Annotated in this window: 57 protein-coding genes and 8 pseudogenes (2 of these 65 running past the window's edge); 31 read left to right on the top strand and 34 right to left on the bottom strand. The window is 57.2% G+C overall.

Annotated features, from left to right (window positions below):
• Window positions 1-119 carry the 5' portion of an AraC family transcriptional regulator gene (locus tag HGP12_RS26885; RefSeq protein ID WP_168879735.1) on the bottom strand. The gene continues 775 nt to the left of window position 1, outside the view, so the window shows 119 of its 894 coding nt (coding positions 1-119); its start codon is at window positions 117-119; its stop codon lies off the left edge, out of view.
• A 174-nt stretch (window positions 120-293) separates the two neighbouring features.
• On the opposite strand from HGP12_RS26885, the pseudogene HGP12_RS26880 reads away from it, so the two are divergent.
• A pseudogene (locus tag HGP12_RS26880) lies at window positions 294-1009 on the top strand (SDR family NAD(P)-dependent oxidoreductase).
• Between the two features lie 141 nt (window positions 1010-1150).
• Here the strand turns inward: HGP12_RS26880 and HGP12_RS26875 are convergent.
• Window positions 1151-1477, bottom strand: a pseudogene (locus tag HGP12_RS26875) (transposase); the annotation flags it as partial.
• Between the two features lie 397 nt (window positions 1478-1874).
• Between HGP12_RS26875 and HGP12_RS34225 the strand changes: the two are divergent.
• A pseudogene (locus tag HGP12_RS34225) lies at window positions 1875-2035 on the top strand (SOS response-associated peptidase); the annotation flags it as partial.
• Here HGP12_RS34225 and HGP12_RS26865 read toward each other — a convergent pair.
• The 5 genes and pseudogenes from HGP12_RS26865 to HGP12_RS26845 form a co-directional block, all read right to left on the bottom strand.
• A complete protein-coding gene (locus HGP12_RS26865; RefSeq protein WP_168879734.1) occupies window positions 2035-2769 on the bottom strand; it encodes an autoinducer binding domain-containing protein in 735 nt (244 codons plus the stop codon). The pseudogene HGP12_RS34225 and the gene HGP12_RS26865 overlap by 1 nt on opposite strands.
• A gap of 89 nt (window positions 2770-2858) precedes the next feature.
• Entirely contained in the window at window positions 2859-4070 is a 1212-nt protein-coding gene (gene hemA / locus HGP12_RS26860) for a 5-aminolevulinate synthase (protein ID WP_168879733.1), read from the bottom strand.
• Between the two features lie 50 nt (window positions 4071-4120).
• A complete protein-coding gene (locus tag HGP12_RS26855) occupies window positions 4121-4354 on the bottom strand; it encodes a hypothetical protein (RefSeq protein WP_168879732.1) in 234 nt (77 codons plus the stop codon).
• Window positions 4355-4413: 59 nt separating this feature from the next.
• On the bottom strand, window positions 4414-6201 hold the full coding sequence (locus HGP12_RS26850; RefSeq protein WP_168879731.1) for a methyl-accepting chemotaxis protein: 1788 nt from the start codon (window positions 6199-6201) through the stop codon (window positions 4414-4416).
• Between the two features lie 572 nt (window positions 6202-6773).
• Window positions 6774-7747 (bottom strand): annotated as a pseudogene (locus HGP12_RS26845) (RNA repair transcriptional activator RtcR family protein); the annotation flags it as partial.
• Between HGP12_RS26845 and HGP12_RS34220 the strand changes: the two are divergent.
• Together HGP12_RS34220 and HGP12_RS26835 are read left to right on the top strand one after the other, a co-directional pair.
• On the top strand, window positions 7674-8090 hold the full coding sequence (locus HGP12_RS34220; RefSeq protein WP_246703555.1) for a hypothetical protein: 417 nt from the start codon (window positions 7674-7676) through the stop codon (window positions 8088-8090). The pseudogene HGP12_RS26845 and the gene HGP12_RS34220 sit on opposite strands and share 74 nt — an antisense overlap.
• A gap of 315 nt (window positions 8091-8405) precedes the next feature.
• A pseudogene (locus HGP12_RS26835) lies at window positions 8406-8666 on the top strand (helix-turn-helix domain-containing protein); the annotation flags it as partial.
• A 377-nt stretch (window positions 8667-9043) separates the two neighbouring features.
• On the opposite strand, the gene HGP12_RS26830 reads toward HGP12_RS26835, so the two are convergent.
• Entirely contained in the window at window positions 9044-9712 is a 669-nt protein-coding gene (locus HGP12_RS26830) for a hypothetical protein (protein WP_168879730.1), read from the bottom strand.
• 376 nt (window positions 9713-10088) lie between these two features.
• On the opposite strand from HGP12_RS26830, the gene HGP12_RS26825 reads away from it, so the two are divergent.
• Both HGP12_RS26825 and HGP12_RS26820 read left to right on the top strand, forming a co-directional pair.
• A complete protein-coding gene (locus HGP12_RS26825) occupies window positions 10089-10442 on the top strand; it encodes an ATP-binding domain-containing protein (RefSeq protein WP_246703542.1) in 354 nt (117 codons plus the stop codon).
• Window positions 10443-10707: 265 nt separating this feature from the next.
• Window positions 10708-12042 carry a hypothetical protein gene (locus HGP12_RS26820; RefSeq protein ID WP_168879729.1) on the top strand — a complete coding sequence of 445 codons (1335 nt, stop codon included), beginning with the start codon at window positions 10708-10710 and terminating at the stop codon, window positions 12040-12042.
• A gap of 49 nt (window positions 12043-12091) precedes the next feature.
• Here the strand turns inward: HGP12_RS26820 and HGP12_RS26815 are convergent, their stop codons facing one another.
• From HGP12_RS26815 to HGP12_RS26775, 9 genes and pseudogenes are all read right to left on the bottom strand, one after another.
• Complete coding sequence (locus HGP12_RS26815; protein WP_168879728.1) at window positions 12092-13183, bottom strand: hypothetical protein; 1092 nt, start codon at window positions 13181-13183, stop codon at window positions 12092-12094.
• Window positions 13176-13829 carry a hypothetical protein gene (locus HGP12_RS26810; protein ID WP_168879727.1) on the bottom strand — a complete coding sequence of 218 codons (654 nt, stop codon included), beginning with the start codon at window positions 13827-13829 and terminating at the stop codon, window positions 13176-13178. The genes HGP12_RS26815 and HGP12_RS26810 overlap by 8 nt, the downstream gene beginning before the upstream one ends.
• The gene (locus HGP12_RS26805; RefSeq protein ID WP_168879726.1) at window positions 13826-15856 is read right to left on the bottom strand and encodes a hypothetical protein; all 2031 of its coding nucleotides are present in this window, start codon (window positions 15854-15856) and stop codon (window positions 13826-13828) included. Before HGP12_RS26805 ends, HGP12_RS26810 begins: the two co-directional genes overlap by 4 nt.
• A gap of 911 nt (window positions 15857-16767) precedes the next feature.
• On the bottom strand, window positions 16768-17391 hold the full coding sequence (locus HGP12_RS26800) for a retron system putative HNH endonuclease (RefSeq protein WP_168879725.1): 624 nt from the start codon (window positions 17389-17391) through the stop codon (window positions 16768-16770).
• Entirely contained in the window at window positions 17388-18653 is a 1266-nt protein-coding gene (locus tag HGP12_RS26795; protein ID WP_168879724.1) for an AAA family ATPase, read from the bottom strand. The genes HGP12_RS26800 and HGP12_RS26795 overlap by 4 nt, the downstream gene beginning before the upstream one ends.
• A gap of 102 nt (window positions 18654-18755) precedes the next feature.
• Window positions 18756-18905 (bottom strand): annotated as a pseudogene (locus HGP12_RS34875) (ISKra4 family transposase); the annotation flags it as partial.
• A complete protein-coding gene (locus tag HGP12_RS26785) occupies window positions 18869-19246 on the bottom strand; it encodes a hypothetical protein (RefSeq protein ID WP_168879723.1) in 378 nt (125 codons plus the stop codon). The gene HGP12_RS26785 and the pseudogene HGP12_RS34875, both read right to left, overlap by 37 nt.
• A complete protein-coding gene (locus tag HGP12_RS26780; RefSeq protein ID WP_168879722.1) occupies window positions 19224-20609 on the bottom strand; it encodes an McrC family protein in 1386 nt (461 codons plus the stop codon). The genes HGP12_RS26785 and HGP12_RS26780 overlap by 23 nt, the downstream gene beginning before the upstream one ends.
• Window positions 20609-22669: an AAA family ATPase gene (locus HGP12_RS26775; RefSeq protein ID WP_205926661.1), complete on the bottom strand. Its 2061-nt coding sequence runs from the start codon at window positions 22667-22669 to the stop codon at window positions 20609-20611. Before HGP12_RS26775 ends, HGP12_RS26780 begins: the two co-directional genes overlap by 1 nt.
• Between HGP12_RS26775 and HGP12_RS33840 the strand changes: the two genes are divergently transcribed.
• Window positions 22646-22957 (top strand): hypothetical protein, encoded by a 312-nt coding sequence (locus HGP12_RS33840; protein WP_205926660.1) that lies wholly within the window; start codon window positions 22646-22648, stop codon window positions 22955-22957. The genes HGP12_RS26775 and HGP12_RS33840 overlap by 24 nt on opposite strands.
• A gap of 230 nt (window positions 22958-23187) precedes the next feature.
• Here HGP12_RS33840 and HGP12_RS26770 read toward each other — a convergent pair whose 3' ends face one another.
• Entirely contained in the window at window positions 23188-23607 is a 420-nt protein-coding gene (locus HGP12_RS26770) for a DUF4946 domain-containing protein (RefSeq protein WP_312862947.1), read from the bottom strand.
• On the opposite strand from HGP12_RS26770, the gene HGP12_RS34215 reads away from it, so the two are divergent.
• Together HGP12_RS34215 and HGP12_RS34210 are read left to right on the top strand one after the other, a co-directional pair.
• Window positions 23543-24298 (top strand): hypothetical protein, encoded by a 756-nt coding sequence (locus HGP12_RS34215; protein WP_246703554.1) that lies wholly within the window; start codon window positions 23543-23545, stop codon window positions 24296-24298. The two genes, HGP12_RS26770 and HGP12_RS34215, sit on opposite strands and share 65 nt — an antisense overlap.
• 264 nt (window positions 24299-24562) lie before the next feature.
• Window positions 24563-25144 carry a transposase gene (locus HGP12_RS34210; RefSeq protein ID WP_312862945.1) on the top strand — a complete coding sequence of 194 codons (582 nt, stop codon included), beginning with the start codon at window positions 24563-24565 and terminating at the stop codon, window positions 25142-25144.
• A gap of 23 nt (window positions 25145-25167) precedes the next feature.
• On the opposite strand, the gene HGP12_RS26760 is transcribed toward HGP12_RS34210, so the two are convergent.
• A complete protein-coding gene (locus tag HGP12_RS26760; RefSeq protein ID WP_168879719.1) occupies window positions 25168-25614 on the bottom strand; it encodes a hypothetical protein in 447 nt (148 codons plus the stop codon).
• A gap of 427 nt (window positions 25615-26041) precedes the next feature.
• Between HGP12_RS26760 and HGP12_RS26755 the strand changes: the two are divergent.
• Window positions 26042-26509: pseudogene (locus HGP12_RS26755) on the top strand (integrase); the annotation flags it as partial.
• A gap of 143 nt (window positions 26510-26652) precedes the next feature.
• Here HGP12_RS26755 and HGP12_RS26750 read toward each other — a convergent pair.
• The 8 genes from HGP12_RS26750 to groES all read right to left on the bottom strand — a co-directional run bounded on the left by HGP12_RS26750 (window position 26653) and on the right by groES (window position 31405).
• Window positions 26653-27222 (bottom strand): hypothetical protein, encoded by a 570-nt coding sequence (locus HGP12_RS26750; RefSeq protein ID WP_168879718.1) that lies wholly within the window; start codon window positions 27220-27222, stop codon window positions 26653-26655.
• The gene (locus HGP12_RS26745) at window positions 27219-27428 is read right to left on the bottom strand and encodes a hypothetical protein (protein ID WP_168879717.1); all 210 of its coding nucleotides are present in this window, start codon (window positions 27426-27428) and stop codon (window positions 27219-27221) included. The genes HGP12_RS26750 and HGP12_RS26745 overlap by 4 nt, the downstream gene beginning before the upstream one ends.
• 70 nt (window positions 27429-27498) lie before the next feature.
• Entirely contained in the window at window positions 27499-27762 is a 264-nt protein-coding gene (locus tag HGP12_RS26740; protein WP_168879716.1) for a DUF1488 domain-containing protein, read from the bottom strand.
• Between the two features lie 205 nt (window positions 27763-27967).
• Entirely contained in the window at window positions 27968-28231 is a 264-nt protein-coding gene (locus HGP12_RS26735) for a hypothetical protein (protein ID WP_168879715.1), read from the bottom strand.
• 12 nt (window positions 28232-28243) lie between these two features.
• On the bottom strand, window positions 28244-28540 hold the full coding sequence (locus tag HGP12_RS33835; protein WP_205926659.1) for a hypothetical protein: 297 nt from the start codon (window positions 28538-28540) through the stop codon (window positions 28244-28246).
• Between the two features lie 25 nt (window positions 28541-28565).
• A complete protein-coding gene (locus HGP12_RS33830) occupies window positions 28566-29150 on the bottom strand; it encodes a beta-1,6-N-acetylglucosaminyltransferase (protein ID WP_205926658.1) in 585 nt (194 codons plus the stop codon).
• Between the two features lie 271 nt (window positions 29151-29421).
• Window positions 29422-31044: a chaperonin GroEL gene (gene groL, locus HGP12_RS26725; RefSeq protein WP_168879714.1), complete on the bottom strand. Its 1623-nt coding sequence runs from the start codon at window positions 31042-31044 to the stop codon at window positions 29422-29424.
• A gap of 64 nt (window positions 31045-31108) precedes the next feature.
• Complete coding sequence (gene groES / locus HGP12_RS26720; protein ID WP_168879713.1) at window positions 31109-31405, bottom strand: co-chaperone GroES; 297 nt, start codon at window positions 31403-31405, stop codon at window positions 31109-31111.
• Window positions 31406-31698: 293 nt separating this feature from the next.
• On the opposite strand from groES, the pseudogene HGP12_RS26715 reads away from it, so the two are divergent.
• Window positions 31699-32054: pseudogene (locus HGP12_RS26715) on the top strand (recombinase family protein); the annotation flags it as partial.
• Here HGP12_RS26715 and HGP12_RS26710 read toward each other — a convergent pair.
• Window positions 32004-32453: an AAA family ATPase gene (locus tag HGP12_RS26710; RefSeq protein ID WP_168879712.1), complete on the bottom strand. Its 450-nt coding sequence runs from the start codon at window positions 32451-32453 to the stop codon at window positions 32004-32006. The pseudogene HGP12_RS26715 and the gene HGP12_RS26710 overlap by 51 nt on opposite strands.
• Window positions 32454-33366: 913 nt before the next feature.
• Between HGP12_RS26710 and HGP12_RS26705 the strand changes: the two genes are divergently transcribed.
• From HGP12_RS26705 to HGP12_RS26680, 6 genes are all read left to right on the top strand, one after another.
• The gene (locus HGP12_RS26705; protein ID WP_168843166.1) at window positions 33367-33651 is read left to right on the top strand and encodes a type II toxin-antitoxin system Phd/YefM family antitoxin; all 285 of its coding nucleotides are present in this window, start codon (window positions 33367-33369) and stop codon (window positions 33649-33651) included.
• The gene (locus tag HGP12_RS26700; RefSeq protein WP_168879711.1) at window positions 33648-34025 is read left to right on the top strand and encodes a type II toxin-antitoxin system VapC family toxin; all 378 of its coding nucleotides are present in this window, start codon (window positions 33648-33650) and stop codon (window positions 34023-34025) included. The genes HGP12_RS26705 and HGP12_RS26700 overlap by 4 nt, the downstream gene beginning before the upstream one ends.
• 5 nt (window positions 34026-34030) lie before the next feature.
• Entirely contained in the window at window positions 34031-34285 is a 255-nt protein-coding gene (locus tag HGP12_RS26695) for a type II toxin-antitoxin system Phd/YefM family antitoxin (protein WP_409527230.1), read from the top strand.
• A complete protein-coding gene (locus HGP12_RS26690) occupies window positions 34282-35436 on the top strand; it encodes a site-specific integrase (RefSeq protein ID WP_168879709.1) in 1155 nt (384 codons plus the stop codon). The genes HGP12_RS26695 and HGP12_RS26690 overlap by 4 nt, the downstream gene beginning before the upstream one ends.
• Before the next feature lie 165 nt (window positions 35437-35601).
• Window positions 35602-35916, top strand: coding sequence for a FitA-like ribbon-helix-helix domain-containing protein (locus tag HGP12_RS26685; protein WP_168879708.1), 315 nt, complete (start codon window positions 35602-35604; stop codon window positions 35914-35916).
• Window positions 35917-36127: 211 nt separating this feature from the next.
• On the top strand, window positions 36128-36382 hold the full coding sequence (locus tag HGP12_RS26680; protein WP_168843159.1) for a hypothetical protein: 255 nt from the start codon (window positions 36128-36130) through the stop codon (window positions 36380-36382).
• A gap of 185 nt (window positions 36383-36567) precedes the next feature.
• Here HGP12_RS26680 and HGP12_RS26675 read toward each other — a convergent pair whose 3' ends face one another.
• Together HGP12_RS26675 and HGP12_RS26670 are read right to left on the bottom strand one after the other, a co-directional pair.
• Window positions 36568-38490: a S9 family peptidase gene (locus HGP12_RS26675; protein WP_168879707.1), complete on the bottom strand. Its 1923-nt coding sequence runs from the start codon at window positions 38488-38490 to the stop codon at window positions 36568-36570.
• A gap of 652 nt (window positions 38491-39142) precedes the next feature.
• Window positions 39143-39385 carry a hypothetical protein gene (locus tag HGP12_RS26670; protein WP_246703541.1) on the bottom strand — a complete coding sequence of 81 codons (243 nt, stop codon included), beginning with the start codon at window positions 39383-39385 and terminating at the stop codon, window positions 39143-39145.
• 191 nt (window positions 39386-39576) lie between these two features.
• Between HGP12_RS26670 and HGP12_RS26665 the strand changes: the two genes are divergently transcribed.
• The 3 genes from HGP12_RS26665 to HGP12_RS26655 all read left to right on the top strand — a co-directional run bounded on the left by HGP12_RS26665 (window position 39577) and on the right by HGP12_RS26655 (window position 41645).
• Entirely contained in the window at window positions 39577-40677 is a 1101-nt protein-coding gene (locus tag HGP12_RS26665; protein ID WP_246703540.1) for a hypothetical protein, read from the top strand.
• Window positions 40678-40972: 295 nt separating this feature from the next.
• Entirely contained in the window at window positions 40973-41332 is a 360-nt protein-coding gene (locus HGP12_RS26660; protein ID WP_168843157.1) for a type II toxin-antitoxin system RelE/ParE family toxin, read from the top strand.
• The gene (locus HGP12_RS26655; RefSeq protein ID WP_168879706.1) at window positions 41322-41645 is read left to right on the top strand and encodes a helix-turn-helix domain-containing protein; all 324 of its coding nucleotides are present in this window, start codon (window positions 41322-41324) and stop codon (window positions 41643-41645) included. Before HGP12_RS26660 ends, HGP12_RS26655 begins: the two co-directional genes overlap by 11 nt.
• A 212-nt stretch (window positions 41646-41857) precedes the next feature.
• Here HGP12_RS26655 and HGP12_RS26650 read toward each other — a convergent pair whose 3' ends face one another.
• Window positions 41858-42094, bottom strand: a complete 237-nt coding sequence (locus tag HGP12_RS26650; RefSeq protein WP_168879705.1) for a hypothetical protein — start codon at window positions 42092-42094, stop codon at window positions 41858-41860.
• 497 nt (window positions 42095-42591) lie between these two features.
• On the opposite strand from HGP12_RS26650, the gene HGP12_RS26645 reads away from it, so the two are divergent.
• Window positions 42592-43662 (top strand): GSU2403 family nucleotidyltransferase fold protein, encoded by a 1071-nt coding sequence (locus HGP12_RS26645; protein WP_168879761.1) that lies wholly within the window; start codon window positions 42592-42594, stop codon window positions 43660-43662.
• A gap of 317 nt (window positions 43663-43979) precedes the next feature.
• Here HGP12_RS26645 and HGP12_RS26640 read toward each other — a convergent pair whose 3' ends face one another.
• The 3 genes from HGP12_RS26640 to repA form a co-directional block, all read right to left on the bottom strand.
• The gene (locus HGP12_RS26640; RefSeq protein ID WP_168879704.1) at window positions 43980-44477 is read right to left on the bottom strand and encodes a DinB family protein; all 498 of its coding nucleotides are present in this window, start codon (window positions 44475-44477) and stop codon (window positions 43980-43982) included.
• Window positions 44478-45595: 1118 nt separating this feature from the next.
• Window positions 45596-46591 carry a plasmid partitioning protein RepB gene (gene repB / locus HGP12_RS26635; RefSeq protein ID WP_168879703.1) on the bottom strand — a complete coding sequence of 332 codons (996 nt, stop codon included), beginning with the start codon at window positions 46589-46591 and terminating at the stop codon, window positions 45596-45598.
• Window positions 46592-46666: 75 nt separating this feature from the next.
• On the bottom strand, window positions 46667-47857 hold the full coding sequence (gene repA, locus HGP12_RS26630; protein WP_168879702.1) for a plasmid partitioning protein RepA: 1191 nt from the start codon (window positions 47855-47857) through the stop codon (window positions 46667-46669).
• Window positions 47858-48230: 373 nt separating this feature from the next.
• Between repA and traI the strand changes: the two genes are divergently transcribed.
• The 10 genes in view from traI to trbH are tightly spaced (at most 17 nt apart) and all read left to right on the top strand, a layout consistent with a single transcriptional unit that may run on beyond the window.
• Window positions 48231-48869 (top strand): acyl-homoserine-lactone synthase TraI, encoded by a 639-nt coding sequence (gene traI, locus HGP12_RS26625; protein ID WP_168879701.1) that lies wholly within the window; start codon window positions 48231-48233, stop codon window positions 48867-48869.
• Entirely contained in the window at window positions 48866-49837 is a 972-nt protein-coding gene (gene trbB / locus HGP12_RS26620) for a P-type conjugative transfer ATPase TrbB (protein WP_168879700.1), read from the top strand. The genes traI and trbB overlap by 4 nt, the downstream gene beginning before the upstream one ends.
• The gene (locus HGP12_RS26615) at window positions 49827-50207 is read left to right on the top strand and encodes a TrbC/VirB2 family protein (RefSeq protein WP_168843148.1); all 381 of its coding nucleotides are present in this window, start codon (window positions 49827-49829) and stop codon (window positions 50205-50207) included. The genes trbB and HGP12_RS26615 overlap by 11 nt, the downstream gene beginning before the upstream one ends.
• Window positions 50200-50499: a conjugal transfer protein TrbD gene (locus HGP12_RS26610; RefSeq protein ID WP_168843147.1), complete on the top strand. Its 300-nt coding sequence runs from the start codon at window positions 50200-50202 to the stop codon at window positions 50497-50499. Before HGP12_RS26615 ends, HGP12_RS26610 begins: the two co-directional genes overlap by 8 nt.
• Window positions 50500-50509: 10 nt before the next feature.
• Window positions 50510-52984 carry a conjugal transfer protein TrbE gene (locus tag HGP12_RS26605; protein ID WP_168879699.1) on the top strand — a complete coding sequence of 825 codons (2475 nt, stop codon included), beginning with the start codon at window positions 50510-50512 and terminating at the stop codon, window positions 52982-52984.
• A complete protein-coding gene (trbJ, locus tag HGP12_RS26600; RefSeq protein ID WP_168879698.1) occupies window positions 52956-53765 on the top strand; it encodes a P-type conjugative transfer protein TrbJ in 810 nt (269 codons plus the stop codon). The genes HGP12_RS26605 and trbJ overlap by 29 nt, the downstream gene beginning before the upstream one ends.
• A complete protein-coding gene (gene trbL, locus HGP12_RS26595) occupies window positions 53759-54958 on the top strand; it encodes a P-type conjugative transfer protein TrbL (protein ID WP_168843144.1) in 1200 nt (399 codons plus the stop codon). Before trbJ ends, trbL begins: the two co-directional genes overlap by 7 nt.
• 15 nt (window positions 54959-54973) lie before the next feature.
• Window positions 54974-55636, top strand: a complete 663-nt coding sequence (locus HGP12_RS26590; protein WP_168879697.1) for a conjugal transfer protein TrbF — start codon at window positions 54974-54976, stop codon at window positions 55634-55636.
• A gap of 17 nt (window positions 55637-55653) precedes the next feature.
• Window positions 55654-56502, top strand: coding sequence for a P-type conjugative transfer protein TrbG (gene trbG, locus HGP12_RS26585; RefSeq protein WP_168879696.1), 849 nt, complete (start codon window positions 55654-55656; stop codon window positions 56500-56502).
• Window positions 56502-56779, top strand: partial view of a conjugal transfer protein TrbH gene (gene trbH / locus HGP12_RS26580; RefSeq protein WP_168879760.1) — the 5' portion only. The gene runs 184 nt beyond the window's last position; only the first 278 of its 462 coding nucleotides appear in the window; its start codon is at window positions 56502-56504; its stop codon lies off the right edge, out of view. The genes trbG and trbH overlap by 1 nt, the downstream gene beginning before the upstream one ends.

Below are 56779 nucleotides of genomic sequence, written 5' to 3'. Positions count from 1 at the left end.
GACGTGCCGGACGTTGCTTGTCCCACGCCAATTTCCAACCGTGGTATCGGCGTCACGGTTACCCCAGAACGGGCGTGACGCAGGGCGAGATTGAGATGGGGCTGGAGATGATCGGTCATGACAGGTTTATGGCATCGTTTTGCGAGGAAGAAAAGAGCTTGAGATAATCAGGCAAGATATTGAGAGCATTGGGCGAGCGGACAATGCCTAAATGGCCTATCTCCCTGCTGTCGGAGCGAAGTCGCGACAACGCACCCAGTTCCCAGCCGGACCAGCCAGTGAAAGGGCATCCTATGACCAACCAAGTCGCACTCATCACCGGTGCCAGCCGGGGCCTCGGGCGTAGCATTGCAGTGCATCTCGCCAAGCATGGCGTTGGCATCATCGGCACCTATCTCAGTGCCTCGAAGGAGGCGGATGCACTGACCCGGGAGATAGAGGCGCTCGGCGGAAAGGTGGAGATGATCGCGCTCGACGTCCGCGACACGGCGACTTTCCCAACGTTTGCCGCGACAGTCGCCGAGAAACTGAAGACCAAGTTCGACGCCGAACGCCTCGACTTCCTGGTCAACAATGCCGGCCACGGCACCCATGCACCCCTGACTGATGTGACAGAGGAGCAGTTCGATTCGTTAATCGACGCACATCTTCGTGGCCCGGTCTTCCTGACACAGAAGTTGCTGCCACTGATAGCGGACGGCGGTCGCATTCTTAACGTCTCCTCGGCCTTGGTGCGAGTTACGATAGCGGGCTACGGAATATACGCGGCTACAAAGGCGGCGATCCAGACGATTACTAAATTCATGGCGGTCGAGTTGGGTGCGCGCGTCAGATGAGGGTCAACGCGATTGCGCCAGGCGCTATCGCGACAGACTTCGGCGGCGGCGTAGTTCGCGACGACGAGAACGTGAACGCTTATGTTGCGGGCACCATAGCGCTCGGTCGCGTCGGTCAACCCGACGACATCGGCGGCGCGGTCGCGGCGATCCTGTCCGACGGCATGGGCTGAGCAAACGGCGCTACGTTCGACATCTCGGGCGGCCAGGCGATCTGACCCCCTTCCCTCTGCTTATCTATGAGAGCTGTTATGCCTGACCTTTCTCTGACACTTATCAGCCACCCGCTTTGCCCCTTTGTCCAACGCGCGGCTATCCGACTGCAGCAACAGCCACATCGCCTTGAGCCAGATGCGCAACGGAAGCTTCGTGGCGTGCAGGGGCGTATGTGTTGTCACGGTGAACTGGAAGCGGCAATCACCGCTGGAGCATTGGTAAAGACCCGGTCGCGCGCGGCGCTTGCCCATGTCGCGGCCAGCTATCGCGGTCGAGCGCTTGTAACCACAGGCAGGGCAAATTCTGCCATTCGGCCATACCATGCTTTCCAGCAAGCGACGGCAACGCTCCTCGTCCCGGAACGCGGCGACCATGTCTTCAACCGTCCGAATATTGGAAAGCATCGCCAGCATCAATTCAGACATAATTATCTCCTTCGGGACTGACCGAAGAATCGCATGAAAGATACTGTTTCACATGGAATTTGCTGTCTTTGGTTGATAAAAGCCGCGTACGATTTCGCACTGCTCATGCTCCCCAGAGAAGCATCTCGGACACGCTACCACCCGCGCTACAATTCGACCGTCAAAGTCGGGTCGAACCCTGAACGCTCTCCCGGGTAACCTCGTGGGTTCGCCACAAGCCGCGTGCGTCCGAGAGTATACGCCACATGTTAATGTACGTGACCATGTACCCTGGACGGCTGGGTTTCCATGATCAACCATTCCAAGTCGGACGCGTAGCAGGCGGAAAGCGAATCCTTTCGAGCTTGCACGGCGATCGAACGGGTTAACGGCGCGTGATACGTCACGACGGTCTTGCGGCACGATCAATGTACGCAAACTCAAATTGCGGCACTGGAGACGATGGATTGGCGTGTCGAAACATGCCTCGTCCCGGTCACCCGATTCTTCGCTGAGCCCGTGCCCGATCCGGCCAGCCAGGAAGGCGGCAAGCTGCCCAATGCGTGGTTTGCGCACGACTACGCAATTAGCCTGCGGCGGATTGCGTCTGCGATCGCCTGCGTCCTGTTGGACGCTCCAAGCTTCTTTGTCGCTGATTTGATATAGCTGTTGACTGTATCAAGCTGGTAGCCGGTCGCCTTTGCAATTCCCTCGCTGGTTAGACCAAAACTCGCTTGGGCGAGGCAGGCAATCTCGCCTTTCGAGAGCCTCATCTGGTCAGCAGCGTATCTATCGAGCAATGGCTTTGTGAACGCGGTATGGATTGATTCGGCCACAAGAGACAAAAACGAGATTTCGTCCACGTTGAACGGGGTTGTCCGGGTAACACCGACCGCACCGTAGACTGTGCTGTCACGCATAACTGTGATAAGTGTTCGGTTATGTACGCCGAAGGTCCGTTGGAGGTAGAGTAGTCGCTGCGACACTTCGTTCTCGCGATAAACATCACTTTCCACGACGACACTGTTGGAAGCCTTCGCGGCCCGAATGAAGGGGTCCTCCTTTAGGACCTGCTCATCCATATATGCCTCGACAAAGGCGGGTGGAAGATCGGTGTCGATTGAGAAGCCCTGACCGAACCTGTAGTGGTCGACATCAAGGCCCGTGATGAAAATGTAATCGAACGGGACTGCGAGCCGCAGACGGTCGATCATGTCGATGCGCCCGAAATAGCGGTGCTTCGGAACCGATCTCAGGTCGATGTAATCGTCTAGCGCGTCGGGATCAAGGACTGAAAGGGCGCTAACGGGCATGGCAGCTCGCTCCGGTTGCTTCCACCCAAATTATGGAGGCTATAGGTTAATCGAAACTTAACGATCAACATGGCTCTCGGTACACCTGATCAGGCGACGTGCCTGGCCAGCGCACAGCGCGACCACAGCGCATGCAGCGCACCGACCAGCTGCTCGATATCGCCATCCGAATGCAGCGGCGTCGGCGTGATGCGCAGGCGCTCGGTCTTCTTCGGCACGGTGGGATAGTTGATCGGCTGGACATAGACGCCGGCGTCGAGCAGCAGATCCGAAATCCACTTGCACTTGGCAGCATCGCCGACCATGACCGGCACGACATGGCTCGGGTTCGGCATATGCGGAATACCGGCCGCATCGAGCTGGGCACGCAGCTTACGTACGCGATCCTGATGGCGCATGCGTTCGAACTGGCTGACCTTCAGATGCTGGATAGAAGCGACAGCGCCCGCGGCCAGAGCCGGGGGCAGCGAGGTGGTGAAGATGAAGCCGGAGGCAAACGACCGGATGAAATCACAGAGCGCGGTCGAAGCGGCGATATAGCCGCCCATGACGCCGAAGGCCTTGCCGAGCGTGCCTTCGATGACGGTCAGACGATCCATCAGTCCCTCGCGCTCGGCAATGCCGCCACCGCGCGGGCCGTACATGCCGACGGCATGCACTTCGTCGAGATAGGTCATCGCGCCATACTTGTCCGCGAGATCACAGATCTCCTTGATGGGGGCGATGTCACCATCCATGGAATAGACGGATTCAAACGCGATCAGCTTCGGCGCCTTGGGATCGGCCGCCTTCAGCTTGGCTTCGAGATCGTGCAGATCATTATGCTTCCAGATGACCTTGTCGCACTTCGCATAGCGGATGCCTTCGATCATCGATGCATGGTTGAGCGCATCCGAGAAGATGATGAGGCCGGGGATGCGCGCGCCGAGCGTGCCGAGCGTCGCCCAGTTGGAGATATAGCCCGACGTGAAGATCAGCGCCGATTCCTTGCCGTGCAGATCGGCGAGTTCCTGTTCGAGCAGGACGTGATAGTGGTTGGTGCCAGAAATATTCCGGGTGCCTCCCGCACCCGCGCCACAGTGATCGATGGCCTCTTTCATCGCCTCGATCACTTTCGGATGCTGGCCCATGCCGAGATAGTCGTTGGAGCACCAGACGGTCACTTCCTGGGGGCCATTGGCCGTATGCTGGATTGCGCGCGGGAAATTGCCACGGCGGCGTTCCAGATCTGCGAAGATCCGGTAACGGCCCTCGGCATGAAGCCCGTCCAACTCATTTTTGAAAAACGCTTCGAAATCCATCGATGTCTTCCTACGTGCTCCTCGCGTTCTAGCGGAGCCTTAACTCTATTTCATTCCCGTGCAGGGGGTAATTCCGAGCCCGCCCCTGCCGGCAACACGTCGGTTGCCGCCTGCGATAGGCTTGCATGAGCAAGCTCCAGGTCCTTCGTGACCGACATTAAGCGGTCGCGTACTTTCTCCAAATCCACAAAGTCGTGACATCTTGTTTCAATCACCCTCGAGCGTTTCGTTCTCTTCAGACCAAAATCCTTGGGCACGGCGGAAAGGCAAATAATGTTCGTCATGGATTTTCCTGGGTAGCCGCAAGAAGCTTGCTTTCCGAATGCACGAACCATTCTGATTCTCAAAACTCTTTCCATTCCTTAGCGCTTCCGCCTCCCGCGGCTGTGGCTCGAACCTTTGCAAGCATTTGTCTGGCCGGTGACGGGACTGACCTATGGTCGGCCCTTGCGATTTCTGGCCGTCGACTTGACAACCCTGCAGCCGAAGTGTTTCCACCGAGTTGGAAAGCATCGACTAAGTTGCGAAGACGCGCGGTTTCCTGGGCGAGCGTCGCGCTCGCCGCGTTGGTCTCTTCAACCATCGCCGCGTTCTGCTGCGTGACCTGATCCATTTGGTTTACGGCCGAATTGACTTCCGAAAGGCCTGTCGCCTGCTCTTTTGCTGAACTCGTGATTGCTTCCATATGTTCATTAACGGCGACGATATTCTGCTGGATGGTTTGCAACGCTTCACCTGTCTCGCTGACCAGCTTGACGCCAGTGCTGACTTCCTCCGAAGAATTGCGGATCAGCTCCTTGATTTCCTTGGCCGCCCGGGCGGAGCGCTGGGCAAGTTCGCGCACCTCCTGGGCGACGACGGCAAAGCCCTTGCCTGCATCGCCAGCCCGGGCGGCCTCAACGCCTGCATTGAGCGCCAGGAGATTGGTCTGGAAAGCAATCTCGTCGATGACGCCGATGATATTGGAAATCTGATTGGACGAGGTCTCGATCCGAGACATCGCTCCCACTGCATTGGCCACGACCTTGCCGGACCGCTCGGCGTTTTCGCTTGCCGTTGACGCAGCATGACGGGCTTCATCCGCGCGCTTGGCAGCATTGGTGACGTTGACAGTGATTTGGTCAAGCGCTGCCGCTGTCTCTTCGAGTGAGGCAGCTTGTTGCTCGGTCCTCTTGGATAGATCTCCTGCGCTCTGGCTAATCTCGCGAGTTCCGGTGTCGATCTGGTCGGTAGAATGCGCCACAGCGCCTAACGTATTACGCATCTGGCTGAGCGCCTCGTTCATCGTGCTTCGCAAGTCTTCGAAGTCCGGTGCGAACGGCTGCTCGATGCTGAAGGACAGGTCACCCTTAGCAAGCTTATTCAACGAGGTACCGATCACGCTGACCGCATGCACGCGTTCCGTCACGTCGGTCGCGAACTTTACGACCTTCGTGATCTTGCCTTTGGCATCGAGAATTGGATTGTAAGAGGCATTAATCACGACAAGTTTTCCGTTCTTGCCGTAACGGGTGAATTCGGCCGCCTGAACCTCGCCACGGCGCAGCGCCTCCCAGAACTCCTTATATTCGGGAGACTTGGCATACTCCGGCTCAACCAACATGCTGTGGCTCCGTCCCTTGATTTCATCGAGGCGGTAGCCGATTGCCTTCAAGAAATTTTCGTTGGCGGTAACGATCTCACCTTCCGTCGTAAACTCGATAATTCCTTGTACGCGGCTGATCGCCACCATCTGCCCCTGGTAGTCAAGATTTTGCAGCCGCTCCTTGGCGTTGGCCCATTCAACAACGAAACCGGTCGTTTTTGCTCCGCTCAACAACGGCGTAACAATTAGATCGAAAGCGCGATGTCCGACCCAGATCGTCGCGCGATGCTGCGTCTTCAGCGCAACAAGCATATTGCGTTGGTGCGACGGGTTCTTGTGAAAGATATCGATATTGCTGCCCACAAGTTTTGCGAAGTCGAAGCGCGGCAGCTCCTTCTTAAGGTCCGATTCGGCATCTTTGAGCAGGGCCATCACCGCGTCATTCATATAACGAATGTTCAGATTGGCATCGGCTATCATTATATTGGCGGTGATCGATTTCAGTGAGGCTATCTGCATGCGGGACTTGTTGGAATTGCCGAACATTAAGAGATCGCTCCGTGGAATTGATTTAGAGGCCGCACATGCTGGCACCCTTGCGTTCGTCGAATCTATGTCTGCGTTACCGGGTCACCCGATGGCGAACCGAATGAAAAAGGAACCAATTGGAAAGCGAAGGTTTAGGATCAGGTTTAGTCTGATGACCAAATGTCGCGCGTGACCAACTAATTCAGTCAGAACCACCATCATGGCAATTCAACGGTTACATCGAGATGCCCCAATAATGGGGCTGAAATCTTAAATGATGGTAAAAACTAAATTGGTGCCAACCAAAGTATTGTCGAATATTGTCGCCAAGCAGACTGTTCGGTCTCAATAGAATCGCGGGCAAGCACAGCACCGACATGGTTCGTAGAGATCGGCTACGAGGAGCTCAAAGGAGTTTCGTAACGCTTGAAGGGAGTCGAACTAACGGCCCGGCAATTCAACAACCCATAAACTCGCCAAGTCTTCGATCATATTACATTTTAGATCAAGCCTAGCTATGAAACTCGCTTTTCGATGTTTTGAAGCACTACCGCACCCGCCGGCGGTCACTGTCGCTTAACATCCTCAAATCTGAGGTCGAAGTCGAGATTTGGTTCTATATCCTCCTTACGCTCGCGCAGAGCCGGCAGTTGGAAGGTCCACAGATTGAGCCGAGCGTAAAGGTCCTCGCGAAAACGTCCCCTACGGACATCCTCGCCGAGATCGCGATTGGTGCCTACAAGCAGTTGGAAGTCTGCCGCGACCTCCCGATCGGCGCCGACGGGCAAAAATCTCTTCTCCTCGATCGCGCGCAGGCACATGGCTTGCTCATCGAGGCCCAGTTCGCCAATCTCATCGAGGAACAGGACGCCCGTGTCGGCGGATTTCAGGAGGCCCGCACGTTCGCTGGCCGCACCGGTAAAGGCGCCCTTCACATGGCCGAAAAGCGCCGACATGGCCTGGTCACCACGCAATGTCGCACAGTTGACTTCAACGAACGGGCCATTGATTTTCCGTTGCGCCTTCTTCAGCTCGTAAATGCGGCGGGCAAGCTGCGACTTGCCGGCTCCGGTCGGCCCGGTCAGCAGGACGGGTGCGGTCGATCGGATCACCACTCTCTCGATCTCGTCGATCATCCTGTTAAGGGCGGCATTGCGGGTCGATATGCCAGACTTCAAAAAGGAGGCTGCATCCGCCCGCTCAGAGGCAAACCCTTGGCGATCTCGTCGTAACGGGAAAGATCCAGATCAATAATCCGGTGGGTTCCGACGACATCCTGTTCCCCCTCCCGATCGCGCGGCGGTGAAAGCTGCAACAACCGGCCGGGAATGATGCGGGCCTCGGTTAGCAGGAACCAGCAGATCTGCGCCACATGCGTGCCTGTGGTTATGTTGACGAGATAGTCTTCCGTGTCCGGGTCGAAGCTGTAGCTGCGGGCAAAGTCTCTGAGGTTTGTATAGACTTCAGAGAAATCCCAGGGATCGCGGAAGTTGATGACGGTGCTGCGCACCTCCGTCGCTGGAGAAACCGTCCCTATGTCGCTGATGATCCGATGGCCAAGAGATGCTCGCGGGCTCCACCATGCCGGCGCAGAGATGATCATCAATGGCCGCACAAGGGAGAAAGTCGATGCGGCCGTGACACACCTCGGCAGTCGCGCCCGCGGCCATGCGCTCGACCTCGCCAGCGCCGAGGGATGCGACTCCATGATCCGGGCCGAACCCGAGCCGGACATCGTCGTCAGCAACCTAGACGCAGCATGCGTCGCAGCCATCTCATTCTTCGGCGGCGAGGCAGTGTGGCGTCCAGGTCCAGCGGATTGGTCGGCTTACCACGAATTCCGCCGAAACATCCTATTTGATGCTCGCGGTCTCAACGGCTATGGTTCTGATCGTCCGGACGATTGAAGAAATACCAATTTCCGCTCCCTTTTCTGAAAGATACCTCCTCGTCCGCGCTCCCAGACTTGCTCTCAAAGAAGGTCATCAAACTGTTTCCGAACTATTGCCGCCAGGACTGATTTCCGGCGACTGCGCCTCGGCCGGGAATGGATGTCGGAAATTGAATGCTTTCCAAAAGATCGAGGGATGCACTGGCTGACGGTAAAGCGGCGCTAGTTCCATAGTTAAACTTATCTGCTTTTTAGCTGGCTAACTATTTACGCTCTATCTTCAAGCGCAACATGCCAATGATTTCAATGGCTTCACTTTGGAGATTTTGGCATGTCCCGATGCTATCAGCAACTGACCCTCGCCGATCGACGGCGTCTCCATCACCTCGTCGAGCGCAAGGTGCCGATCAACGAGATGGCACGCCAACTCGGTCGGCATCGCTCGACGATCTATCGTGAGATCAGGCGCAATACGTTCCGAGATCACGAGCTCCCGGAATACAGTGGCTATTTCTCGACGGTTGCCGATGACATCGCCAAGGAACGGCGCCGGCGCTTGAGGAAGCTGCGGCGCAATCCGCATCTGCGGAGCCACCGGCCGCCAGGCCAACAAGCGCAGAGGCCCATTGGCCAAGCGCGTTGCGCTCGTCTTGCGTGAGATTGGGATTATCAGCCAACGCCTTGTCAATGATAGCGCCGATCAATTCCTGGCCGGCACCGGCCAATGCGCCGGTTGAGACGTTGCCGCCGACGACGAGTGCGGTGAGTGCTTCCCGCTGCGGCATGCAGAGCAACCTTTTCCGTGCCCCCATCCGGGAGTTGGAATTTCTGCCCGAGATAGCCGATCGCCATGTTTATCAACTGCGACAGGGACACGCGATCAATTACGCTATGCCTTGCAAGGCTTACTATCGGTCGGCCAGTACAAACGTGCCGGTGTGCACGGGCTCGTTCACAGAGCTACTGCCATCAAAAAACAATGTAGGATATCTTTGTACCGTTCTGGGTGATCGAGGCGTATTTGCCGGTTGCATTGTCGTGGAGAATGCCATCGTCGCCCATATACGTATGTGCCTGCATGTAGTTCTCCAGACCCTGATTTTTAATGCTAAATCCCGTGCCCTTACCAGTTCCGTCGGAGTAATAGGTGTTTGTCAACGTCATGGTTGATGATACGTTTTGGGAAGTCGAGAGATCGGTTTCCTGTATAGTGCCGTTCGCATAGGCAGCCAAATAAGCCTCGGCCTTGGTGGCATCCGGGCCTGTTCCTTGTGCTTGTTGCTGCATTGTATCCAGCACAGTTTGTTGGAACTGTTGATCGGAGACAGACATGCCTTGGCCGGCCTTGGTTTCGCTGTAGCTGCCATCGGCGTAATCGGTGCGTTGAGCGCCTTCCATAGTGAATAGCTGATGCGAATCGGACGACGCAGGCGCGTCTGAGGTCTTCATGCCTGCCACGAGTTCGATAATCTTTCCGATCGCCTTGCCGGCCTTGAACGTATCATCGGTGTTTCCGGTCACATCCTGCAGTAACTTTTGCGCGACGGACGGCTGGTTGTTGGAAGACGCGGTTTGATTGACGGCCCCAAGAAGCGATAGAGCGGCAACACCGGAACGCGGATTCACGGACGAGATCATAGGTTTCTCCTAGATGGTAACCGCGCCCGACAATCATGGACGACCAAAAAACGAAGGAGTTTCATACCTCAATCGTTAGCGTAAGGCGTGTGATTAAATATTCGGTTAATATTCTTCCGCTGGTTGTTTTTTTGCGGAAATCCGACGAGCACGCGCGGCCCAAACGTGCAACGCGGTTTTAGAAGTTTGTGTGCGAAAGGTAACCTATGAGCGCATATTGAATTATTTATGGTGGTTTTTTGACACTGCTTTTGTCACAAATGAATCCTATGATTGTATTGCACGTTATTGGCGTGCCGTTCCAAATAAGGGACTTTAATGAGGAAAATGCTGAAATCTTTTGCACTTGCAGTTGATATCATATCCGGTACGGCGCTTGCAAACGCTGCGACTGTTTCGCTGCAAATCGCCAATTCGTCCCGAGAATATATTTCGTTTTACGGGGCGCCGACTTGCACCAATTGAAGACGTGATTGCCACGGCCGACCTTGAGAAGCTCACCCATGGCTGGGCGATCAGCGTTCACAAGGCACAAGGATCGGCGTTCAGGCGGGTCATCATCCCCGTTGTCCGATCGAAGCTGCTGGATCGGACCATGCTGTACACCGCGATAACACGCGGCATCGAGACCGTTGTCCTCGTTGGCGACATCGATCTCATCAACGAGATCATAACCGCATCACCTCAAAGCCTGGAGAGAAGTCACGCACTGAACCTTGAACGCGGATAGGAAGGCGGTGTAGCACTACCATAGCCACTACACGATACGTCGATGTAAGGAGAGAGCTTCTGTCTTAAGAGCAGCGTAGATATTGCTTCACCACCGCCATCTGATCGGTAAGGTCGAAGACAGCCGGGCATTACTGATGACGCTTTAAGTGTGACGTCCTGGCAGCTCAGATGGTAGTCATGGCATGCAACGGCCATCCACGCCAACGGCGATTCTTTATAGCGTGATAAACATTAGGTTAACCGTGTTTGTGTAGAAGGGCTACGTGAACAATCTGCGCGAAGAACTCAACACGAACGTGGCCGCCCTGACCGACAGGTTGGGTGCCACGCCGCGCTCGATTGCTCGCGACTGGTTCGCGCGGCACGCCTTCCTAGGCCCAGCTTCTACAAATCAGGACACCCACGACCTGCCCTTCCAGCGGTGGTATCGCTTCAAGGAGGCATTCGCCCCGCGCGCGGTCGTCGATGCCTTTAGCAAGCTCGAGCGCATTCCACGTTCCTGCATTGATCCATTCGGAGGAAGCGGCACCACGGCCCTGACCGCGCAGTTCCTGGGCATCCGGCCTACCACGGTGGAGGTGAACCCATTCCTCGCCGACCTGATCGAGGCGAAGTTACAGTCCTACGATCCGCAGTCGCTCCTTGCTTCCTACAGCCAGATTTTGGACTTCGTTTCCAGCAATACCACGGAGCCTTGGGCGGATCTCGCGAGCGCACCGAAGACAATGGTCGCACCGGGCGTCAACGGAAGATGGATCTATTCGGCCGAAGTCGCCGAGCGCATTCTGGCATACCGCGGCGCTATCGAGGCGCTGAGCAATCCTGCGCATGCGAGGCTCTTCAGAGTCCTGCTGGGTTCAACGTTAGTGGAATTGAGCAACGTAATCATCAGTGGCAAGGGCCGTCGCTATCGCTCCGGCTGGGAGCGCCGGATCGTGCATCCGACGCAGGTGGGGCGAGCCCTACAGGCGGCGTTCCTGAATGCTTTGGAGGACGTGGTCAGATTTGGCGACCGGCCTTGCCGAGACTATTCGCTACTTCGAGGAGACGCCCGGACCGCCCTGTGCGAAGCCGCGGAGACGGACTTCGCGCTCTTTTCGCCACCTTATCCGAACTCGTTCGACTATACCGACATATATAATATCGAGCTCTGGATGCTGGGTTACCTGAAGACGGCGGATGACAATCGTCGACTGCGTACGGCAACACTCAGGTCGCATGTGCAGGTCAAGCGCTCGTTCAATGCAGTTGCTAGTTCCCCTGTGCTCGATCGCACCATGGCGGATCTGATAGCGCGCCGGGCGGAAATGTGGGACAAGAACATTCCGGACATGGTCCGGGCGTACTTCGATGATTTGGTAACAATTCTAACCGCCCTGCATGGAAAGATCGCCACCGATGGATCGGTCATGATGGTGGTGGGCGACAGCCGCTATGCCGGCGTGGCGATCGACGTCGGCAGGATTCTGGTTGAGCTCGCCAGGGATATCGGCTTCGACCTTGTTGATCTCTCCTCCATGCGGTCAATGCGATCTAGCGCGCAACAAGGCGGAACATACGACCTCGATGAGACTTTGGTGCACTTGATCAAGCGCTGAGCGTCTGTTCGTTCTTCTGGGTTGCACCGGCCTGGCGAGGTAGTCGCCCTCACGCTCCGTGCGAATCCGCCTTTAATGGATACCGTTCTCGGCGTCCTTCCTCTGCCGATCGCATCAGTCGCCAACGCCAGAGGTGGACGTCATTGTCCGTAGCGTCGTCACGGACATGGTCGAAACAGGACTCATCATCGTTGGCGACGTCGCGCAGATCATAGACGCACAACGCGCGCTCTAGGCTCTTCTCGGCAGTCGAATAGGCGATGGTTTGTCGAAGGCCTTTTGTTACCGCCTCATCGACGTTGGTTGAGCTCGGAGTGTCATTGGTGGTGCGGTCTGCTAGGGCCTTCAGTTCCAGCACCCAGTCGCACCGTCTAGCGGGATGCCCTTGAACCGTTCTATCAGCGTAATGGACGGTAATGTCAGTATAGCCGTCTTCGGTCATGCCCTGAGCGCGTGGATCGTGATCAGGGAAAACCGCTTTCAGATGGCGCAGAAGCATGCCTTCAATCGACTCCTCCGGACGGGATTGAGGAACTCCTTTGCCACTTTCCTTCCAGACTCTGTCGGGCGAGTGCCCCGCGAGCACGGTCATAGGCGTCCTTAGAGTATTCTGATAGAAATCGTCCAAGGTGCCTTTCATAGTGGTTTTGTCGATCGGGTGGTCGCCCACAAAGAGAGTCAGCATAGAGTCGAGATCTCCGCAGCCGTTCGGGAAGAACAGCACTTGGGGCGGTCTCGATCTGTCGCGAAGATCAATCGTCACTGCCGGAAGATCGCCAAGACCTGCGTCCACAACCATCGAAAGGCTACCGCCCGTCTCCCATTCCAGTCGAAGAGAGTGGGCGTTCGCCAACTGGCCGTTGACCATCCATACATGTCCGGTGATCGGATCATTTCCATTCACCAAAGCGGGTTTCGACACCCCTTCCCGCTCTTTCATCGCATCGGAAACCTTCTCCGCGAGGAGGAAGACGGCGCCGTCGCTGCTTTCCCCAGAGGCCCATCGCTTGGCGATCAGATCCGCGAGCTTGCGCAGGAATCGAATGACGCGGCCCGCACCCGCGTCGCTCGGGATGCCCTTGGCCTCGTAAAGCTCTGCTATCTCCCGCTCCGGGATACCTCCGATGAACCCGTTAGCCACCGGCCCTCCGACGCATTAGGCTCATGTAAAGTGAAGTTTGCTCGGCTGGTGTCAGCACGACGCCGGCGGGTGCGTATGCCTGGAAACGACGGGCGGCCTCCACCGAATGATTAGGCACGGCCCGCCCTGTTGGTGACCTGCCGTCCAGCTCGACGAAACGCCCCACAGAAGTCTCAGGCGCCGACCAGGCCGCGTCCAAGCGCGCCGCGTCATCGCGGCTTCCTGTGGGAATCTCAACGAAGCTATAGGCCAACTCGGCTAGAAAGCCTGCGAGGTCCTGATCCTCGTCGGGCATCTGATCAGCGATCGAGAGCCAAGCGTAGGCCCTCTCCAGATCCAGCGAAAAAGTGATGTCGAGGCGCCAACGACCACCACGGTCGTCGGGTGAGAGGTGGCTGACGGTCACGATACCGCGGCCGACGAGAACGTCGAGTTCCCTTTGGAGAGCCGGATAGTGCGGGCCGTCCTCGTCCTTCAGCACGTCCCCTACCGGCGGGAGATTGCCCCACACCGGCGCCAAGGCGTCTGCGAAGAAGGCGAACGCATGGAAATCTTCAAGCGTCACGTCCTCCATGCCGGCCTCGATCAGAGCGCCCATCAGCCTAACGACTCTGACCTGCAGCTCGGTTCTCTCATCCTCGGTCATGGCGTAGCACCTTTGTACAGTACTTCGTTTACCTTCTCGGCATAGGCAGGCCTCAGTTTTTCCAATGCTGCCGTTGGCGTAGCGATGGTCAGGAGGTCGATCGTACGCACGGCCCGATCTACTCTGTTGCGATGATCGTGCAGATAGAACGGTATGAAACCGCCTTCTACGACGTTGCAGGCCACAATGATCTGACGTGTGGGGGCGGTGCCGTTACCCGACACGGCGAACGCCGCCAACATCGTGCCGGCACGCTCCGCGAATACAACATCGACCGATCCCTCCGGACCATCGAGGACGATACTGCATTCTTGTCCACCGAAGCTCTCCATCACGGACATTCGGAATGCGATGTCGAGGTATTCCCGTTGTGATAGAGAAGCCTGCTCGTAGGTCCGACGAACGAATACGGCTCCGGTGGCGCCGCTCGTCATATCGACCTCGAACGCGGGGAATTCAAACTTCTGTCCGAGCTGCGCGATCCTCTCAAGTCGTGGCGCGTAAACCAGCCGTATCTCCTCAATGAAGAAGGATGTGCCCCGTTGCAGGAAGGTGGATTCGATTGACTGCCCATAGCGCGCTACCCCTTCACGCAGCTTTGCCAAGAGCACGTCAACTTCTGCCTCGGCGGTCTCGCGGTCTTTCTCGAACTGCTCCGCGCTGGACTGGAGGTTATCGATCTCGCTCTCGACCCGCGCTAGTTGAGCCCGATCCGATTTCGGCAGTCTCCCGACGAGGTTCCGTCGGTGACGCTGGAGCAGATCGACCTCTTCGCGGTGGCGTCGCAATCTGTCAACCAGCGCCTGCTCCTCGCTCGTCACGGCCTCCAGCCTCGACTGCGCTTCGGCGACCTTCGCCCTCAATTCTTCCAGTGCCCGATGCGCCTCCTGTGCTTGAGCGATGAGGACCTCTGTGGTCGTCGTCGCATCCTCGTTGGCGAGCGCCGAACCGCAGAGTATGCACCGCCCATGACCGAGTCGGTGCTGAACCTCCGCCGACATGGCATCCAGCCCGTGGGTGTCGCAAACTAGACAATGGCCTTCGTCGGCAATTTTGAGGAGCAAGTAGTGCACGTCGTTGCTAGCCTTGGGCAGCGAGTGCCGAAGGGCGCGATACTTAAGATGTGCGTACCTGGCAGCCGCGGCGTCCTCATCCGTTGTCAACTTCCAGACCCGCGCGCGCTCGTCCGCAACCTCAATACGCCTGCCGTCGAGCTGTTGGACCAGTTCGATCTCGAGTCGCTGGGCGATCTCAATCCTGGGATCGACCTCAGCGATCGCCGACATCACGTCCTCTTCCTGCACAAGCTTGCGTACCTCCTTCTCCCTTCGGTTTCGGAGCTTGTGCATCGTAGCGCGAATATTACGTGCCGCACTGTCGGCACTGACGATCTGGGACTCGAGCAGCCTTAGTCTCGCGGCATCTTCGGTCGACAGGAGCAGCGAACGGAATACCTCGTATTGAGCGCGCCAGTCCCAGAGCAGTCGCTCGCGGTTCTCGAGGAAGAACACCACCCGGTCGCATAGACGCAGGACGTCGCCGAAGGATCCGACGCCGGCGAGGCGGGCAAGATCGTCGTTGTAGGACCCGTTGTCCTTCATCTCCATTGCGGCACCGTCGGCGCCAATATCATGGTTTATCAGCGACAGGTCGCTGAGGCGGCGCCGGATGCGAAGGCGACTCGTACCGAAACGAACGACGAGTTCGGCCGAGGCGTTGGCTCCCCGGTCGTTCGCGCGGACGGCGAACATGTTTGCGTCGCCGCTGAACCAGTCGGCCTGTCGTTCGCCGGCAAAACCTGGTGCACGCAACCTGACGGGCCCCTCGATCATTTGTTTGAGGAGGAGAAGTAACGTGCTCTTGCCGAGACCATTGACACCCAGGACGAGGTTCTCGTCGCCTTGGAAGGCAAAATCAAAGCCGTTATCGCCCGCGGCGCCGGGGTAGAGTTCGTAATTTCGAACGGAAAGGCTTTCGAAGATAGGAAAAAGGACGGTCATTTGCGGATAGCGGAAATTGGCAGACACTCCATCAATACAATCGCGGGTAAAATTTCAAGTGCCGATCATACTCGAAAATTGAAACCATCCAAGATAGCTCCACCTAAAGTATGAATCTTGGTTATGCTCGGCCAAGCTGGCACCAGCGACCGAGCAAGCTTCCGTCCAGGGAGCTACCTGACGGCCCCAGGCTTCCCAGGAGAGCGATCTCCGCAGGAGCCAGAGAAAGACGAGGGATGGACGTTTTGCCGAGGAGGAGCTGGGAGCCTAGTTCGGCGAGCCTTCCGAGACGAGAATAGTCGCATCATCTACATAAGGCATATCGCGCTAGCGTGTCGTGGCGGCGTCGTAGCTAGAGCTTCAGCCGTTGAAGGCCCGCGGGATTCGGCCACCACTGGACGAGATCGTTATCGCCCGAGGCTTCCGTTCAGTGTGAACTCCACTCTCCCATCAACGACAAAGCTCGGCTGCCAGCCTCATTAGCCGAGCTGTTGGTTTCCACGCGGAACTGAGCCGGTTTTTCCACCGAGAAGTGAGCCACCTCTAAGTATGGTTTTCTGATCGGGCTTTGGTCAAGGGGCGCAATCATCTCGGAACGAAGGGGCGGCTTCATCGGAATCGGCATTCAGGGATATTGAATGGGTCTCTTTCAAGCAAGCCAGGCGGGCAAATTGCTCTTGGAAGGCGGAATGCGGGTGCATCAAGAATCGTACTTTACGGACTTCAACGACACATCCTATGCATGTATGCATGGACAACTTTCACGATCACCGTGCCGAAACGCCGCTAGCGACGATCTCAGCAGGGTAGACGAAACTGGCAAGCTTTGGATTTTGCGACATCCGGTGAATGATAGATTCCATCATGTTGACGTTTCAACGTGCGTGACCAAATCTGCTTTTAGAGACCGCATCCCGATTCCGGGTACGGACATTAACCTAAGGAAGAATGGCGCCTAGATGCTGAAAAGCGACATGAGCGTAACTCTCTCCAGTATTCTCTGTCTGCCGCCAGAAGTCCGATATGTCCAACTCTTCTATATCGAGAAGTGCCAGAATATCGGCTCGATCCTTCTGAAGTTCCGGGTGATTAAGAGCGAGCTTGTCGATCATAGCTTCTGCTGCTTTGTCACCTTCTTCCGCCGGTTCAATCGCACCGTTTAGTCGGAAGCGGAATCTTTCAGTACAGGCTGAGTAGTCCGGATAGACATGACAATCCTCATCGAACCAATTACCCTTCACATTTCCGCACGTCGGTGCGGGCTTGCCGCCACTGTCCTCATTCCCGCAACTAAGAAACAGGTTTTCATATGCGACCTGCCGTTCAGGATAACGGGATCGCGGGCGGAAATGCTCAATGTGATAGGTCTTTCCGGGCAAAGATCGATCTAACTTTCGACCGCAATAGACACATAGTCCTCTCTGATCGATGAAGAGGCTGTCGCGAACGGCAACTTTTACTGCCGGTCTATCGAAGTCATAGCTGGGCTTCCAATCATCGCTCTCTAAGGCAAGCCATTCGGTCAATTCAATCGGGGCAACACCCTTTCGGCTTCCCTTCATGCTGCGTCACCCAGCTGCTTGAGGCGCTTGCGCAAAACCAGCAGCTCGGGCGGATCGCCTTCAATGGATTTAGAAATCTTAGCCAGAATGCTCTTGGCCTGCCTGAGATTCTTGCTTTCGATTGCGATATTGAATTGATCAAACATCCCCGCAACCTCAGGAAGGCGCTCGTCTGCTTCGAACACGCCCTCAAGCAAATAGTTGCTCGTTTGGCCTTTGGTTCGCAAAGGTGTCTTCGCTTCGATCTCGCCATCATCTCTGGTCGACAGCGCGCGAACGTGGTCGCTCTCGACTGCCGACACAACCTGCGGCGAATGGGTAGTGATGACGAACTGACATTTCAGAAAAACTGACTGCAGGGTCGTAATTATCTTGCTCTGCCAGGCGGGATGTAGGTTGAGCTCAATTTCGTCAATCAAAACGATTCCCGAAATTTCAGCGAGCGTGACACCCGGTTCCATTGTTTGAAGGCGGCGAGCGAGGTCGGCGAGCAAAATGATAAACGACCGCTCACCAGACGACAGCACGCTGACATGAACCATCGTTCCGTCCAACTTCTCGAAGTAGAGCCCTTCTGGCTCGTTCGTTGAAGAGTAGCTGACATCAGAAAAGCCATCGATTTGTTTGATGAGAGCACGGATCGCCTCTAACTGCGGATCACGGTAGGTTTGATCCTTATCGCGAACTCGCCTTGCCTCCTGGGCATCCCGTTTGTCCCACCAAGTTTCAAGATGGCTGATTGCCTTCAATTGACCATTCAGCGACGACATGATCGTGCTGGCCCGGTCTACCGGTTCGGTTGCGTGTGGATTAGCATCAAAACCACGATCCTGACGGTAATAGACCATGAGTGGGCGCTCTTCCCTGGCCAGCCCACCGGCAGAAGCATATTGCCAAAATTCGTTATAACGCCCTAGCTGCTGGTTATCGCTTGAATCCGTGTAACCCGCCTCAAGCATCGAAGGGACGGGAATTGTCCCGAGCGATTCCGCCTTCTCAAACGAGAAATCAAGCCGAACTCTCGTCTGGTTGCTTTTATGGCGGCGATCGGACACAGAGACTTGAGGGGCATGATAAAGGCCTGGCGCACCTTCAGACGGCCATGACAATTGAATTGACTGAAGTATCGTCGCCAAAGCGTCAAGGATCGAGGTCTTGCCTTGACCGTTCCGACCAACGATCACAGTTATGCGGTCGTCGAAGGCGATCTCCAGCTTGGGAATCCCTCGGAATTCCTGAAGGAAAAGTCTGTCGATCTTCAACGCTACACCTCAAGTCCAAGCCAAAACGCTAGCCGATCTTACGAAAAAAGGGGTTCGATTGTCTATGCGGCTCTAACTTACGGGAGCGGGAAAAACCAGGGGTTACGCTGCACGATTTAGCTTTGCCTGCTTAAGTCGACCATCCGCGACGGCGGCTCGGACCTGAAGAACCCTGTTAGCGCCAATTGGCGACCAACGCATCTGGCACTTCTTGTTCATCCGAGCATTGAGGCTGTTGGCGGCACTGTCAGCCAGTCAGCAGCATAAATGCTGGTGTCGGGGAGATCAGCCCGAAAGACGTTCGTGATCGGGATGGTTTCACAGACCGCAAGTTCGTGACGAACGGCAGCGGCCTTCGCCTTCAGAGTTTTGGCTTGGAATGCACCTTGAAGGTGCTCGAAATCCTGAATAACGCCATCAACATGACAACCGAATGCACCGAGAAGGGATAGTTGGCGGCGGCGCTCAACACACTGATTGGAAGCATAATGACGCACCCCAAATACCGCCGAGCCTACGACCTTTCGCGCGTAGTTGAGGTCACTGCCACTGAGGTAGATCCTCATTTCATCAAAGCAGGGAAGGCGTTCCATCCGGCCTGCTCAGTTGTCTGTCGACAAGCTGAAGGATCATCGGAAAGGAAACTCTATTGGGCTGGTTAGCAGGACATATCAGTGCCCCGGTGTCTAGGCAGAACGGCATCACCCAAAGTCGAAGGTTTTGTGCGTTCGGGAAGAAGAACGGCTCGAGTGGGTGACGGAACGCCTCTGTCTTTGGATAGACGAGTACCACGTCGCCCTCCCCTTCGAGATAAGTGTGACCATAAGCATGCAGCTGGTAGAAATCGCCTTGTGAAAGATTGTACCTCTCTTTTCGCATTGTTTCGGTGACGTCGAGCAGCTTCCATTTGGTGTCAAGCACCACGATGTTCCGGCCATTCCTCCGGACGACAAGATCGGGCTCCAGCCGGAACCATTGCTCCGCCTGGTGCTCGACAAGATAGTGAGTCGCCGGGTGAACCTTCAGCCGCAAGGCGGGATCGATCGCACGTTCGAGGTGTTTGGCGACATAGGCCTCAAAAAGCATTTCCATGGGAAAGAGCAGCGACGCCGCTGACCTGCCGCCGGCGCCCGTCAAAGGAGAGAAGCCGGTCAGGATCAGCTCGGCCCAGGCAAGTGCCTCGCCATAGTGGATCATGTTCCGGGCCGGCTGCAGCTTCCTGATATCCCCGGTGACGTCGCCGGTTGGAGGGACATCGGAAAAGATGAAGCGCAGTTCCCGCGCCCACCGCTGATTTTCAAGCGAAACCGACTGAGCGATCACTTCATTCAACGCTGCGTGGATGAGCCGGTTCTCCGGGCGATCGGTTGAGAAGTCGTCGTGTTCAGTGAAAAAGGCGTCAGCGCGAACAAGGTTGTGTCGGAGATGAGCCGACATCATGAGCTTGCCCCGCAAAAACGGCAGATTGCCCTGGCGTGTTACATAGGATCCTCGGAGCCCGCGTTTGACGACGGCGGAGACCGCGTCGAGGAATTCACCAACGAAAACCTCGAGCAGCGACATCTTGGTCGCGGCGAGTTCGGCGCGGGCGGTCCTGATATGCCGAAACGGACCGAGGCAGGAGAGCATGCGGATAAGCAGACGCCGTGCCCAATTTTCGTCGGCACCACCAGCGCGGCCGACCTTCGGCAAGACCTCGATCTGCAGGCCGCCCGGCGCGCGGATCACGCCAACATAGTTTGTGACCTGCACGACTAGCCGGCCGCCGCGCTGCGCCAGCCGCGCCCACCTTGCTCCCTCACCCTCCGTCTGGGCAAGGCATTGTTCTTGAAGCCATTCGAAAACATAGTTCGGAACAACCGCTGCTGCGTTCCCGCCCGTTCCGGCCGCGCCCTCTCCGACCAGGATGTCGAATTCGTGGATTGTGAGCGTGCGACCGAGGATCGGAGAGGCCATCAGCGGAAAATCTTGTATATGCCGACATAAGCCGATGGCATCGAGAACGCACCCGGTTGAAGAGCGAACCTGGGCTTGGCGGCGAAGGAGTCTATCGACGAATTCGCGCCGAAGAGCCTGCGGTATTGCTCTTGCGCATCACCGACCTCAGCCACGAACTGCGTCTGGGGCTCCTTCTGGTTATCGCCGAGCACGAGCCTGATCTTCTGCCAGTCCTCGAAGAAATATTCCTCGAGCAGCGGTACGATATTCGCCCGGAAAATTGCCGAAAGTGCCTCAAACCGCTCAAGCCCATCTGGGCGATCCTTCAAGCGCTCGAAGTAGGCGTGGCCGATCGTGTGATCGCGGTCATAGAGGGCTTCGATCCGCTCGTTGATGGCTGAAAGCATCTGCGGAATATCAATCGTCGCTTCCTCCGTTTGCACTCGCAGACCCTGTAGCGGGGCGCCCGCTTCGTCGCGGCTGTCCGGATAGACCGGCTTGAAATCGAACCGGCGCCGCAACGCCGTGTCGAGGAGGGCGAGCGACCTGTCAGCCGTATTCATCGTGCCGATGATGTCAACGTTTGCCGGCACGGAAAATTTGTCGCCTGAATAGGGAAGCGTCACGGTTATCTCCTGCTTCATGCCCCGGCGCTTGTCGACCTCGATGAGAGTGATCAGTTCTCCGAAGATCTTGCTGATATTGCCACGATTGATCTCGTCGATGATGATAGCGAAACGGTGATCCGGTGCAGCTTTGGCGGCCTCGCAAAGCACGCGGAAGACGCCGGGGCGGATCCTGTAGGCAACGCCACTCCCCTCGCCTTCCCCGTCGAGGAGCGGTCGCAGGCCCTCGACGAATTCCTCATACCCATAGGACTGATGAAAAGTGACGAACTCATATCGCTTGATAACACTGCCTGCAGGAGGACCGCGGCGGAGTTCATCGACGAGCTTGACGATCTCGCCGCAAGCTTCGTTCCATTCGCCCGCAAGACTCCAAAGCGCGTTTTCACTTTTCTCGAAAATGATCGGCGCGTGCGCCTGGCCCTGCGCCGCGGCAATCGCATGCGATGCGAGCACACGGTAGATCGTCGACGGCACGTGGTTGTTGTTGTTCGCGGCCTCCACTGTTCGAATGATTTGGTGGTCCCGGATCTCGGTCACCTTCGAAGGTTTTCGCAGGTCGTAGAGTGCGGCAGCAATCGCTTCCCACCACCGGAGCTCGCTGAATTTCTCCGCGATGAAGCTTCTGCGCCATTCGTCGGCGTCGTGTGTCGCGGTCGTCTCCTGGTAGTCGGCCTCGATCAGACGGCGAACCGCGAAGGTCTTCCCGGTCCCCGGCGGCCCGTAGTAGATGATGTTCCTTGGCAATAGCGAGCCTGCCTTCGCGGAGAGCTGGATACCATCGCGCTCACTCTCGACGTCGCCCTCGGCCTTCTCAAACGACGCTTCATCGGGCCAATAGCCGGGGCGGTCCTGGCTTGGAGCCGCCCAATCGAGGAGCACGGCACTACTAGACGAAAGGGCAGCCTCAAGCTGCGTTACAAGATCCGCCGTCACTGGCTGCCGCGTGAACTTCGACAGGTCTCCTAGGTCGTGCCTGAGGCTTAATGTCCGAGACGCGCGCCCGTGAATAGTCCCGAGAACGCCAATAGCGCGCTCGCTGCCTGGCTCCTTGCGGCCGAACCGGACCTCGATGTCCGTGTCGATATGCCACCAATCAAGGTCGCGCTCATGCACCAGGCGCGCTAGGCGGCAAAAGAGTTCGGTCTCCTGTGGCGTCCATGACGCTCGGGCACTTTTGAAGGCGGCCTTTCCGTCGAACCGGCGAAGGATTTCCTCATCGTCGAGGGATCCAAGGCCCAGCGCTTTAGCCAATTCATCGTAACCCGCAGAAAACTTGTTGATCTCTCCGACGCTCCAGGCGACAAGGTCCGAGATGGGCCTGTCCACCCCATCTGCCGCCGATAGCATCGCCACGATCGTGGAAGTGTTGTTATAGGGGCCGCGCATCTCCGCATATTTTTTACGGATTGGGTCATTATCGCTGAGATGGACCGTGTCGATCTTGACCACGAAGCTGCCTTCGGCCTCGATTCCGACAGTGTAGGCCAATCGTTCAGGCGCATTTTTCGTCGGGTATATCCGGGCCCAATTGTACCGTTCAAAATTGTTGCCCTGATTGGTCGGCCGCCGCCGGCAGGTGACGGTTCCAGATGGGAAAAGGGCGGCAAGGACACCGTCAGCCCACTGCTTGGTGAGGTCGTATGCGGTTTTCAGCTCTTGATAAACGCGCTGGTGATCGGGGTTGTCTCGGTCGTATTTCCGACCCTGCCATTCCCGGAGCAAGGCAAAGTGTTGTGAAGAAAATGTCTGCAATTTGTAGAATCCTGGGCGTGCGCGAATCGAATTGATTATCGACCATCTTATAGCAGTAGTTGCAGGTTCGTGACGCCGCTCCTCGCTTCCCTTGCCCTTTCCTCAACGAAAGACGTCACCGCAGAACGGTCGCCGGCATCTAGCCCATCGGCCGTCCGGGATGCTCACAGATGCTCGGCGCGGCGTGCCATTCGCCGGGCGTCGCCCCGGAAGTTTCAATCAATCAGCAAACTGTCGCGGGTCGCCATGAAATCCGGCTCATAAGTTTTGAAATTGGCCGGCGACGCGGTAAGACTCAACGCTTGCACCGTGTGCCGTCCGATGGTGACGATCAACAATTGCTCCAGGACATCCGCCTTATCCTTCAGCACGGTGCATCGCATCTGCCGAGCCGGAAAGCCGCCGAGCGTCGCGTCCTGCGGCTCCTGACAAGACGACGTCATTCCCTTGTCCGCATACGCGGCGCGCATGGTATTGGCCAGCGATGCCGTCTGGCTTTCCAGCGTCGGCTCGTCGCCTTGCTTGATCGCAAGCACGATAAGGTTCAGCACCGCAAGCATCTGTCCCTGCTTGTCGACCTTCACCGCCAACCGGTTCGACCCATCGAATTCTTCGCCCGAGTTTGACGTCGGCACCGGCGATTGCTGCAATTTCCATCCTTGCGGCCAGGTGATCGAAGAGGCGGCCGCAGCCGGTGTCATCGGCAAAAGCACCATGATCAGCATGGCAGAAAAGGCACGCATCGACATCGTCTTCAATTCAATGCTCAATCTGGTGGGGCGCCTGAGAGATAAGTCTAATGAAGGCTATAATCGATGCCGGCAGACAATGTCCATTAATCCCCTCCATCCCGATGGGCGACTGCGCCAGTCGGCCGAGCTTGTCCATTACCGACGCGAATGCTGGCTGACCCCGGACGGCAAGACGGTACTGGCACCGCTGCCCGCGGGGATCATTGGCGGCTATGGAGCGAACCTCAGACGGTTTTGCCTGATGCTGCACGCGCAAGGGCAAGTGACGTCTGGGCGACTGACCACGTTGCTAAATGATATCGGCGTCGAAATCTCGAAACGCCAGGTCGTGCGCCTTCTGACGAGGGAACTTGATGGGTTTGTCGCCGAGGATGCGGCGGTGCTGCATGCCGGCCTGGTGTCGTCCTCCTATGTCACGGTCGACGACACCGGCGCCCGCCATGCGCACGATAAACTTTTATACGACCCAGATCGGCGGAAAACATTTTACCGTCTTCCGCACGACGAAATCGAAATCGCGGCTGAACTTCCTGTCGCTGTTGCGCGGCAATTACCAGGACTATGTCCTCAATGACGCGGCATTCGATTATCTGGAAGAACGCCGTGCCGACCCGGCGCTTGCTGCCGAACTGCGCGGTGTCGCGCCACGGCATTTTTGTAACCAGGTGCCGTATATGGAATATCTGGCGCGCAGGGGTGTCGACATTTTTGACCGCCAGGGGATTGGTGTCCTGGCTGAAGCAGGCCTCTGGGGGTGTATCTGCCATCATGGGCTGGTGGGCGACATGGTGGTCGTCTCCGACGATGCCGGTCAATTCCGGGTCGGCAATCATGCCCTGTGCTGGGTCCACGGGGAACGGCTGTTACAGAAGTTGATGCCGGCCAAGGCGAAAAAGGTTCGATCGGTCACGCTGGTTCGCGATCTCGTCTGGCGATTCTACAAGGCGTTGAAGGCCTGGAGGCAGAAGCCTTTCCCGCAGGCAATTCCGGGCTTCCGACGACGGTCGACAGGATCTTTACCTTGCGTACAGGCTATGACGTCCTCAACGCCTTGCTGGTGCGTCTGCATCGCCGCAAGGCCGAACTGCTACGCGTGCTTGAGCGGCTGGAAATCCCGCTTCATACCAATGCGTCGGAGAACGACCTGCGCAGCTTCGTCAGCAAGCGAAAGATTTCCCGCGGCACCATGAGCAGAGATGGCCGGGTTGCCCGTGACACGGTGCTAGGGCTGATAAAGACCTGCCAAAAGCTTGGCGTATCGTTCTATCACTACCTTGGCGATCGGCTTGGTATCCGCGGCTACCACCGTGCGATCGCTAGCAAGTCTAGTCGCAGCACAAGCCTGAGCGCCGGAAAATATGAAAGACGTCTCGTAACTCGTACCGTTTTGATCGAGACTATGTCGACTATCGGTCGATGAGCGAACGTGCGTCTTTGTCATCATCAATACCATTTCAGCGTCTTTACGAAGTGGGCAACGGGCGTGCAGTCCAGCTGTGGCGCATGGTAGTCACTGGGCTTGTTGATAAAATATTCCCGGTTGGCGACCTCCGCGACAAAAGCAGATGCTCGGTAGGACCAATTTAAATACCAGGGCGAATCGACGAGTTTCATGAATGCGTGATGTTCGCCAATTTGGTCCGGCATTTCCGTCAGGCCCCGACTGTTGAACATATGCCGCCAGGAGAGGTCTTCGATCCTCTCAACTCGAAGATAGAACGACGCGTTTTTGGGTTCTATCGTCTCAATGCAATAGGGCCGGTCGCCCGCTGCGGTTTCCGCGCGCGATGCTACAAGGAAGCCGTCAAGACCGATCCACCAAATGGCGGCAACGATGGCAATGATAAGGAATAGAACCCGCCGGGAGTACTTCATTGCAATCTTCAGCACTATACTCGATCCATGCGCCCATCGGCGCATGAACCTAATAGCGCTCCAACGAGATCGCAATGGCGCGAACTGGCGCGCTGTAGTCAAAGATATGTTTAGCGCCCGGAGCGCGAACCGTAGACGTGTGTTGCTCACAGCGAAGGCAACGAAATGAATTCTGATAGCGTATGCCTACCTAGCAAAATGAAAACGCGTCAGTGGCCGCGAATGTCTAGCAGTTTGGCACTGCCCTTGAATTTGCCCCACATACCCCCTTTTGCTCCGCGTACCCCCTTTTACCGGAAGAGTCTGTCCTTTCCATATAATTAACCATATGAATTAACGCTTTTCTTTTGTCATAATGAATTGTAATCGGCGATTACTTCCGTTGCATAGACGGTATTTTTCTGTGTCAATCACTATCGATAGGTTTCAAATATCGATAGTGATGGATTTCGAGGCCGCAAAACCGATAAAGTCGGGGCAAATCACAGCGCCGGAGACGATCTTGCCGAAACCGAAAGCCCTCCCCTCCCCCGCCGATCCGGTGCTCAACCGCGCCGAAGAACTCGATGCGCTTGACGCCATCCTGCCATTCGCCCGCCGCGATCAGCTCGCCGGGCTTTTGACCGACGAGGATGTCGCCACCCTCAAACATCTCGCCAAGGAGGGCATGGGCGACAACACGCTCAGGGCGCTTGCCTCCGATCTCGGCTACCTCGAAGCCTGGTGCGAGCTGTCGACCGGCGCTCCCCTGCCCTGGCCGACGCCAGAGGCACTGCTGCTAAAATTTGTGGCGGCACCATCTCTGGGATCCGCGCCTGCGCGAGACCGACCTCGAGCGCGGGATGCAGGCCGATGTGGAAAAAGCTTTGAGAGACGTCAGGTTCTCCGGTCAACCGGGCCGCACGCACCAGATAGGGACCGAGGCGTTCCCCTTCCCGAGGCGATGGAACAGTCGTGTCATCGCGCGGTGCAGCAGGCATCCAGTTACTACAACAATGCGACGCGGCGAAGTGGGCGCGCCGCCCGGCTGCTGCCGTGACCCTCAGCCCTGCCTCAGTTTAGAGCGCCCCCATAGTCGAAGGTGATCAGGATACCTTGCGACGAGGTATCGTAAACGCTATCGATCTTGATGCCTTGGGCCTGAAGTTCCAGCACACGATTCTGATATTCAAGGGATTTTAATTGCTCGCCAGCCTGCACAATGGCTCCGTCAAACCTGATGTCGAGCCGATCGCCAGCCATATGGAATGCACCGGGTCCGCCGTCCCTGATAAGCTCAACACCGTTTCTGGTGATCTTTATCGTTCCGATATGAAGTTCACTCAGAGCAGCGTGCTTACCGATGATGGAATCAATGACGTCATCCACCAGAAGCGACAATAAGGCATTCTTTGCCTTTTGCTGTATTTCCCGGCGCTCCGCGTCTGCCCGGTCCGACGCCTGTCGCAGTGCAAGCTCTCTTTGAACCCGAGCTTCTCTGACCGTCGCCGAAATGCGCGCTCTCAGGTTTGGCGAAGTCCCATCGGTCGTTTTGATGGGGAGCGTTGTAACCCGCAATCCTGCTCCATCTGAAGCTTCAGGAATATGCGCCATGGCCAGACCTTCCAGAATGGAGGATTTCATGATTGTCTGCTCTTGGCAGCCGAAATCCTGAACTCGGGCGCAGGAAGTCGCGCCTCCGCAAGCATTGCCTCCTGCGTCGCTGAGGCACCCAGCTTAAGAAAGAGCCGTTCGGCCTCCTTGTCACTCAACCGGTATTTTCTGGCGAACTCGTAAACGGCTGCTCGCGGTCCGTCCAAACGTGGCTGCTCCGCTTCAAACTTCATCATAACAAATTTTCCTCATGGCTTGAAACGGTTGTGGATTGAAATACTGGCGCAGAGCGGGACGCGGCCGGCATCATTTGAGATCACCGGCCGTCAGCGTATAACTGGATCGGCGATTACGCTCATAGACCCTGATCGCCGCCTTCTGAATTTCCGGGCGAGACCTGTCGAAGGCATTGAGGTAATCCGCCTCCGCATCCCCACTAGTCGCCTTTTCCAATAAGGCGGCGGCTTCAATCAGGAAACGCACCTCGAACATGCCGTCATAGCCATGAAAGCGTACCGTCCGTTTCACGTCGTCGAAACTGCGGCTTTTGTTTGGAAATTGAAGGGTCATATTTTTATCCGAAATGAATGGGCCGGAATCGGCAGCGCGTTGCGTTCCAACCAAACCAGCCCGCTGTCTGACCGGCCTGGTTTACGAAAACGCAGATTTCTGAAGTGATGGGCTGCCAGGTGCTCAATCGAACTAGCGCACACAAAGGCAGGCTGGTCCAACGTTAAATATTGAATCTCAGGCCCAAAGCAAGCCATCGCCCGATCTACATCGACGACATGTCGTCGAGCAGGTTTTGCGACAGTTCGGCGATCGCCACCTCTGCTTCCTCCAGCGTCCAGCCAACGCTTTCGGCGCGTCTTGCAAGATCTGCCAGCACCGGCGTCAGATTGCCGCCGGCCGCGTTCACAATGTCGTCCGGCTTCAGCCCCTTGGCCAACTCAAGAAAGACCTCCTCAACGGCTTCCTGACAACCGATATCTCTGTCGGGATAACCTCCGGACTGCCGCGGTTTGTTCAATACCAACATATGGCGCTCATCTCACGCTGCGGTTCCCTTGAGGGTAAATGGCAAGGGTGCAATGACCGGCACGGCGCGCGACCCGTCAACACCGGTGACGGCCTGTTTGGCGAGATGCCGCTCCAAGACCAGGAGAATCTCGCCGTCAACCGTCTGATCGAATTTTCGGGCAAAGAGATTGGAGCTTGCTTTGAGGACAGCAGCATCTGACTGCTGATACGTCCGGGGACGCAGCTTGATGTCACCATCGGCAACCCAGTCAATCATCCGCAAGTCATCGCTGGTGATCTTGCTTTCGATTACGCAGTTCATCATCACCGTCTGGAAGAACCCTCGTCGGCGATCAAAGTGTTTTCGTAAAATGCCTTATAGCGGTCGACGCTCGGGTCACGGCAGACGAACTCGCAGAAGCCCTGGTGACGATCATCCACTGATTGCCGATATAGGGGGTGGGGTCAGTCAGAAACGGCCTTGAATGCGCCGTGCGCTGAATGCTCTGCTCCAACTCGATCACATACTCGCTGACGCGGTGCATTGTGTCAGGGCGATCCTGATCTTGGTCCAGAACCTTGATGAATTCGCGATCGAGGTTGGCATTGAGGTAAGCCATGATCTGCTTTTGAGGTTTTAGCGGAAGGTCCTGACCGCTCAGGTTGATGAAGTGGCCCCATTCACCCATTTCCAGCAGCCGTTCCATGCCGCGCAACTCGGCGTCCACCAGACTGTAGCCGCCCCAGATGGCCTTTTCGCTTCTGATCATCTCCACGTTTGCATAGGGAAGCAGGAAGTCCCGGATTTCGGTTTCGAGATCGGCCCCTGAGTTCTTGTCGACATGGACGACGTAATGGTTCTGGTCGTTATAGATCGCCCTGAACAGGCGCTTGAATTGGTCAGGATAGCGGTGAACGAGGACCAAATAACCAATCACGCGCTGGCTCCACCAGATACAGGCGTTTCAGGGCATGGGGCGGAACAAGACATCATAACTTTGATCCTTTCAGAATAGAGCGGGGCAGCGAACAGCAAGGCTGATCGGCCGACATCTTCTTTGGTTCGGGAGTATGGGCGCAAACGCATCAACTAGAGGCCGAGGCAACCCCAGACAATAAAATATAAGTGTCGTCTCATGATGCCTGAGGGCTCCGATCGCTCGGAGTCCTCTGTCGCAAATCACCCACGAGCTTCCCGGAGGAAGCCTATTACATCATGCCGCCCATGTCAGACATGCCGCCAGGAGCATCCTTCTTCGGAAGGTCAGCAATCATCGCTTCCGTCGTCACCAGCAGGCCGGCAACCGACGCCGCGTTCTGCAGGGCGGTTCGGACCACCTTGACAGGATCGACAATGCCCATGGCGATCATGTCGCCATATTCGGATGTCTGGGCATTGTAACCGAAATTGTCGGTGTTGCTTTCCAGGATCTTGCCGACAACGATCGAGCCCTCGTCACCGGCATTTTCGGCAATCTGGCGAACCAGCGACTGCAGAGCCTTGCGGATGATGCTGACGCCGGCATTCTGGTCGTCGTTCTCGCCCTTAATATCGAGAACGATGGAAGCGCGCAGCAAGGCGGTTCCGCCGCCGGGAACGATGCCTTCTTCGACAGCGGCACGGGTCGCGTTGAGAGCGTCGTCGATACGGTCCTTCTTTTCCTTGACTTCGATTTCCGTCGAACCGCCAACGCGGATGACGGCAACACCGCCAGCGAGCTTGGCAAGACGTTCCTGCAGCTTTTCACGGTCGTAATCAGAAGAGGTTTCTTCGATCTGAGCCTTGATCTGCGCTACGCGGCCTTCGATGTCGGACTTGGCGCCAGCGCCGTCGACGATCGTGGTGTTTTCCTTGGAGATCGAAACCTTCTTGGTACGGCCGAGCATGTCGAGGGTAACGGACTCGAGCTTGATGCCGAGGTCTTCGGAGATGACAGTGCCGCCCGTCAGGATGGCGATGTCTTCCAGCATGGCCTTGCGGCGATCGCCGAAGCCCGGAGCCTTAACGGCAGCGATCTTCAGGCCACCGCGCAGCTTATTGACGACGAGGGTTGCAAGAGCTTCGCCTTCGACGTCTTCAGCGATGATCAGGAGCGGCTTGCCGGTCTGAACGACGGCTTCGAGAACCGGGAGCATCGCCTGCAGGTTGGAGAGCTTCTTCTCGTGCAGGAGGATGAAGGCGTCTTCGAGGTCGGCGATCATCTTTTCCGGGTTGGTCACGAAATAGGGGCTGAGGTAGCCACGGTCGAACTGCATGCCTTCGACGACTTCGAGTTCGGTTTCGGCCGTCTTGGCTTCCTCGATGGTGATCACACCCTCGTTGCCAACCTTCTGCATCGCATCGGCGATGTACTGCCCGATTTCCTTCTCGCCATTGGCCGAAATGGTGCCGACCTGGGTGATCTCTTCCGATGTATTGATCTTCTTCGCCTTCGCCAGTAGGTCCCTGACCACGGCCGCGACGGCGAGATCGATGCCGCGCTTCAGGTCCATCGGGTTCATGCCGGCTGCAACGGCCTTGCTGCCTTCGCGAACGATGGCCTGGGCGAGAACGGTTGCGGTCGTCGTGCCGTCGCCGGCGATGTCGTTGGTCTTCGAAGCAACTTCGCGGACCATCTGCGCGCCCATGTTTTCGAACTTGTCTTCGAGTTCGATTTCCTTGGCGACGGCGACGCCGTCCTTGGTGATGCGTGGCGCGCCATAGGATTTGTCGATCACCACATTGCGGCCTTTCGGACCGAGCGTGACCTTCACTGCGTCAGCGAGGATATCGACACCGCGCAGCAGCTGTTCGCGCGCATCACGGCCGAATTTGATTTGTTTGGCAGACATGGAAAACTCCCGGGCTGATCGCCCAATGGTCGTCATGAAAGGGAAACAACGATGTAGCCGACGATCAGGCGATAACGCCCATGACGTCGGCTTCCTTCATGATCAGCAGATCTTCACCGTTGAACTTGATCTCGGTGCCGGACCATTTGCCGAACAGGATGCGATCACCTGCCTTGACATCGAGAGGCACTACCTTGCCGCTCTCGTCACGCAAACCGGAACCGACGGCGACGATTTCGCCTTCCTGCGGTTTTTCCTTGGCCGCATCGGGAATGATGATCCCGCCCTTGGTCTTGGCTTCAGCCTCGATACGGCGCACGACAACGCGGTCGTGCAACGGCCGGAAAACGGTATTCATCATTTTGGTGTTCCTCGACGAGAACACGGCCCAATGGCCGATCTCGATATAACTTCTTAGCAGTCTTACGTTGTGAGTGCTAGCGATCATTCTGGTTTTGGTAGTGCCGATGTCGGCGCGGCAAGATGATCGTTGATGGCAAGGACGGAACTCGCGTCGAGTGTCCCAGTTCTCAGCTTCTCCTCCGTGGGCGCGTCCGCCGCGGGGTTCGAACGACTACAGAACAAGTTCACAAAGGTTCCTTTTCTCAGACGTTCATTATCTGTACAAACAGCTTCAAAAACGAGCCAGAACTGATGCCGCAGGTTGCAAACGCCAGCTCGCCTGCCCCGCCGCAGCGATTGATGGGATACGCCCGGGTCTCGACGGACGATCAGCTGAACGACGCCCAGGTCGATGAGTTCGCGCCGCCGGCTGCCACCGCATCCACCAGGAGCATGGGTCCGGTATATCCCGGGCAAGACTAGTGCTGACGAAACTGCTGAAGGATCTCACCGCCGGCGACGTGCTCGTCGTCGTTCGTCTCAACGGTCTGGCCCGATCGGTCAGCCATCTGCTGCAGGTGATTGCAGACCTCGAAGGGCGTGGGGCGCATTTCCGCTCACTGCGCGATCCGATCGACACATCGACGCCACAAGGCATGTTCTCGCTGCTGGCGCCGTCGGATAATTGTATCCGTTGGGATGTCGTGTCCGCCGTCAGCAACTCGAAACTGGACTCGCTCGTCGTTTCGTTCGGGCTTGTCGAGCGCCACAAAAAGAATGCTGACGTGGAAGCCCGCAGCCTTCGCTCGCTCCATGACGCCCAATGAATGCTGGCTGCTCAGAGTCGTTTCGAACGTGAAGTCCTCCTTCGCGTCGATCAGTTCGTTGATCCGATCGATCGCGAGTCGACCAGTCTTCACCTGTCGTGCGCTACCTTCCAAATCAGCAGGCAACGCTTTTGCGATTTCATCAGCGTTGACGAACTCACCTGGAGGCTGAAGCTTTTCGTATATGGAGGATTTGCCGGAGCCATTCGGTCCCGCGAGGATCGTGCAAAACGGCTTCACGATGCAATGTTAGCCCGCAGCCTTTTTCTTACGCTGCTGACGAGCCTTTGTGATTGTTCTGGCTCTGATACTAGGACGCTTGACCTGGTCACTTTCATCCCATGACGGTTTCATACCGATTTTCTCGCCGCGCCTCTCGGCGTCGAGACCAATGCGGTGTACCCTCACCCAGTGTTTATCAAGCAATTCCAAAAGCATGTAGGAGTCCATCGCTATCCGTCGGACTATCTTAGCAGAATTTTCCGAGATATACACGGCTGGATTTCTGGACCAAAGATTTGGTTGCCGGAACGAATCCGAGCTTATTGCTCAACGAAAATTCCAGCTCTTTATCTTGAGCGTGTCGATGTGAAGATCGGCGATGTAAATATATCTCGGCCTCACTGTGCGCTTGGGGCTCTCTTGGATCAGGCCACTCCATAGGTGAAATGATCCGCGCGGGTACCGGTCGTCGAAGGCTACCTTCGCGGAATATGGGGTGCTGAGGGCAGCATTCACGAACTTGCGGATGTCCTCGTGGTAGATCATGAAGTCGCATTGACGGTTATCGTACCTCTTACGCCTCGTTCAATAAGCCTTCAATGGTTTCGACACTCGGTTGGGCTTCAGTTCCGAAGCGATGCCAAAGTCTCTTAATTCCGGCCGATCGTAGGCCGTTGGCTGCAGCCACATCGAGGCCTTGCCATTGCTGCTATTAGCGGGATTGCTCCGATGGCAAAGCGCTTCACCTCATCCAAGTCATGATGCAGCAAACAGGGTCATCGGTCTTGGCTTAGATGGTGATCATTCGGACCTAAGATTGTCGAGACTCCCTCCGAGACCTATCGAGTATCGATAGTGATACGTACAGATGATTTGTACGCGAGCATTTACGGTGCTACATTAGCGTCAAAAGTCACTCCCGGAGCGTACGATGCCCCAGACCAGCTACAAGATCAGCGAAGCGCGCAAGAATTTCGCCGAGGTGCTCGAACGAGCCAACCAGGGTGAAGAAATTGTTATCATGCGCGGCAATGAAGTCTACGCCCGCATCGGCCCGGCCGACGGTGGCAAACGACCGTTCGGCCTGCTGCGCCAGCGTGGCCTGCCCGACAACCTGTTCGACGATGTCGACACTGAGCAGGCGGCGATCGACGCAGGCGACTTCAACGACGATGTCGGCATCTGGCAGGGCCGACCAGCCGAGCGCGAGCCATGAAGCTGCTGCTCGACAGCCACGCCGTCTACTGGTGGACGACCGGCAGCAACCGGCTGTCCGACGCGGCCCGAGGCCTGATCGAGGACAAGGCCAACACCGTTCTCGTCAGCGCCGTCTCCTTCTACGAGCTAGACAACAAGATGCGGCTGAAGAAGCTCGACCTGAAGCCGCAGGAATTGCGCGCCGCCGTCACCGCCAGCGGCCTACAGACGCTCGCCATTAGCGATCTGCATGCCGAGCTGGCGGCAAGCTTCGACTGGGATCACCGCGATCCCTGGGATCGCATTCTCGCCGCCCAAACGCGGTTGGAACATTGCGCTTTCGTATCGCTGGACGTGGCTTTCGACATGGTGCTGCACGAACGGGTCTGGTGAGGGCAATAGCGATGAAGATTTTTGCGGATATTCCCGAAGCAGCCGAACGATTCGAAGAGCTGGTGGATCTCGCCCGGCGCAACGACGAGATCGTCATCTGCCGTGCTGGGCAGCCTATCGCAGTCCTCACGGCGCCCCCGAAGCTGAGCCAGGGCACGATGGATGATTTTCTGGCGCTGGCAGCCGAGAGTCGCCCAGCAAACGCTGATCAGACGCCAAACCACGACGATCTCTATGACGAGAACGGACTGCCGAAATGAACGGCGCGTCATCAATTTCGGTTGAAAGGCGCGCCGAGGAACTCGATGCGCTCGGCGCCATCCTGCCGTTCGCCCGCCGCGATCAGCTGGCAACGCTGCTGACGGACGACGATGTCGCCACCCTCAAGCATCTCGCCAAGGAAGGCATCGGCGCCAATACGCTGCGCGCACTTGCCTCCGATCTCGGCTATCTCGAAGCTTGGTGCGAGCTCGCCACCGGCTCCCCCCTGCCCTGGCCGGCGCCGGAAAGCCTGCTCCTGAAATTCGTCGCCCATCATCTCTGGGATCCGGTCGAACGTGCCGAGGATTCTTCCCACGGCATGCCTGATGACGTCGAGATTGGATTGCGCGCCAAAGGCCTGCTGCGTGTCGAGGGCCCGCATGCCCCCGATACGGTGCGTCGGCGGCTGACCTCCTGGTCGATCCTCACCCGCTGGCGCGGATTGACGGGATCTTTTGCTGCTCCGTCTCTAAAGAGTGCATTGCGGCTCGCAGTCCGCGCCGCGGCGCGGCAACGCCGCCGCAAGAGCAAACGAGCGGTCACCGCTGACGTTCTGACAAAGCTGCTGGCCACCTGTAACGGCGAGCGCCTGGTCGATCTCCGCGATCGCGCTTTGCTGTTGACCGCCTTTGCCTCCGGCGGCCGGCGGCGTTCGGAAGTCGCCGACCTGCGGGTCGAGGATCTCATCGACGAAGAACCGGTGCATGCAGATCCGAAAGACCCCGCCTCCCCTCGCCTGCCGTGTCTCACCATCCATCTCGGCCGCACGAAGACGACGGCAGACGACCGGGTGCATGTGGTTCTGATCGGCCGCCCGGTCGAAGCGTTGAAGCAATGGCTGGCTGAAGGCAGGATCGACACCGGACCGGTGTTTCGGCGCATCGACCAATGGGGCAATATCGATCGCCGAGCATTGACGCCGCAGTCGGTCAACCTGATCCTGAAAAGCCGGTGCAAGCTGGCTGGCTTGGATGCAGAGATGTTTTCGGCGCATGGGCTGCGATCGGGCTATCTGACCGAGGCGGCGAACCGTGGCGTCCCGTTGCCGGAGGCCATGCAGCAGTCGCTGCATAGATCGGTCGCCCAAGCCGCAAGCTACTACAACAACGCCGGGCGGAAAAACGGACGGGCGGCGCGGTTAGTTATGTAGCAGCGGCGAATTCGAACGCAGAAATTTACCTCCGTTTCAACGGTGCCGAGACCTTTCGGCGATACTCTCGGCAATTGCGCTTCTAGGCTGGATAGGTGCGAACGCACAATGCTTGTAAATATGCCATCAACGATCAGATTGTCACTATTGATCCAGGGAGATCCGATGGCGAGTAGGACGATCCGGAATATTGATGATGCGCTGAAGCAGCGTCTGCGCGTGCGTGCAGCTTTTCGTGGCCGTTCGATGGAAGACGAGGCCCGCGATATCCTTCGATCGGCGCTCGCCGCTGACGAAAGACCCGCGCGCAACCTTGCTGAAACTATTCGCGCCCGGCTTGAACCGGTCGGCGGTGTCGAGCTCGCTATTGCCACCCGCGATCTCATTCGCGATGCTCTACACCCTGACCGGCCACTATCCTCGACGCCAACGTTCTTTCCGAGCTATTGGCGTCGTCACCGAACAGGGCCGTCATGCTGAGGAGGCCAAGGGTCGATTAAACTGGCTGTTCGATATCGGGCAGGTGACGCGAAACCAGCACCTGCCCGAGTGCCGAGTATTCAGCTGCGTGGCGTGGTAAAGCTCGCAAGTCATGGTTAAAATTTGATTATCTCCGTTCAGTTGCAGACGGCCCATTTGAAATTGGCCGCGCCGACTCCCATCTCTTTGCCGCTTGTTTTGGAAAGGGACGATGAGAGATTTCGTAAACGCAACTTTCGGTTCAGTCGAACTCGACATTATAAGCCAAGCGCTCGAAGAATGGCGGGATGCAACGGCCATTAGCCGGGACAAACCAGAGTATGAAATCGCAGCGGCCGCCGTCGTCACCCTGTTCAGAGAAGGCAATCGCACGCTTCCCGAGCTGCGAGCCGCTATCGCAGCCCATCAATGGCTTTCTCGAGATGCTGTGGAATTGGCGCGACCCGCGCTCAAATCCCAAAATTAAGGACAGGTAACCGTACGCTCGCGGCGCTAAAGGAGATATCAGCGGATTGAAATATTTTGCTCTCAGACTCGATCTCGAATAGCGCGCAATTCGTTGCGGAAACGCTGCGGTCCCAGCCAACAGTAAGGTGGATAGAGACCGACGCCGATATTGGATCGAGAACCGATAGTCGCGCTCTTGCACCATCAGAACTTGTCGAAAATCTCTGCCCCGGCTCTGATTTCATGGCTTGAGTCATCAAGATCACTACCGAAGGGTTCACACTCACCGCCGAGATGCTTGGCGAAGAATGCTTCTGTGAAGGCTAAGTAGGCGATCCTGTTGCCTGGCTTTGCAAAGCCGTGTCCCTCGTCTGGATAAACAACATAGGTCACAGGTATTCCCTTGGCCTGCATGGCCGCAACGATCGTATCGCTTTCAGCGATCTTGCAACGCACATCGTTCGCGCCGTGAAAAATCAACATTGGTTTCTGGATGCGGTCGACCCTATGAATTGGCGAACGCTCGGCCAGCAGCGCGCGCCCCTCCTCCGTTTTCGGATCGCCATAGCTGCGATACATGAAATCGGCAAAGCCCGCCCAATAAGGCGGTATCGATTCCAACAAGGTTTGCAGATTGGTGATGCCGACAACAGGCACGCTGCAGCAAAAGACATCGGGCGTGAACGTCGCACCAACAAACGAAGCATAGCCGCCATAGGATCCGCCAAATATCGCGATCCTCGACTTGTCCGCTATGCCCTCACGGATCGCCCAATCGACCATGTCGATGAGATCGTTATGCATCTTGGCGGCATGCTGCTTTTCACTGGCGGCAATGAACGATTTCCCGAAGCCCGACGAGCCACGATAGTTGACCGATAATACCGCGTAGCCACGATTGGCGAGCCACTGGTGGTCACCGCGATAACCGTATATGTCGCGAGACCATGGTCCACCGTGCACATCCAGCACCATCGGCAGGGGAACATCCGGCCGATCCGTTGCGACATCGGCAGGTAACGTCAGATAGGAGATGAGATCAAGACCATCACGTGATTTCGTTTCGATAGGTCGCATCGGCGCGAGCTTATAAGTATCCAGCTCCGGACGCGCTCGAAACAGTTCGGTCATCGTTCCCCTGTCACGGCTATAAAGAAAGGTCGTTGAAGCCTGCTCCGCCTTATACGCATCGACAATCCATGTCCTGTTGTCGCTGGACTGGCTGACAATGTTGAATTCAAACCCTGGCAAGGTAGCCTGAATAATCTCAAAATCGGCCTGAACCTGGGGCGCGACATAGAGCCAATCAACACGCGCTCCGTTGACGTTCGCCGCCTCGAGATCGAAGGTAATCGGGTGAAGTAGGCATCCCCCGACATCAAAGCGCGGATGCTCGGCTACGACAGTTTCCTCGCCGTTCTCCCAGTCACGCCAAGCAAAAACGGTCGTTTCCCGGCCGATGCAGGTTCGCATCAGCAAGCGTCTGCTTTCGCCATCGAAGCGCGTTGGCCATGTGAGCCATCCGTCGACATGATCAAGATCGATCCAGTGGGTGACCTTGTCACCATCGATCCGCCATAGTTTCGCTCCGCCATCCGCTGATGACGACCGCGCGTGCCGCGGACGAAGCTGCCAGTCGACGCCGATATACCCAAAATCCTGCGTGTTGAGCCAAAGCAAGTCGCGTTCGCCTGTTTCGGCATCAACAATATAAAGATCATGCCAGCGCGGATCGCGATCGTTGAGCCCAATGACGATTTTTCCAGGAATCTGCCTCGACCACATTTTAACCTGTGCACTTATGCCGGCGATGGGCGTCAGGTCGCGAAGCTCTTTCGTCCACGGATCAACGATAAACGCGTGAATGTTTTCATCCCCGTTCTCGTCGTTGACGAACATCACGAAACGACCATCAGGCGTCCAATCCTGCCAGGTAATTGGCCGACCTTTTGTCCGCGTCAAAGGTTCTCCCGCTTGGGGCTCCCCTGTCGGGGCAATCCAGATGTTGAGCACATCCTCAAACGGCGCGATCCACGTCAGCCATTGTCCGTTGGGCGAAAGTCGCCCCCCAAAGGCGTTGGCGTTTCCGAATAGCAGCCTGCGTGGAACGAGGGATTGAACGGTCAAGGGACACTCCGTAGCTTAATTCAACAGAACATAAACCCCACGCTGAGCTTATCAGGCCTCGCAACGACGGCGAGTAACAATACCGTTCCCGAGAAAGTGTTGACGTTAAAGGTGGGGGAGACATTCCCGGTAGCCGCAGTTGTATCGGCCAACGCAATGAACGATTTTCACATCCGGCCGAAGCTGGACTCCCAAGTCTCCGTTGGCGGTGGTTGGGGGAAGCGTAGTTAACCGGAAATGAGGTTGGCGGCGCGCGCTCATATCGTCAGCTAAAAGATCACGGGCGATCCCACTTCTCTGCGTTGGGTGCCTGAAGTCCTTCAGAACGTCAATTAGCCGTTCCGGCTTGTGAAGGAGAAGGAAGGTATCTTTCTCGCCTTGGCTTTTGACGCTTGAAAAGCCTACGAGCAACAACACGAGGGGCTTGTGCGCCTCCAGCACAGTGAGCCTCCATAGGCTAAAATGGTATCGCTAAGCCGTCATATAATTCTACGAAGCCGGTTTCATATTGAGGTCAAGGCTTTTGCGCGTTCGGCTTCTCGACGTGTGAAATCTCTCGCAAGCCCTCGCTTCTCTTCGGAATCATTGCACCCCCTATGACCATCGGTCAGCAGAACAAGATCGCCCTATCTGTTGCGCATTCTGACGATGGTTATTCTATCTCGCGTTCGCCAGTCCCATCGGTCGTCGGCGGCTCAGCTTCCCGGCGCGCTAGCTCGTTTTCGACGGCCTCACGGATGAAGGTGGCGATGCCGTAGTTTCCGACTAGAGCCTTGATCCGTTCTTTCGTTGCCCGTGGAAGACGAACTTTCGTTTCCTTCAGATTTAGCGGCGGTCGACCCATAAAATGTATTCTTTCCCGTCGCTCAATATCAAAAATAAATCTAACGTCCATAAACGGGCCCCTTTATTGACGGATTAAACGGGGACGTTTATTGTCATGTTGCAGACGGCTGGATCGCGTGTTCGCGCACGCTACCCAGCCTGACCACAATCTGGCTGGTTGGAGCTCGGATCATGGCTGATTCTGAGAATAGCAGAACTTTGCCCGCATTTGCCCGCGGAAAAATCAAGCCATGCCCTCGGATGTGTGAAACCGTCCCGCGGCTGATCGACCGCCGGAACCTGCTTGCCGTCGCGTCGCGCCTATTGAACTCTCGCATCGAAGATCCTGACGGTCGGCGAACAGAGCCTGGCCCAACGCCCGTCAGAGAAATGTGGCCGAAATGGTATGCGCTCTATCAGCGGCAGATGAAGGTCACTCGTCTCAGAGAAAAACTTGAGAAGGAATTGCTCGAAGAGGCCGGTGGTCTTCCGGCAGCGACGCTGCCGAGTGTTGGAAAGGATGGCGTCGTTAAGGTTCATTCGTTTGCCGACATCAATCGAATGGCAACGCAGCTTAATGCCGGAGACCTGTCTCAGGCGCGCGCTGAGCTTCGAAGGCGCCGGAAACGATGGAAGGACGCGGATCAGCGTTTGGGATACAGCGCGGCGCTCACCCTCGAACAGGAGCTCGCCGAAGGGGCCGGAATATCGGGACGCGTCATGGGGATCACACCGCCCTCCTCCCTGATGGAAGTCACCGCGAAACTCCATTGCCTGATCGTCATGCATGATCCTGGCCTGAAGCTCGAAGATGCCCCCTGGCCCGAGCTGCGCACGATGCTGAAGGATCTTATCCGCCTTGCTGGGAAGCGCCGGCCGACATCAGGCAAGCGACCTACACAGCCTGGCAAAGCGGCAGGCGTTCGGAGCATTCTAAACCTGGCGACACACTACCAAGACGCGGCCAGGAAGCTTGGCGAGGGCTCGTCCAAGCCCAACCAGGCTCCACAGCGTCTTCTGGCGCTCCATGCGATGGAACTCTACCTGAATGCATTCCTGCTCGCCAAAGGCGTGGACGCCACGATGGTAGGCGGTTTCCGGCCCGACCTCGGCGAACGAACGCGGATAGCGACCGACGCTGGCCTTATCCTTCGCAAGCGGACGGTGGCGCATCTGGCCACGCTCTCCGCAAGCAACGAGCATCACGTCATCAGCCATGCCCCGGAGCTTGCGTCCACGCTGTCCCAGATGAACCGAGTTATGGCGACGGTCGATGAGCTCTCGCGCAAGGTGAGAGGGGCGTTGCGGGTGGATCCAACGCCACCCCGAGGGCGTCGTCTGGAGAGCACTCAGAAGGATTAGTTTAAGAAAGGGAATGCCTGATATCCCGTTTCGAAGTATTTCGACGCCTTGCCGGCGGCTCAGCTATCGAATGGGCGGCGCAGCGTTCACGTGGGCTTGCAAACCATTATCCTCAAGCGGACCGGCTCCTACTAGCAGCCGACTATATCACCCAGGAGGCGCTGGTCGCCAACCACTACGGCGTTTCCTTCCGCAGGATAGAGTCGTCTCTGCTGAGCAGATTTTATTTAAGCACGGGAGGAGCGCAGCCCCTTTTTGAATCTTGATGAAGGTAGCACTTAGTGCTATATGACCAATGTCAGAACGAGTATTCAAAACGGCGTGGTTTGCCAAGGCGGCGAAGAAAGCGCGCATTTCCGACAAGGCCCTATCGAAGGCGATCGAGCAGGTTGCCGTCGGCCGTGCCGATGATCTCGGCGGCGGTGTGTTCAAAAAGCGGCTCAACGACAACATGCATCGTTCAATCGTTCTGGCAAAGGCCGAAGAGTTCTGGGTTTTCGCATATCTTTTCGCCAAACAGGATCGAGCGAACATCGATGACGACGAGCTTCTAGCATTCCGCAGGCTCGCCGATCTCTACCGTCGCAAGACGAAGGCCGATCTTGAAACGGAAATCGAAAACGGCGCCCTGCTGGAGATTGATCATGGCGACTAAACGAAAGTTCAAAAGCGATGCCTTCGAGGCGATCCATAGCGCCGTTGAAGGCATGTATGCGGCCGGGACCATCGACAAGGAAACGATGAGGACCTTCGATGACGATTGCCTTGTCGTTCCGCAAGAGCTGACGCCCGCCCAGATCAAGGCGCTCCGCGAGAATAACCATGTGAGCCAACCGGTATTTGCCCGCTATCTGAATACCAGCGAGTCGACGGTCCAGAAATGGGAGACGGGTGCGAAACGACCGAGTGGACCCGCACTCAAGCTCTTGTCATTGGTACAAAAGCACGGACTTCAGATGCTCGTATGATAAGTTGACTTGGTGCCATTTTGCGGCTTTCGCGCCGGATTGGAAGGTTTGCGTCGATCTCAGTTGGCGTAGCCGCTGGAATTGCCCTTCGGTATTTACCTTATTGGGGGTCGAACCATTGGCTTGGTCATTTTAGCGGCAAGGTCAACCCTTTTGGAGATCACGCAACGAGAATTGCGAGTCTCAAGTTAGAGGCCCGCAATTCGATATCGTCAACGACCGAGCACGAGCCGTTCGAGTTTGCCATCGGGGCTGCCAAAAAACAAATCTTTGAACAAGGCAGAGACGACCCGGGGACGTAATCCAATCGTTTCATCGATCAGCACCACCGAGACCTTTTTTATTTCGATGGTGACTGTGCGCCCGCTATCGCTACGACGATACTTCCGCGAATCGAGTAGATCGAACCCGTTCTGTGTCGCCCATTCAGCAATGATCTGCGTCATCATGACATGCCCCGTTGAGGAGACGACCACCGCTACTTCGCGCGCTCAAATCACTCCGCTGCTCAGTGAATAGCTGGAGTGAATGAAAGAGATCCAGTCCGAAATTCGGCGCACCGCCGATTGTCTGAGGGCTGTTGCAGCTAAGACTCATAAAGGACAAGTCCGATTTGCAGGGAGACTGCTTGTCGATAGCCCTAAAGGCCTCAGTTGTCCCTTCGAGATAAGCAAACATGTGGTTCTTGATAAAGGCCGTAAACGTCCCGTCAGAGGACCTAAAACAAACGCGGCAATCTTACGACGTCTCATGATGCGGACGTTGAGAATTTTTTGCCGGCAGGAAGATACATTTGTTGGGCTTCCGGCGAGTTATAATCTTTCAGCAAGAACATTATAACCGGCAACGCCACAACGAGCGAAAACATTTTTTCGCCCGTTGTGGAAAGGGCGTCGGCGGGCTGCCGGCACAGAAGTTCGGCGCGCTTCGGATGGGAGAAACGTCGATGACGAAAGAGGTCGGTCTCGTATATCGAACGATGTTCGCGGAGTTGGCGCAGCGCTCGTTCGATGCGCCGTTTCGCGCGGACTTTCCCGTGGCAGGCCGTTTTGTCACAGTCCCCGTCAAGGGACGCAATTACTGGTATTTCGACCTACCAACTCCAAACGGCGACAAGCGTCGCTATGTCGGCCCGCACAGCGACGAGGAGATCACCGCGCGGGTGAATGCTCACAAAGAGATCAAGGACGATATCAGGGAGCGCCGACGCATAGTCAGTACCTTGCGTCGCGCTGGCCTCCCCGGCCCAGACCCGTTCGCGGGGGACATCACGAAGGCTCTTGCGGACGCCGGATTGTTCCGACTGCGGGCCGTCCTAATCGGATCCGTAGCATTTGGCACCTACGCAGGCCTTCTCGGCGTTAGGCTGCCGTCCTCGGCAATGCAGACGGGGGATGCCGATTTCGCGCAGGACTTCGCGATTTCGGCCGAAGTGGGCGATAGCTTGCCGCCCGTCCTGGAAATCCTCCAGTCAGTCGATCCTGGATTCCGACCGATTCCACATCAATCGGACCGGGCGAAGGTCACCGCATTCATAAACGGCAAAGGCTACCGAGTGGAGTTCTTGACGGGAAACCGGGGATCGAACGACTACGCAGGCAAACCATCATCCATGTCCGCCCTCGGCGGCGCGTCGGCGGAAAATCTGCGGTTTCTCGACTACCTGATTTACGAACCTGTCCGCACGGTCCTCCTCCATCGCGAAGGCGTAAACGTCCTCGTGCCTGCTCCGGAAAGGTATGCCGTCCATAAGCTCATCGTGGCTTCAAGGCGGCTTACGGACGCGCTCGGACGCGCCAAGGCGGACAAGGACAGATCCCAAGCCGCCCTGCTCTTTGAAGCCCTTGTGGAAACGCGCCAAAGCGACGTGCTGGCCGTTGCCTATGAAGAGGCATGGGAACGCGGGCCTTCGTGGCAGGACGGGATCACCAACAGCCTTAAGAGGCTACCTGATAACGGCAAGATAGCTCTGGCTAAGGCTCTCGGCATGAAGATGGAAGACCTTGAAAAGAAGTGAACGAACTGCCGTCGCTATGGTTCTGCATCACTCATCGCAAAAAAGCTGGCGGGCTGACTAGGCCGACGCAGAGCGCTTCATCACCTTTTGACGACAAGACGCCTGCCAAGCCCACGCGCTTGAAAGAGCGCTCTCAATACGAATGTCATTTCCGGCCGCGGCAGTCCGCAGGCACGGCTCTGGCGCTTCGCGAGCTCACCCTGCCCTCTCAAGACCGCTGTGCGAGATCGAGGCTCCGGTCCCCGTCGCGGTTCGCCGCGATCGCCTGGCACGCTTCGTTAGCCATCCTCATCGAGGCGGAATGATCAAGCCACTGGCTATGCGAGCATCTGAAGGTCAGTTGGCTCTGGCTTCGCGCCCGCTGCGGTCAGCATCGAGTGAACCTGGCCCCGATGATGGGTTTGATGATTGAAGAGTTGAATAACACAGATAGCTTTTGGTTTCTCGATCCGAGTTGAACCGTCGCCAGGATACCAAACAAGCGACCCGTTAAGGTCGGCGTCAAGCAATCGCGCGGCCCACTCTTCGATTTCCTCATTTCGTTGCAAACGGAGCGCTTTGAAAGCATCCCAATTCGATGGGTCTGACAAAGAATGCTGAATGGTTCTCTCCGGACGCTCGTTCCCCTTTAATCGCTCCAGAATCAGGGCATCTGCCCAACATAGATGGTTTAATGTTGCCGCGATCGACTGAAAGAAGGCCCCTCGATCCTTCCAGCGATCCTCGTCGGTGAGCCCATCGGCGGCAGTTACCAAAGAGGCATTCTGCCACGTATTGTAACGGGCCATAAGTCGGCAATATCCGGCTGAGATCATGTTCTCAAGCTCCAATGGTTATCGATGATTGGCTGGAACAGTGCAGGGCGGGATAATCTTGCCTTGGGCAAGCCGCATCTCAGCATTCACACCACATCGCTGAACATCAAGCCGGTCTGCGAGTGATTTAATTGGCAATTGTGCTGAGTCGCACTATCCTATGAGTTATAGGCTTTTAAGCGCTCACTAACAAGCCGCATCGTCGCGCGACTCGCAACCGAGATTGTGTTGTTTCGGAAGGATAAGCCCTCTCCTTGCGCCACCGATCCCTCAGCGGACCCACCTGCGACGCCTCCTATGCCGGGCGCCGCGGTTCGCCGATTGTCCAGAGTGCAAAATCCCAAGTCCTTTCCAAGCAACGCCCTTGTCCGCGAACGCTACCTCAATTCCGATAACACATTGTAGGAACAGGGATATCTTCGAGAAAAAACGGCTGACAAGTTTCGGCCCAGACACGCTTAAATTGGCCCTCTGTTTCATGGTTCAGGGATACATGCCAGTGCGGCGGCTGCATCCCCCGGCCCCACGGTATCGCGAGCCCCTGATCGTTCGACGAATGCCGAGCGTCGATCGAATCAGCACCGCGGCTGCCATGAGCTCGCACTAACGCGAAATCCTGCCGACCCGTGGCCGACCGGGTCGGGGCATGCTCGAGGGACTAGCCAACGCAAGCAACTTGATCGGCTCGACCTTCGCCTACGCCTTGGTCTGCCCGCATCTCACTGTTTGTGGCCCATGCCGCGGCGCTCCGCGCTACGCCTGTCGAGCTCGGCCTCGGGGTAAAAGGTCAGCAGCGCCTCGAGAACGGCGAGAGCTCCATCCTGAAGATTAATCCGCGCGCGCGGCAGAGGTCGCGAAACACTTTCCACTGGTCAAAGTGTGCGCCTGAATTCAAGTCTTTGATCTACAGCTGGCTTTCACCAAAGCAAGCGTCATTAGCCTCCGCCCGAACGCGCCGTCACATCCAGCCTCACCTTTCTTCGGCAAAAGAAATCCGCTCGCCAAATCCGCGTCAAAGACAATTGGCTGCACTGCGGGGAAAGACGGATGCGATCGTGCTAAGGGTAACGACAGGGGTTTCCGCGGTTTACCGCTTGGGCGCCTTTTCCTTTTGCGACTCAATCTCCGTTTCGTTCGCGTGGGCCCCGTCTGTATTCGTCGTATAGGCGATCCATCCGGCTCGAAAGCCAATCGCTGAAGGGCTTCGCTTCCGCTTTGGAAAGCTCGATCGCGACCTTCTTATGCTTAGCATTCATGGTGAAACTCAGCGAACTATCGTTCGACGTCCAGCTTTTTGCGGACGTTGGGCCCTTGGACTTCTTGGCGTCCGACCTATTCTTGTACCGTGTCAGGTAGTCATGAAGATTGTCGAATCTCGCCTCTTCACCGATCGCGAGGAAATCGGCAGTTCCCGCATAATCGGTGGCCACCTTCAGTAGAGCAGGGACCAGCAGCAGTTGGCGCAAGCTCAACCACTTGTCGCGGCCGATCTTCTTGGAGGCTCCTACCGCTTTGATGATGGAAATTGGGACCACCTCGACGACGCTCAGCATCTTCGAAAGCATAGCTTCGTCAATGGCAAGCGACGCTCTAACCACGTCCTTGGTCATTCCGGACGTAAGCAGATTCTGCGCGAAATATGCCCGCTCAATGAACGACAGATTTGATCGAGCGGAATTTTCCTGGCCTTGCGCAATCGCAGAAGCGATGTCGTCCAGTTTCTTGACGACGGCCTTGACCGGTATGCCGAGCTCCTGCGCTACCTTCACGCGACGATGGCCAAACACGACCATGTAGCGCTGGCTATCGCTCGAATTTGGTCGAACCAAAATGGGCGAGGATTGTCCAGATGCCTTGATCGCCTGTTTGAGCGCTTGATACTCCTCGCCGTCATCGGAAAGGCGATCAGCAATGGAGGAAACGTCGAGCGAACGCGGATCCAACTCCACGATCACTTCGCCTTCCATGAGCTTCTTGGTATTCTCCGCAAGATCTTCGATCGAGCGAACGACGGTCTTGGCAGCGCCTGTCATGCCGTAACCCGGCTTGGTGGGCGCCATCTCTGTTGAGATCGAGGCGATGTCCAGCTTGGCGAATGGATTTTCACGCTTCATGACACATCCCCTTCAACGGTGGTAATGCGTTGGAATTCCAATCGAAATTGAAGAAAAAAACGGCTGACAAGCTGGTCATTTCCGCCCCCACGCATTGTGGATCAGTTCCACGATTTCGCCATTGGCGGCGTTCAGGCTTTCAATAGCGCGGTCATAGGTCGATCTGACGAAATCGCCACGCTCGACTTCATACAGGGTTTGCTTCTTGATCGACGCGTCCGAAATGGCTGTCGATTTAAGCACGTGGTTTCGAAGCATGTGCTGAGCAAACATCGACTGCATAAAGCCAACCATCTGCGCTTGCGGTATGTCCGTCGGCTCGAAGCGCGTGACGAGATAGCGGAACCACTCGACGCGGATCTCGGCACCCGCCTCCGCGACCGGCGTCATGATTCCGCCCAGCATCATCAGAAACTGGCTCATCGACATGATGTCCAACATCTGTGGGTGGATCGTAATAAGGATGCCGGTCGAGGCCATAAGGGCTGTGATGGTCAAATAACCCAACTGCGGTGGACAATCGATGACAACGACGTCGTACCTGTCGTCAAGCTCCTTCAGCGCCTGGACGATACGCATATGAAACAGCCTGCCTTCATCGCCCTTCCGTGAGGAGATGGCGAGCGGTACATCATATTCATACTCCTGCAGGACAAGGTTCGCGGGGATGACATCCAGACCGGGAATGTTCGTCGACTGGATAACGTCCGCAATCGGCTTCCTTTCGTCGTCAAAACGCAGCGCCTCATAAAGAGAGGCCGCATCATCAAGTTCAGGCTGAATTCCAAACAGAGAGGTCAACGAGGCCTGGGGATCGAGATCGATCGCCAGAACGCGATGGCCGGTGAGGGCGAGATACTGCGCGAGATGCGCAGCCGTGGTCGTCTTGCCACTTCCACCCTTGAAGTTCACGACTGATATGACCTGCATCGGCTCGCCTTCACGCCGCTGCGGAATGTAGTATCTCTTGTCGGACTTCTTGTTCGCTTCCAGATATTCACGAAGTTCGAGCATCTGCTCAGCCGTATAATAGCGCCGGCCGCTGACGGATTCGATCTCCGGTCCCTTACCCTCCGAATGGATCTGTCGTAGATGACTCTGGGTCACACCTATGAAGTCGGCGACTTCCCCGAGTTGAAATTTCCGCAATCCCTTGCGGGCATCGGGAGGGTACTGCTGGCTGCGCAGCATATGCAACGCATTCGAGATTTTAGCCCCTTGCTGGGCGATCTCGAAATCAAACCGGTTCGGCTGTGGCTGGCTCATTTTGCGAATTATTTCCTTGATGGCGACACTTTCGAAAAAATGACCGTGCGGCCATCATTTGCGCAACTATCGTTCGATTCCGTTATTGCTGCAAGGTATTTAAGGTTAACGAGAAGCTAACGGAGGCTTCGATTTCAGCGTCCGAGCGTTATTCTCAATAATAAACGTAGAGTTAGGCCCATTCCTGGCTTTCCCGCAGGGAACGTTTGCACGCAATCTCCCCGTCAAAAGATACCGCATAGTTTCAGCGAACACCCATTATCTGCCCGTCCCGATCCGCGCCTTGGTCGAATCACCGAATGCAGATCTGCACATAGTCACGGGCCGCCAAAGATGGTTTCCACTCCAGTAGTTCACCTACGCGGAGTCGCACATGCAGATATTCGCCGTCTCGCCGAACCTCTACGAACGTCATTCAAGCTATCTCAAGAACATGCATCGCCTGCGCGCCGCCGTATTCGGGGCGAGACTGGAATGGAACGTCGAAATCATCGCTGGTGAGGAACGGGACCAGTATGACGAGCTTCACCCCACCTACATCCTCGCCGTGACACGGGCCGGATCGGTTGTCGGCTGCGCCCGTCTTCTACCGGCAACGGGCCCCACAATGCTTGAGTGGACTTTCCCGCAGCTCCTTGAGAACGGCTCGCTCCCCACGCGTTTGGCAGTCGTCGAAAGCTCCCGGTTCTGCGTCGACACGTCGCTTGCGGCAGGCAGGGGAGGGGGCCAACTCCACCTTGTCACTCTCACCATGTTCGCCGCGATTATCGAGTGGTCGGCGGCCAACGGATACACCCAGCTTGTCACCGCGACCGATCTTCGCTTCGAGCGGATCCTCAAACGTGCGGGCTGGCCGATGGATCGACTTGGCGAGCCAACCGCGATCGGCAACACGATCGCCATCGCTGGAAGCCTCCCGCTTGATCGCGCCAGTTTCGAGCGTGTTCGCCCAGCGACATATCATCCTCTCACAAGCAACGGTAACGCGGGATGGATCGGGGGTGGAGCGTGACCCAACTCCGTTCCCATTCGCGGCTTGTCCGCAAGATTCAGGACGCTCTCGGCGATCAACTATGCGTTGCCCTTAAGGACGCGACAGTGGTCGAGATCATGCTGAACCCAGACGGGAGGCTTTTCATTGAGCGTCTGGGCCACGGTATTACGCCAGCCGGCGCGATGGATCCCGCCGCTGCAGAGGTCATCATCGGCAGTGTCGCCCATGCCCTTCAATCCGAGGCCGATAGAGAGCAACCGATCATCTCAGGCGAATTGCCGATCGGCGGTCACCGCTTCGAAGGATTGTTGCCGCCGGTGGTCGCCGCACCGGCCTTTACGATCCGCAGACGCGCTTCACGCCTAATCCCACTCGACGACTATGTAACGTCGAAAGTGATGACACAGGCGCAGGTTTCGGTGCTGCGCGAAGCGATTGCCTCGCGCATGAACATCGTGATTTCCGGCGGTACGGGATCAGGAAAGACCACGCTCGCGAACGCAGTCATCGCGGAAATCGTAGCGGGCGCGCCGGACGATCGTCTGGTCATTCTGGAGGACACGACCGAAATCCGGTGCACAGCGGAGAATGCCGTTTCGCTCCACACCAGCGATACTGTCGACATGGCGCGGCTTCTCAAAAGCACCATGCGCTTGCGGCCCGATCGGATCATTGTGGGGGAGGTCCGTGATGGCGCGGCGCTCACGCTCCTCAAGGCTTGGAACACCGGCCATCCGGGTGGGGTTACCACAATTCACTCGAACAGTGCCCTGTCCGCGTTGCGCCGCCTCGAACAACTGACGGCGGAAGCCAGCCAGCAGCCCATGCAGGACGTGATCGGCGAGGCCGTCGATCTTGTTCTTTCCATCGAGCGGACCGGACGCGGCCGGCGGGTCCGCGACGTCATTCATGTCGAAGGTTTCGGCAACACTCGCTACCGAACCGAACATTACGCCCAAATTGATGAGGATAGCCATGCAGCGTAAGCGTCAATATGCACGAGCCGGTTGCCTGATTGTGATCCTGTGGTCAGTCGCCCTGGCGACCCCGGCATTTGCTTCGTCGAGCGGCGGCGGATTACCCTGGGAGTCGCCACTCCAACAGATCCAGCAATCGATTACCGGCCCCGTGGCGGGCTTCATTGCATTGGCCGCGGTGGCGATCGCCGGCGGCATGCTGATCTTCGGCGGCGAGCTCAACGATTTCGCGAGGAGGCTTTGCTATATCGCGCTCGTCGGCGGCGTTCTCCTCGGCGCCACGCAGATTGTTGCCCTATTCGGCGCCACGGGCGCGTCGATCGGGTCAGCGCCGTATCAGGCCTCAAGCAAGGCAAGGGGAGAAGCTGTTCATGACTGAGGCGGGCAGCAATCTTGTACGTTCACGGGTTCATCGGGCACTTTCGCGCCCGAACCTGCTGATGGGTGCGGACCGCGAACTGGTCCTTTTGACGGGCCTCGCGTCGATCATCCTGATCTTCGTTGTCCTGACCTGGTACGCCACGCTGTTCGGCTTGGGCATCTGGCTGGCTGCGATCGCCTCGCTGAGGATCATGGCGAAGGCCGATCCGTTGATGCGGCGGGTCTACATTCGCCACGTCTCTTACAAGGCGCATTACCGGCCGACATCGACGCCATGGCGCAAGTTCTGAGGGGCCTCAGATGGTAGCGCTAAAATCCTTCCGCCATTCCACGCCCTCCTTCGCCGACCTCGTGCCCTATGCCGGCCTGGTCGACAATGGGGTTCTTCTTTTGAAGGACGGATCGTTGATGGCAGGCTGGTACTTCGCCGGGCCTGACAGTGAAAGCTCGACCGACACCGAGCGCAACGACGTGTCGCGCCAGATCAATACGATCCTGGCACGCCTCGGATCTGGCTGGATGATTCAGGTCGAGGCGGTTCGGGTGCCGACCTTGGATTATCCGGACGAGAGCGAATGCTTCTTCCCCGATCCGGTGACACGGGCGATCGACGCCGAGCGCCGTGCTCACTTCCAACGGGAGAGGGGACATTTCGAAAGCCGGCACGCCCTCATCCTAACATGGCGTCCGCCGGAGCCGAGACGCTCTGGGCTCGCGCGTTATGTCTATTCCGATCTGGAAAGCCGAACGGCATCTTACGCCACGACAATTCTTGACAGCTTTCACACGTCTATCCGCGAGATCGAACAGTATCTCGGCAATGTCGTCTCGATCAGGCGCATGACGACATGCGAAGCCGAAGAGCGCGGCGGCTTCCGGATCGCGCACTATGACGAGCTCCTCCAGTTCGTGCGCTTCTGCATAACCGGCGAGAACCATCCTCTCCGGCTGCCCGAAATTCCGATGTATCTGGATTGGCTGGTGACCGCTGAGTTGCAGCATGGTCTGACGCCACTGGTGGAAAACCGTTTCCTCGGCGTAGTCGCCATCGATGGATTGCCGGCGGAAAGCTGGCCTGGAATTCTCAACGCCCTCGACCTGATGCCACTGACATACCGCTGGTCGTCGCGCTTTGTCTTCCTCGACGAACAGGAGGCGCGGCAGAAATTAGAGCGAACACGCAAGAAGTGGCAGCAAAAAGTGCGGCCCTTCTTCGATCAGTTGTTCCAGACCCAGAGCCGCTCGCTCGACCAGGATGCAATGTCGATGGTGGCTGAGGCGGAGGACGCGATTGCCGAGGCTGCCTCGCAACTCTTCGCCTACGGCTATTACACGCCGGTCATCGTTCTTTTCGACGAGGAGCAGATGCGACTTCGGGAAAAATGCGAGGCCATCCGTCGATTGATTCAGGCGGAAGGATTCGGCGCACGGATCGAAACGCTGAATGCGACCGACGCTTTCATCGGCAGCCTGCCGGGTGTTTCCTATGCCAATATCCGGGAGCCTTTGGTCAACACCCGTAATCTCGCCGATTTGGTCCCGTTGAACTCGGTGTGGTCTGGAAGCCCAACGGCTCCATGCCCGTTTTATCCGCCAGGCGCGCCGCCGTTGATGCAGGTGGCATCGGGCTCGACGCCCTTTCGCCTGAACCTCCATGTTGGTGACGTCGGTCATACGCTCGTCTTCGGACCGACAGGGTCAGGTAAATCGACGCTCCTGGCGTTGATTTCGGCGCAGTTCAGACGCTACGCCAGCGCGCAAGTGTTCGCCTTCGACAAAGGGCGCTCGATGCTGCCGCTGACGCTCGGCCTTGGCGGCGACCATTATGAGATCGGCAACGATCCTGCCGAGGGCGCATCGGGAAGCTGGGAGGGAAAAGGCCTGGCATTCTGCCCACTCGCGGAATTATCGAGCGACGGCGATCGCGCGTGGGCCAGTGAATGGATCGAGGCGCTGATTGCGCTTCAGGGCGTGACCGTTACGCCTGACTATCGCAACGCGATTTCCCGTCAGATCGCACTCATGGCGCAGTCACGCGGACGCTCGCTTTCGGACTTCGTCTCCGGCGTGCAGATGCGCGAAATCAAGGACGCCCTGCATCACTACACCGTCGACGGCCCGATGGGACAGCTTCTTGATGCAGAGGAGGATGGCCTGTCGCTTGGCGCTTTCCAATGCTTCGAGGTCGAGGAGCTCATGAATATGGGCGAACGAAACCTTGTTCCCGTGCTCACATATCTGTTTCGCCGCATCGAGAAGCGCCTGACGGGAGCGCCAAGCCTGATCATCCTCGACGAGGCCTGGCTAATGCTTGGGCATCCGACGTTTCGCGACAAGATCCGCGAGTGGCTCAAGGTGTTGCGCAAGGCGAACTGCGCGGTCGTTCTTGCCACCCAGTCCATTTCGGACGCCGAGCGCTCCGGCATTATCGACGTGCTGAAGGAGAGCTGCCCGACAAAGATTTGCCTGCCGAATGGTGCCGCGCGCGACCCTGGCACCCGCGAGTTCTATGAAAGGATCGGCTTCAACGCACGGCAGATCGAGATCGTCGCGACGGCCCTTCCGAAGCGGGAATACTACGTCGCCTCGCCCGAAGGCCGGAGGCTGTTCGACATGGCGCTCGGACCGGTGACGCTCTCCTTCGTCGGCGCATCCGGCAAGGAGGACCTCAAACGGATACAGGCACTTCAGGCGCAATACGGTGCCGCTTGGCCTGTCCAATGGCTCCAACAACGAGGAATTGCCGATGCTGAAACGCTTCTGTCTGCCGCGTGAGGCGGCTCGCGCCGCTGTCGTGCTTGCAAGCACGTTCACAATTGCCCTGCCGAGGCCTGTTCAAGCCGGCGGTGTGACGGGGCAGGCTACCGAGTGGACGCAGCTTGCCAATAACACGGAGCTCGTCAGTCTCGTCGGCAAGTCCGCCGAGCAGGTGAACAATCAGATCACACAGATCTCCCAGCTCGCCGAGCAGATCCAAAACCAGCTTAACATCTATCAGAACATGCTCCAGAACACCGCCCAACTTCCCGATCACGTTTGGGGGCAGGTCGAGAACGATCTGAAAACCTTGCAGAACGTCGTTTCGCAAGGGCAGGGGATCGCATTCTCGATGGGCAACGTCGACGACGTGCTGAAGCAGCGCTTCCAGAGCTTCGCCGATATGAAAAGCAAACTGCCGGACGACGCGAGCTTTTCCTCGACCTATCAGACATGGTCGACCGCGAACCGTGACACGATCGCCGGCACGTTGAAGGCCGCAAATCTGACGGCGGACCAGTTCTCCAGCGAGGAATCGACGATGTCCTCCCTTCGCTCGTTGTCGGAGTCGGCCGACGGGCAGATGAAGGCTCTACAAGTCGGACACCAAATCGCGGCGCAGCAAGTGGCGCAGATGCAGAAGCTTCGCGGACTGATCTCCCAGCAAATGACGATGATGGCCACCTGGTATCAATCCGAGCAAACCCAGAGGGATCTGGCCCAGGCCCGCCGGGAGAAGTTCTTCAACGCTCCTCAGATCGACATCCACGGCGGGCAAGAGATGAGGCCGCAATGGTAATCCTCCGTCCGTCACGCGCCCTTGAGGTCTTCTTTATTGTCATCGCTATCGTCCTGCTTGCGAGCACGCCTGCGATCGCACAGCAAAACGGCGCAGTTCTGAACACCCTCGAAAACTCCGTCGTTACCGCCGTCAAGGGCTGGGAAGCGACGGTGACGAACGCAGCGCGGTCGCTGTTCTGGATCCTCGCCGGCATCGAAATCGCCATCGCCGCGGTTTGGCTCGCCATCAATACGGCCAGCCTGGACGCCTGGTTCGCCGAATTGGTGCGCCGGATCATGTTCATCGGCTTGTTTGCCTTCATCCTCGACAAGGGCCCGGCCTTTGCCAAGGCGATTGTCGATAGCCTGTTTCAGATCGGTGCTGGCAACGGCTCCGTCTCGCCGGCAAACATTTTCGACGCCGGCATCCAGGTCGCCTCCAAGATGTCCGAACAGGTGAAGTTTGGCCTCTTCGAGGACAATTCGCTCGCCATCGCCGCCGTCTTTGCAATGGTCGTGGTCGTGGTGTCGTTTTCGCTGGTCGCGGCGATTTTCGTGGCCGTCATGGTCGAGATGTATGTCGGGCTACTCGCGGGTGTGATCATGCTCGGCCTCGGCGGCTCCTCCTTCACCAAGGATTTCGCGGTTCGCTATCTGGTCTACGCATTCTCCGTCGGCATGAAGCTGATGGGATTGGTGATGATTGCCAAAATCGGCTCGGACATCCTGCTCGGCCTCGGCGATGCGCCAACAGCGACCTCGGATCAGTTCATCACGACACTCTCGATTGCCGGGATCTCGGTCGTCATCTTCGTCGTTGCGATGTACGTGCCCCCAATCCTGCAGGGCGTCGTGCAAGGTGCCTCGGTTTCTGGCGGCATGGAAGCCATTCGCCATGGTGGACAGGCGGCAACCTTTACGGCCGGCGGCGCCTTTCTCGGCGCGAGCGCGGCATCAAAGGGGATGCAGGCGGCAAGTGTAGCCCGAGCAGGTGGCTCGTCCATGGCGGGGGCGGCCCTGCGCGGCATGGCATCTGGCATTGGCGGCGCGGGAAAGGCGACAGCATCCGCTGCCAAGGATAAGGCGATCGCGTCGCCTGGCGCTTACGCCGGCTCACTATTGGGTCTTGCAAACGCTAAGCTGGACGAGAGCCGTACTCCGCGCAGTTCGTCATCCAAACCCGCACCGCCGCCAATCGATGACACGAAATAAGGAGATCCTTTGGTAATGGCGACAGGTAATCCACCTGAAAATCCCTATCTTGCCGCACGTCAGGAATGGAACGAACGCTATGGCTCATATGTGAAGGCTGCGGCGGGCTGGCGCGTCGTCGGCATTATCGGCATGGTCATGGCGATCATTGGTTTTTCCTACGCGCTCTTCCAGAGCACGCAGGTCAAGCTCGTCCCCTATATCGTCGAAGTCGACAAATTCGGCACGGCCTCGAGCGCTGGATTTCCGGAGCAGATCGAATATGCCGACCCGCGGGTCGTCAGAGCGACGCTCGCAAGCTTCGTCTCGAATTTCAGGAGCGTCACACCGGATGCGGTCGTGCAGAAGCAGTATATCGATCGCACTTACGCACATTTGAGAACCTCCGATCCCGCGACCGAAAAGGTCAATGCCTGGTTCCGTTCCTCCTCGCCCTTCGAGAAGGCGAAGACGGCGACCGTCGCCATCGAGGTGAACAATATCGTGGCGCTCTCGGACCAGAGCTATCAGGTCGACTGGACCGAGTTCGAGCGTGATCGCAAGGGCCAGGAAACTGCTGTCCGACGGTTCCGCGGCGTCGCGACGGTCACACTCACGCCCCCGCAGGACGAGGCCATCATCCGTTTCAACCCGATAGGCCTTTATCTCCGCGATTTCGACTGGACAGCCCAGCTTTAAGAGGCATGCACTCCAAAATGAACACCAGAGCGATAAGTGTCCGGGTGGCCGGATCCATTGTGATCGCATTGACGATCAACGTTTCATCCTTGGCCGACGCATCACGGGCGGCAGCACAAAGTCTTTCACCGACCGAAACCAAAGGCACGGGAATTTCAGGGCGCTGGCGCAAAAGCAACGGGCTCGTGACGAAAGGTCCGGACGGCAAAGTGCTCTTCCTCTATGGGGAAATCCAACCCTCCGTGGTGTGCTCGCCTCTTCAGGTTTGCGATATCGAGCTGCAGGCCGGCGAGGTCGTCCGCGATGTGCTGGTGGGCGATACCGTGCGTTGGAAGGTCGAGCCGGCAACCTCCGGTCCTGCCGGCGATCAAGCGATCCATCTGATCGTGAAACCGTCGGAGGCCGGCCTCGTGACCTCAATGGTCGTGACAACCTCGCGGCGGACCTATCACATCCAACTCAAGTCCCATCAGACGCAATATATGGCGCGTGTCGGGTTCGAATTTCCGGAAGACGTCTCCATGAAACTTGCCGACGCCAACGCGCGCATGGAAGCAAGCACCAACCCGGGCGTCGGCGTTCCGGCTGAACAGCTGCGGTTCGGCTATTCGATTTCGGGAAGCGCTGCATGGCGGCCAAGTAGGGTCTACAGCGATGGCACGAAAACATACATTCAGTTCCCACGCTCGGTCTCCGGCATGGATGCGCCGGTGCTGTTTGTTGTCTCCGGCGGCGAAAATCGGATCGTCAATTATCGGATGAAGAACGACATGATGATCGTCGACTACGATGTCGACAAGGCGGTGCTGGTCTCCGGCGTTGGCTGGAAACAGGAGAAAATTACGATCCGGCGGAGCGGGCGATGATGAGATCCCTGTTCCTGCGCCGTATTCGCAGCGTCGGCCTTGCTGTCGCGCTCTTGCTTCTTGCTTCCGGTTGCCAGAGCCTTGGCTTCGGTGGCCTAGTTGCTAGCAGGGCACCAGCGGATATTCCGGCAGCGGCCGCGACCGCGATCGCATCCGACATGGCGAGCCGTTTCACCGAATACGTCGGTCCGGGCAACGGTGCTATCGGACTGAAGCAGGATGGCTCTCCTTTTGGGCAAGCCTTGGAGGCCGCCCTCAAAGGGCGAGGGTATGCAGT

Source organism: Rhizobium sp. P28RR-XV (assembly GCF_012641385.1).
Lineage (GTDB): Bacteria > Pseudomonadota > Alphaproteobacteria > Rhizobiales > Rhizobiaceae > Rhizobium.
Note: the sequence above shows the minus strand (reverse complement) of the source record. Positions and strands in the feature narration are given on the sequence as shown.

Bases quoted from the DNA above. Each gene is read 5' to 3' on its own strand.
- HGP12_RS26865 (WP_168879734.1), bottom strand. From the start codon at position 2,769: ATGCCCGTTAGCGCCCTTTCAGTCCTTGATCCCGACGCGCTAGACGAT.
- hemA (WP_168879733.1), bottom strand. From the start codon at position 4,070: ATGGATTTCGAAGCGTTTTTCAAAAATGAGTTGGACGGGCTTCATGCC.
- HGP12_RS26855 (WP_168879732.1), bottom strand. From the start codon at position 4,354: ATGACGAACATTATTTGCCTTTCCGCCGTGCCCAAGGATTTTGGTCTG.
- HGP12_RS26850 (WP_168879731.1), bottom strand. From the start codon at position 6,201: ATGTTCGGCAATTCCAACAAGTCCCGCATGCAGATAGCCTCACTGAAA.
- HGP12_RS26830 (WP_168879730.1), bottom strand. From the start codon at position 9,712: ATGATCTCGTCCGTGAATCCGCGTTCCGGTGTTGCCGCTCTATCGCTT.
- HGP12_RS26810 (WP_168879727.1), bottom strand. From the start codon at position 13,829: ATGACCGAGGATGAGAGAACCGAGCTGCAGGTCAGAGTCGTTAGGCTG.
- HGP12_RS26800 (WP_168879725.1), bottom strand. From the start codon at position 17,391: ATGAAGGGAAGCCGAAAGGGTGTTGCCCCGATTGAATTGACCGAATGG.
- HGP12_RS26785 (WP_168879723.1), bottom strand. From the start codon at position 19,246: ATGGAACGCCTTCCCTGCTTTGATGAAATGAGGATCTACCTCAGTGGC.
- HGP12_RS26780 (WP_168879722.1), bottom strand. From the start codon at position 20,609: ATGGCCTCTCCGATCCTCGGTCGCACGCTCACAATCCACGAATTCGAC.
- HGP12_RS33840 (WP_205926660.1), top strand. From the start codon at position 22,646: ATGGACCGTGTCGATCTTGACCACGAAGCTGCCTTCGGCCTCGATTCC.
- HGP12_RS26750 (WP_168879718.1), bottom strand. From the start codon at position 27,222: ATGAAATCCTCCATTCTGGAAGGTCTGGCCATGGCGCATATTCCTGAA.
- HGP12_RS26745 (WP_168879717.1), bottom strand. From the start codon at position 27,428: ATGATGAAGTTTGAAGCGGAGCAGCCACGTTTGGACGGACCGCGAGCA.
- HGP12_RS26740 (WP_168879716.1), bottom strand. From the start codon at position 27,762: ATGACCCTTCAATTTCCAAACAAAAGCCGCAGTTTCGACGACGTGAAA.
- HGP12_RS26735 (WP_168879715.1), bottom strand. From the start codon at position 28,231: ATGTTGGTATTGAACAAACCGCGGCAGTCCGGAGGTTATCCCGACAGA.
- groL (WP_168879714.1), bottom strand. From the start codon at position 31,044: ATGTCTGCCAAACAAATCAAATTCGGCCGTGATGCGCGCGAACAGCTG.
- groES (WP_168879713.1), bottom strand. From the start codon at position 31,405: ATGATGAATACCGTTTTCCGGCCGTTGCACGACCGCGTTGTCGTGCGC.
- HGP12_RS26705 (WP_168843166.1), top strand. From the start codon at position 33,367: ATGCCCCAGACCAGCTACAAGATCAGCGAAGCGCGCAAGAATTTCGCC.
- HGP12_RS26700 (WP_168879711.1), top strand. From the start codon at position 33,648: ATGAAGCTGCTGCTCGACAGCCACGCCGTCTACTGGTGGACGACCGGC.
- HGP12_RS26690 (WP_168879709.1), top strand. From the start codon at position 34,282: ATGAACGGCGCGTCATCAATTTCGGTTGAAAGGCGCGCCGAGGAACTC.
- HGP12_RS26685 (WP_168879708.1), top strand. From the start codon at position 35,602: ATGGCGAGTAGGACGATCCGGAATATTGATGATGCGCTGAAGCAGCGT.
- HGP12_RS26680 (WP_168843159.1), top strand. From the start codon at position 36,128: ATGAGAGATTTCGTAAACGCAACTTTCGGTTCAGTCGAACTCGACATT.
- HGP12_RS26670 (WP_246703541.1), bottom strand. From the start codon at position 39,385: ATGGACGTTAGATTTATTTTTGATATTGAGCGACGGGAAAGAATACAT.
- HGP12_RS26665 (WP_246703540.1), top strand. From the start codon at position 39,577: ATGTGTGAAACCGTCCCGCGGCTGATCGACCGCCGGAACCTGCTTGCC.
- HGP12_RS26660 (WP_168843157.1), top strand. From the start codon at position 40,973: ATGTCAGAACGAGTATTCAAAACGGCGTGGTTTGCCAAGGCGGCGAAG.
- HGP12_RS26655 (WP_168879706.1), top strand. From the start codon at position 41,322: ATGGCGACTAAACGAAAGTTCAAAAGCGATGCCTTCGAGGCGATCCAT.
- HGP12_RS26650 (WP_168879705.1), bottom strand. From the start codon at position 42,094: ATGATGACGCAGATCATTGCTGAATGGGCGACACAGAACGGGTTCGAT.
- HGP12_RS26645 (WP_168879761.1), top strand. From the start codon at position 42,592: ATGACGAAAGAGGTCGGTCTCGTATATCGAACGATGTTCGCGGAGTTG.
- HGP12_RS26640 (WP_168879704.1), bottom strand. From the start codon at position 44,477: ATGATCTCAGCCGGATATTGCCGACTTATGGCCCGTTACAATACGTGG.
- repB (WP_168879703.1), bottom strand. From the start codon at position 46,591: ATGAAGCGTGAAAATCCATTCGCCAAGCTGGACATCGCCTCGATCTCA.
- repA (WP_168879702.1), bottom strand. From the start codon at position 47,857: ATGAGCCAGCCACAGCCGAACCGGTTTGATTTCGAGATCGCCCAGCAA.
- traI (WP_168879701.1), top strand. From the start codon at position 48,231: ATGCAGATATTCGCCGTCTCGCCGAACCTCTACGAACGTCATTCAAGC.
- HGP12_RS26615 (WP_168843148.1), top strand. From the start codon at position 49,827: ATGCAGCGTAAGCGTCAATATGCACGAGCCGGTTGCCTGATTGTGATC.
- HGP12_RS26610 (WP_168843147.1), top strand. From the start codon at position 50,200: ATGACTGAGGCGGGCAGCAATCTTGTACGTTCACGGGTTCATCGGGCA.
- HGP12_RS26605 (WP_168879699.1), top strand. From the start codon at position 50,510: ATGGTAGCGCTAAAATCCTTCCGCCATTCCACGCCCTCCTTCGCCGAC.
- trbJ (WP_168879698.1), top strand. From the start codon at position 52,956: ATGCTGAAACGCTTCTGTCTGCCGCGTGAGGCGGCTCGCGCCGCTGTC.
- trbL (WP_168843144.1), top strand. From the start codon at position 53,759: ATGGTAATCCTCCGTCCGTCACGCGCCCTTGAGGTCTTCTTTATTGTC.
- HGP12_RS26590 (WP_168879697.1), top strand. From the start codon at position 54,974: ATGGCGACAGGTAATCCACCTGAAAATCCCTATCTTGCCGCACGTCAG.
- trbG (WP_168879696.1), top strand. From the start codon at position 55,654: ATGAACACCAGAGCGATAAGTGTCCGGGTGGCCGGATCCATTGTGATC.